Raw genomic sequence first — 56,880 nt, 5'->3', positions numbered from 1 at the left:
GGAAGTTGATCAGGTTCTGCCCGGCAAACGCACCAATCAGTGCCCGCACCTTGTTCGGGTTCTTGATGTTGAACGCGGGGTGCTGCATCAACGCCTTCACCCGCGCCAGCCCACCCGGCAGCACACTGCCGGCCTGGACGCTGAACCACTGGTCCATGACCAGCGGGTTGTCCTTGAAGTGCTCGGCGAAGCTGGCCAGTGCCTTGGCCTTCTCGGCTTCGAACGGTGAATTGACCAGCACGGCGAGCGCGGTCAGGCGCTCGGTCATGTTGTCGCATGCATCGAACTGCTCCAGGGTTGCCGCCAGAACTTCCGGCTTGCCGCTGAGCATCAGGTACGACAACGCGATGTTCTGCAACGCACGGCGAGCAAAATGTTCGGCTTCAGCCACATATGGCGTTTGTTTGGACAGGTCGCGATTGGCCTGATAACGCAACCACAGGCCGTCGAACAACGCGTCAGCCAGTTGCTTGCGGGCAAACTCGCGGGCGGTGTGAATGGCATCGACATCCGCCACTTCGCTGATTTCGGTCAGGTACGCCTCGCTTGGCAGCGAGAGCATTTCGGCGACCATCGCCTGGTCCAGCGACTCATCCGACAGCACCGTGCGCAATGCCGATACCAGACGCTGATCGAGTACCAACGCCTCGCCCTTCTGCTGTTGGGCAATCAGCTCTTGCAGCACCTGCACCGACAGTTGCTGACCAGCATCCCAGCGGTTGAAGCCGTCGCTGTCGTGCTGCATCAGGAACATCAACTGGTCGCGGTTGTACGGGAAGCTCAGTTTCACCGGTGCCGAGAAGCCACGCAGCAACGACGGCAGCGGTTGTTCGGCGATGTCGACGAAGGTGAAGGTCTGCTCGGCTTCGGTCACGGAAACGACCCGCGAGACGCCTTGCGCCGAGGCTTCACCGGACAGACGCAGGGCAATCGCCGCCCCTTTGGAATCCAGCAGCCCCAGTTCGACCGGGATCACGAACGGCAGTTTCTGCACCTTGTCCGGGGTTTCCGGGCAGCTCTGGCGGAAGGTCAGGCTGTAGGTTTTCGCCGCGGCGTCGTACGACTCGCTCACCGCCAGGCGCGGTGTGCCAGCCTGGCTGTACCAGCGCTTGAACTGGGTCAGGTCAACGCCATTGGCGTCTTCCATGGCCTTGATGAAGTCATCGCAAGTCACGGCCTGGCCGTCGTGGCGCTCGAAGTACAGGTCGCTGCCTTTGCGGAAACCTTCGGCACCGAGCAAGGTGTGGATCATGCCGACCACTTCCGAGCCCTTTTCATACACGGTCAGGGTGTAGAAGTTGGAAATCTCGATGAAGCTGTCCGGGCGCACGGCGTGGGCCATGGGACCTGCATCTTCGGCGAATTGGTGCGTGCGCAGGTACGCGACGTCCTGGATGCGCTTGACCGTCGCCGAGTTCATGTCCGAGGAGAAACCGGCATCGCGGAATACGGTGAAGCCTTCCTTGAGCGACAGCTGGAACCAGTCGCGGCAAGTCACGCGGTTGCCCGACCAGTTGTGGAAGTATTCGTGGGCGACGATCGCCTCGACCCGCTGGTGCGCGGCGTCGGTGGCGGTTTCCGCCCTGGCCAGTACGGCGCTGGAGTTGAAGATGTTGAGACCCTTGTTCTCCATGGCGCCCATGTTGAAATCGTTCACGGCAACGATCATGAAGATGTCGAGGTCGTACTCGCGACCGTAGACCTCTTCGTCCCAGCGCATGGATTTCTTCAGGCTGTTCATGGCGTGCTGGCACTTGTCGATGTTTTCCGGCTCGACGTAAATGCGCAGCGCCACGTTGCGCTCGCTCAGGGTGGTGAAGCTGTCTTCGACGCACCACAGGTCACCGGCCACCAGCGCAAACAGATAGGCCGGCTTCTTGAACGGGTCTTCCCAGGTCGCCCAGTGTCGGCCGTCTTCCCCAGGACCAGAGGCAATCGGGTTGCCGTTGGACAGCAGCACCGGATAGCTGTGCTGCTCGGCGACCACCGTGGTCGTAAACGTGCTCATCACGTCCGGGCGGTCGAGGTAATAGGTAATCTTGCGGAAGCCTTCGGCTTCGCATTGGGTGCAGAACATTGTGCCGGACTTGTACAGGCCTTCCAGCGCGGTGTTGGTTTCCGGGTGAATCCTGACGCTGGTGTCGACCGTGAAGGTGGTGCTGGTCGGGTGCAGGGTCAGGTGATTCTCGGTCAGCTGGTACTGCGCAGCGGAAAGCGCCTGATCGGCCAGCGTCACCGACAGCAGTTCCAACTGCTGGCCATCCAGCACCAGCGGCGGCAGGCCCGGGCCTCGCTCGGGGTTGCGGCGCATCACCAGTTGCGCATGGACCAGGCTGTGGTCCTCGTACAACTCGAAGGTCAGGTGTGTTTCGTCGATCAGGTACTCGGGCGCCTGATAGTCCTTCAGGTAAATCATCTTCGGTTGTTCGGTGCGCATGCTGGAGTCCTTACTGATGCACGGCGAGCTGGTAAGCCGTGTATTTACGAATGTTGATCACGCCGGTGTCGAAGATCAGGTATTGGCCCTTGACCCCCATCAGCGTGCCTTCGGCAATCGGGTTCTTGTCCAGGTTGAAGCTGACGATTTTCGCCGGATACCGCTCGACCGGGTAGCGGATTTCCAGCGGTTCGACATCGGTAAGCGCCTGGATCGCCTGCAAGCCGAAGCGTTGCTGCAACCCTTGCAAACCTTCGGCGCAGCTGTCGAACAGTTGATCGCGAACCTCGGCCAGGTTCACTGCCGCCGCATCGCCCTTGAGCAAGGCACGCCAGTTGGTCTTGTCGGCCACCTGGCTGCGAAACAGATCCTCGACGAAACCGGACTGCTGCCGGGTCGATACACGCATGATCGGCAAGGCCTGGCTCGCACCCTGGTCGAGCCAGCGGGTCGGCAATTGGGTGGCTCGGGTAATCCCGACCTTCACCCCCGACGAGTTGGCCAGGTACACCACATGATCGGTCATGCAGAACTTCTCGCCCCATTCAGGCTCGCGGCAAGTGCCGGCCTCGAAGTGGCAGCGCTCCGGGCTCATGATGCACACGTCGCACTGGGCCAGTCTGGTCATGCACGGGTAGCAGTAGCCCTGGCTGAAACTGGTCTTGGTCTTGCGACCGCAATGGATGCAGTGAATCGCACCCAGGTATTCCAGGCGAACCGTGGTGCCGATCAACGGATTGACCGGGACTTCGGTTTCGCCCAGACGGAAAGCGTATTGCACGTTCGACCCGTCAAGGCGCGCCGACATTTTGCTGATTGCACCGCGACCAATCTCGATCAATGGATGGCATCCGACTTGAACAGGATGTTGGGCACTTCAATCGACTTGGAGGCGCACTCCTGCGGCCCCATGTAGCCAGTACGCTCTTCCTCGGGCAGATTCTGGATTTCCCAGGCGATCATCGCCTGCAACGACAGTTCCCGTTGTTCGGCGGTGAGCTTGCCACCGTCGGACCATTTGCCGATTTCCACCGCCAGTTTCAGGCTCTGGTAGATATCGGGGGTGATGTTCTTGATCATTTCGTTAAAAGAGGACATTGGGTCTCCGTCTCTTTATTGCATGTTCTGAATTAGGCGGCCAGTTTACGGTGGTTATACAAACCGCCCAACAAACCGCTGAAGCATCCGATGAGTAACCCGCTGACGTGGGCTGCGTTGGCGATCTCGCCGAAGCCGATCATCGAGACCAGCCCGGACAGGCACAGCAGCAACCACACCAGCATCATCACCAGTACGCCACGGGGCAGGCGATAAGCCGGGTTCGGCGCCAGCAACTGGAAGATCCAGCAATGCCCGAGCAGGCCGTACAGCACGCCGGACAACCCGCCGAACAGGGTCGGGCCGCTGAAATAGTATTGGGCGTAGTTGGACACCAGGCTGAACAGCAGGGTCAGGCCGATCAGGTTGATACTGCCCTGGCGCGACTCGATGCGCCGCCCCAATTCCCAGTACCACATGCCGTTCATCGCCAGGTGCAGGATGCCGAAGTGGATCAGCATCGGCGTAAACAGGCGCCACCACTGCCCCGCCGCCAGGCTGTCGGCCAGCGGCGTGAAGTGGATGTATTCGCCGACTACGCGGAATTCGAGGAAGGTCAGCCAGCGCATCGTTTCAAGGTTGTCGCCCAGCAGCGTGAGCGCACCGACGATGATGCTCAGCAACAATACCAGCGCAGTGGCCCTGGCGTATTTCAACTGCTCGACGAAGCCCGGACGCTTGACGGTTTGCACCGGCGGGATGTCCAGTTGCTGATCGGGGTCGCCCGCCGGAAAACGTTCGTACAGCGCACGCACATCTTCGCTGATGTTCTGCGGCACCCACAGCACCTGCTCGCCAGCCTCTTCACTGACGCGATGGGGCACCTGCATGCGTTTGAGCAGCTTGACGAACCCGCTCAAGTCAACCGCCAAAGGCAGACGCAATACCGCTACAGCACTCATTGCAGCACCTCCGGCCGCTCGACATCGACCCAGACGAATTTATTCGGATCCAGGCGGGCTTCCTGGTCCAGGCGATAGGCAACCAGTTTGCCGTACAGCACCGCGCTGTAATCCAGGCAGGCCAGGTTCGGCCGAATCGGTGCCGGTTTGCCGCTGCGCCAGTAATGACCGACGAACAACAGCGGTTCTTCGATGCCATAACGCAGCAAACTGTTCTTTTCGGTGGAAGTCAGTGGCGTCTGGGCCACGGGCTCCGGTAGCGCATCGGGCTGGAACACGATGTCCCCGTAGGTTTTCGGATCGTCCTCCCAGAACTTGGTGCGGAAGAACGAACGCACCAGGCCATCGCCGCTGGTCATGGTCAGGCCATGGGGCAAGCGCATGTCCGTGCCGCGCAGCAACCGGTCGAACACGGTGCAGGCAAACGAACCCGATTGCGCCGACGCCTGAAGAAAAGGCTCGTCGATGCAACCGTCGGGGAACAGCGCCCGCAGCGGCTCGATCAGCCCGGCATCCCAACAGGCATGGACCACGCGAAAACGCCCGGCATCGACGAACAACGGTAACTCATAGAACCATTGCTGGAAGTCGTGCCAGTCAGCCGGATGGCGTTCGAACTGAGTCAGGGTTTCGTGCAGCAGGCGGGCATGGCGCGGCGTGTGCTCGCGAACGAACTGCTTGCCGCTGCCGGGCAGTGCCGGCGTGCTCCAGCCCAGTGCATTGAACTCGTGATTGCCCATGATGCACAGCGCCTGACCGGCCTCGACCATGTCGTGGACGATGTGCAGTGCCTCGCGAATCCGTGGGCCGCGGTCGATGATATCGCCGACGAACACCGCCATGCGCGAGGCATGGCGCCAGACACCAGCCTGTTTGTGATAACCAAGTCGGTCGAGCAAGTGCTCCAGGGTCAGAGCGCAACCGTGCACGTCACCGATCAGGTCGTAGCTACGCGCGGGATCGAGCATCAGTCGCCTCCACCCCCCAACTTGCTGCCCCAGCCGAGCTTGGTCCGGCAGACTTCATAGTAGTTGTGGTCCAGCGGGTGAATCAGCCGCAGTTTCTGGGCTTTCTTGCTCACGGTAATGGTGTCGCCGGGCGCACAGGTGAAGTGGTTCTGCCCGTCACACGAGACTTGCGGGTAAATCTGCATATCCTTGGACACGACGATTTTCAGCTCACTGTTGCCATCGACCACAATCGGCCTGCCCGACAAGGTATGGGGGTACATCGGCACAATCACAATAGCGTCGAGCTTGGGATGCATGATCGGCCCGCCGGCAGACAGCGCGTAGGCGGTGGAGCCGGTCGGCGTCGCGACGATCAGGCCGTCGGCCTTCTGGCTGCAAACGAACTGGCCATCGATGTACAGCTCGAATTCGATCATTCGCGTGGATTTGCCGGGGTGCAGCACCACATCGTTCAAGGCATCGCCCTGGCCGATGGCCTCGCCATGGCGGCGGACTTCGGCTTGCAGGAGAAAGCGGTTTTCCACCAGATAGTGGCCATCGAGCACTTCGGCGACCTTGGTTTCCAGTTCGTCGGGGCGGATATCGGTGAGGAAACCCAGGCTGCCTCGGTTGATGCCGAGCACCGGAATATTGTGCTTGGCCAGCGCCCGGGCGGCACCGAGCAGACTGCCGTCACCACCGACCACGATGACCATGTCGCAGACTTCGCCGAGCATCTTGCGCGACGAGGTTTGCAGGCCGTGCCCTGGCAGCACTTCGGCGATGGTGTCTTCGAGGATCACGTGCAGGTGACGATCGAGCAGAAACCGTTTCAGTCGGCGGACGGTATCCAGCACCTGGGAACTGCCCAGGCGACCGATGATGCCGATATTGCGAAATTGCTCCATGGGGCTCCTGCGGGGATCTGTGTGGCGGCGAAAAACACGATTATGGGCGAAACCCGCCCGTAGACAAAATCCTTTCAGCTTCAAGGGTGTGCCCGAGTTTCGGGCTATGCTCGCAAGATGATGCTATTTCCGGATTTGCTTCACCTGCCCCATCAGTTACGCCACCCCGAAGTGCGTGACCTGGCGTGGGTCATCCTCGCGCCACCCATGCTGGGCAATACCCCGTGGCCGCAGCGCCACCCGCTGGCCGGCAGCGACTGGGTGCAGGAACCACAACGGCTGGAGCATTGGCTGCACCAGTTGGACCGAGACAGTTATGGCTTGTTGCACTGGCTGGCCCAGGCCCGGACCCGGCGCCTGGGTTTGTACTACGAGCGCCTCTGGCAATTCGCCGTGCAGCATGCACCGGGCATTGAACTGATTGCCGCCAACATGCCGATTCGCCGCGAGGGCCACACCCTGGGTGAGCTGGACATGCTGCTGCGCGACCGCGATGGCGTGCATCATCTGGAGCTGGCGATCAAGCTGTACCTCGGCCCGCAAACCGGCGACGGGCATGACACCGCCCAGTGGCTGGGTCCGGGGTGCCACGACCGACTCGACCGCAAACTGGCGCACCTGAGCCTGCACCAGTTGCCGATTTCCGCGCGCCCCGAGAGCCGTGAAGTGCTGGCGGCGCTGGATATCCACGTGTTCAGCGCGCATTTGTGGCTGGGTGGCTACTTGTTGTATCCGTGGCCTGGGCAGGCCGCCTCGCCGTCGGGTGCCCATCCGCAGCATTTGCGCGGGCGCTGGCTGCATCAAAAGGATTGGCCGGCGTTGGTAGCCCAGAGCGCGCCCGGTCGCTGGCAACCCCTGCCACGCCATGCCTGGCTGGCGCCGGCGCACTATTCGGCGGAGCAGACCTGGAACCCAGGACAGATGCAGGCATGGCTCAATGACCTGGACCCGCTGGCACCAGCACAACTGCTGGTGCGCCTGACGGAAAATGCCCATGGCGACTGGGAAGAAGCCGAGCGCTTGTTTCTGGTGGCGGATCTCTGGCCGAATGTACCGGGCAATGCCTGAGTTTTGCGTTGGCTGAACCGGCCCCTTCGCGAGCAGGCTCGCTCCCACATTCAAGCCTCAGTTGAACACAAGCCTTGTATCCACCGAGGCCCCCTGTGGGAGCGAGCCTGCTCGCGAAGGGGACCAACACAGCCTGAAATGCCGGTTATGCAGCGCTTCGCCGGACAAAGCGCTGGCCAATGAAAATTAGACTTTCTTGTGCTGTTCGACCCATTGCCCATAGGCATTGATGAAGCTTTGCAGGAACGGCTTGACCGACTCGGACAGTTTGCCCGCCTCGTCGAACGCCGAACCGGCGCCCCCCAGATAAGCCTCCGGTTGCTGCATCAGCGGGACATTGAGAAACACCATGGATTGACGCAGGTGATGGTTGGCACCAAAACCGCCGATGGCTCCCGGCGAAGCACTGATAATGGCTCCCGGCTTACCGTTCCACGAACTCTTGCCATAAGGGCGAGAGCCGACGTCAATCGCGTTTTTCATCGGCGCCGGCACCGACCGGTTGTATTCCGGAGTCACGAACAACACCGCGTCGGATGAACTGACCTGTTGCCGGAACCTGCTGTAGGCGGCCGGCGGCGATGCACCATCGATGTCTTCGTTATAGAGCGGCAGATCGCCGATCTCGACGATGTCGAGCTTGAGATTGGCCGGCGCCAGTTCTGCCAGGGCCCGCGCGACCTTGCGGTTGATCGATTCCTTTCTCAAGCTGCCAACCACGACGGCGACCGTATAGACGTTGCTCATGGGAATGTCTCGACTGTCCGATATGAAGAGCTTGTAGTTATAGATGACGATTCAAGCAGCGGGTGATTGAAAACGCCTTCCCTGACTATTTTTTTCCTGCAGGAAAACTTCCCCCACCCAACCACGGTCTACAGAACCGCAAATTGAGTGATTTATCTCCAGAGGTTCTAAGCAGATGGCAGCAGTACTCGTCGGTCAGTTCCATGCAAGAGATGCGCAAGGCCGTATTTATTCGGTTCACGAGTTCCAGGAGTCCACCCCGGCGGCAGACGGTTCAGGGCCTGTCACCACCTACAGACTGGCCATTGGCGACCGTGTCAACAAGGTCGACGACAATGAATTTCTGTTGGTGCCAACCGGCGTTACCCTGACCCGCGAACCGCAAACCGCCGCCGTTTCATAACCCGTCGTTATGAGCAGAAGTCATATGCGCGGACTTGGGGTAGGATTCAGCCACTGACTCCTCCACCTGCTGAACATGGACTTCACGCATGCGCTTACGCCATATCGAAGTGATCCAGGCGCTGTTGCAGACCGGTCACCTGGGCACCGCCGCCGAATGGCTGCAGTTGCCGGTGACCGAAGTCGAGCATTTGCTGCGCGACGCCGAGGATCAGTTGGGTTTCATGCTGTTCGCCAGCGTACGCGGACGCTTGCAGGCCACCCGCGAAGCGCGGGAACTGCAAGTGGAAATTGCCCGGGTCTACGATGCACTCGAACCGGTACAGCGCCTGGCCAACAGCCTCAGGCAATACCTGGCGCCGCCGCTGCGCATCATCTGCACCCCGCCCCTGGCCAATCAATTGTTGCCACACAGCATCGCGGCCCTGCGCCGCCGCCTGCCCGACGTGCCTTGCACACTGCTGAGCCAGCCGACCCGCGACATCGTCAGAAGCCTGTTGCTGCGTGACAGCGATCTGGGGCTGAGCCTGCACGACCCCGATCACACCGACCTCGATTGCCAGGTGATTGCCCAGGGCAAACTTCATTTGCTCGCGCCCCATGGCTGGCTGCAACCGAAACAGAAATACATTTCACTGCAGGATCTGGCCGGTCAATCGATGATCGGCCTGGAGGGCCACGACCCGCTGAGCCCGGCGCTGGAAACCAAACTGCACGGCTTGCGCCCTGCCCCGGTGATTCAGACCCGGGTCCAGACGCATCAGATGATGCGCAGCATGGTCGAGGCCGGAGAAGGCCTGGCCATCGTCGACCCCTTCACCGCCCTCGGCGCCAAGGCCTCGGGACTGGACGCCTGCCCGCTGGCACCCGCCGTCCCGATCAACCTCTACGCCTTGTCCCTTAAAAACGCCGAACCGTCTCCGGCGGTCCAGGCCCTGCTGGCGATCGTCAGGGAACAAGCCGCGGCGATGCAGACGAACTGAGCGGGCTCTCCAGCGGATTTTCGAAGATTCGATACCAGAACAGCGCCACTTCGGCGGTATTCGGGTCGATGCCGCGATAGCGCAGGTGGTCGATCCCGCCAATCACGTAACCACAGCGCTCATAAAGCCGGCAGGCCCCCAGGTTGTTGTTCTGGGTTTCAAGCATGATGCCCGGGAGTTTTTTCTTGCGGCTCCAGAATTGCGCCACATCCAGCAGGGCCCTGGCCACGCCATGCCGTCGCGCCGGTGCATGCACCGCCAGTTCGTCGATATGGGCAAAACCATTCCAATTGGTACTGACCACCAGGTGCCCCACCGGCTGGTCGTCCAGATAGGCCATGAAAACCGCGCTGTCGGCGGCATTGCGAAAGCTGCTGAACTCTTCGGGGTCGATACCGTAGCACTTGCGATAGGGCGTGATCGGGGTCACCGGCCACTGTGCTACCGGCTTGCCGATCTCGGCCGCACCGTAGGCCGCGACTTCAAAACTGAAATCACTGTCGCAGATGTAGGCGGCAAAACCTTCATCGGCAACCCGTACCGATAACCCTGGATAATTCGGATTTATAACCGGCTGCATACTGGGAATAGTCCTCACTCCTTGATGCAATCGACGGTGTAGCACCGCCCATTGCCCTGATCTTCGTGTTGCAATCCGTGCACATCAGCAACGAAACCCGGGAAACTGCTATCGAACGTACGGGCAAATGCCAGGTAATCGATGATCGAGCGGGTCGACTCGGTAAAACGCTCGCCCGGCATGATCAACGGAATGCCCGGTGGATACGGCACCAGCATCACCGCGGCGATCCGCCCGTCCAGCGCATCGATCGATACCGCCTCGACTTCGCCCCGCACCAATTGATCATAGGCGTCCGCCGGCTTCATTGCGACTTCAGGCAGTACGGTGTACATGCGCTTGAGATGCCTGGCCGTGGCATTGCTGCGATAGCAGGCATGCAACTGATCGCACAGATCGCGCAGGCCCATGCCCTGATAGCGCGCGACATTTTCCTGCGCCACACAGGGCAGGCAACTGGCCAGACTGACGTTGGCGTCATAACTGCGCTTGAACTCCAGCAATTCGGTGAGCAGCGTGCTCCATTTGCCCTTGGTGATGCCCATGGAGAACAACACCAGGAACGAATACAGCCCCGTCTTCTCGACCACCAGGCCGCGCTCCCAAAGGAACTTGCTGACCACGGCCGCCGGAATCCCGCGCTCGCTGAGGGCCCCACCGGCAGTCAGCCCCGGCATCACCAGTGTGACCTTGATCGGGTCGAGCAACACATAGTCGTCGGTCACGCCGCCAAAGCCATGCCAGTCGGCATCGGGTTGCAGCAACCAGTCCTCGGTGACGACCCGCTCGATACCTTCCGCAGAAGGCGGTTGCCAGATCGAAAACCACCAGTCATCTGCAGCGATGTGCTGGCGCAAGTTGGCCAGCGCCCGACGAAAACTCAGGGCTTCGTCGAACATTTCCTGCAACAGTGAACGCCCGGCCGGCCCTTCCATCATCGCCGATGCCACATCCAGCGAGGCGATGATGCCGTACTGCGGCGAGGTCGAGATGTGCATCATGAATGCTTCGTTGAAGCGATCCCGGTCCAGTTGCCTGGCGCCGCCATCGCGCACATGAATCATCGACGCCTGACTGAAAGCCGCCAGCAACTTGTGGGTGGAGTGAGTGGTAAACACCAGCGGGCTGCCTTCATCACGGGACGTGCCCATGCCGTAGCGCCCGGCAAAAAACTCATGAAACGCCGCATAGGCATACCAGGCCTCGTCGAAGTGCAGTACCTCAACGCTATTGCCCAGTTGCTGCCTGATCAGCTCGGCGTTGTAGCAGAGGCCGTCATACGTCGAATTGGTCACTACAGCGAGCTTGACCTTCGGCGAACGCCCCTTGGTCAGCGGACTGGCGTCGATCTTGGCCTGGATCGATTCGCGGCTGAACTCGCTCAGGGGGATGGGGCCGATGATCCCCAGCTCATTGCGTTCCGGACACAAGTACAGCGGAATAGCACCGGTCATGATGATCGAGTGCAACACCGATTTGTGGCAATTACGATCCACCAGCACCAGGTCGTCGCGAGCGACCACCGAGTGCCAGACAATCTTGTTGGCCGTGGACGTGCCATTGATCACGAAAAAAGTGTGGTCCGCACCGAAATTACGTGCCGCACGGGCCTCGGCCTCGGCAAGGGGGCCGGTGTGATCGAGCAGGGAGCCAAGCTCCGGCACTGACACCGAAAGATCCGAGCGCAGGGTGTTTTCCCCGAAAAACTGGTGAAACGCCTGTCCCACCGGACTTTTGTGATACGCCACGCCACCGCCGTGACCCGGGGTGTGCCAGGAGTAATTGGAATCCGCCGTGTGTTGCACCAGGGCCTTGAAGAACGGAGGCAACAGGCCATCAAGGTATTTGCGCGCGGCACGGGCCACCTGTCGGGCGAGAAAAGGCACCGTGTCTTCAAACAGATAAAGAATGCCGCGTAACTGATTGAGCTCGGCCATGGCATCGGCGGGCGCGTTTTCCAGGGTCACTTTTTCGCCCAGGGCAAAGATCGGCAGATCCGGTGCGCGCACTCGCGCCAGACCGATGAGTTCGGCCATGTTTTGCAACAAATGGGAATGGGTGCTGGCGTCTTCGGACGCAATCAACATGCAAGACAGGCCGTGGTACGTCGACGCCACCAATCGCCCTTCGGTGTAGTCCACCGCCGAAACGACGCTGAACCCTTCCTGTTCCAGCTCCCGGGCAATCCCCCGCACGCGGTCACCGGCAACGCTGTCGGCCTTGATGTCGCGATGGACAATCAGGACCGGGAACTTCAAATCTTTATACATGAGGCTCAGCCCCCTGAGGCGGCAGCGCAGAGCCTGCCAATCACCTCAGGGTAGAGTGTTGCCGCGGATGTAGCGAGTGGGACGCACCAACCAGTGGCAACGAGGGCCCCCACCACCACATAAAGCATTCATTGAAAATCAGGCACTACGCCTGCGCCTCAGCCTCGGCCAGTTGCACCCACAACGCCGGAGCGCCGGCGGATTTACCGATGACTTCCAGGCGCGCTGCGTGACTGGCGAGGTCGTCTTCGCTGGCGCGGATGATGCGCGTTGGCTGGCGGTCCGCCGGCAGGCGACGGATCTCGATGGCCGAATTGTCCGCCCCTTCGCCGGAGCCATCGGAGGCATTGCCGGCCAGGGAGAGACTGGTCTGCCCCCCGGTCATGGTCAGGTAGACGTCGGCGAGAATCTCGGAGTCGAGCAAGGCGCCGTGCAGTTCACGGCCGGAGTTGTCGACGCCATAGCGCTTGCACAGGGCGTCGAGGCTGTTGCGCTGCCCCGGGTGACGCTCCCGGGCCATCATCAGGGTATCGAGGATCGTGCAGTGCTGCGTGATGTCCGCGCGATCCTGCTGCCCCATCAGGGCGAATTCGTTGTTGATGAAGCCAACGTCGAACGCCGCGTTATGGATGATCAGCTGCGCGCCCTTGATGAACTCGAAGAACTCATCGGCCACCTCGGCGAAACGCGGCTTGCCCACGAGGAATTCGTTGGTGATGCCGTGGACGCCGATGGCACCCTCGTCACTTTCGCGATCGGGTTGCAGGTATACGTGAAAGTGCCGGCCCGTCAGGCGTCGGCCGATCAACTCGACACAGCCGATTTCGATAATCCGGTGGCCGTCGGTCACCGGCATACCGGTGGTTTCGGTGTCGAGTACAACGGATCTGGTGGCCATCAGTGCTCAGCTCTCAATCGGTCAATCGTGCAAAAGCGGCGATGTTAACACGCTCGCCGGGGTGTTTCAGATACACCGTGTCGCCCCTTTCGCGAGCAAGCCCGCTCCCACATTTGATCGGCGTCAGTTCACAACATTGTGGACGACACGAATCCTGTGTGGGAGCGGGCTTGCTCGCGAAAGCCACGGCGCGGTACATCGGTAGTACCGGAATCAGCTCTGTTTGGACCCGCGCACTTCATCGACACCACGGTTGGCCAACTGGTCGGCCCGTTCATTGCCGTGATGGCCAATGTGCCCGCGTACCCATTTCCAGGTCACTTTGTGGCGGTTGACCTGCTCGTCGAGCAACTTCCACAGGTCAGCGTTTTTCACCGGTTCCTTCGACGCGGTTTTCCAGCCGCGCTTCTTCCAGTTGTCCATCCACTCGTTGATGCCTTTCATCACGTACTGGGAGTCGGTCACCAGCAGCACCTCGCAGGGACGCTTGAGCTGTTCCAGGCCACGGATCGCACCCATGAGTTCCATGCGGTTGTTGGTGGTATTGGCTTCGCCGCCCCAGAGTTCCTTTTCGACGCCCTTGCACACCAGCAGTGCGCCCCAGCCGCCAGGGCCAGGATTGCCCTTGCAGGCCCCGTCGGTGAACAGTTCTACGCTATCGCTCATGCCAATCCATCCAGAAAATGCGCTGGCCCGCCGATCGCTGATCGACGACGCCGGAAGCCGGGACAGGCCCGGCCGCAAATGAAAAGTGTGTATTACGGTTCGATGTTGCGACGGTTGACCTTGGCCATCGGCAAGGGAATCAACTTGCCCATCGGCTCGCGCCGCTCCTGACGGACCGGTCGCAGGCCCACCACGATCTTGCGCGCCACCAATAAATAGAAACCGCCGCCTGACAGTTGCCAGTCACCGGCCTTGCGCTCCCAACCGGCCAGGCGAGTCTGCCATGCCGGTGACGCAAGCGGCGGACGATAGCACCCGAAGCGGCGTTTCTCCAGCGCGAAGCCCAGCAGGTTCAGCCAGTCCGCGACCCGAGAAGGCGAAATGCAGCGCGCCTTGCGCAGCGCATCCTGGGCAAACACATGCCGCAGGCCCCAACTGCTCCAGGGATTGATGCCGATGATCAGCAAATGCCCGCCGGGGCGCACGCTGCTGGCCGCCTCGCGAAGCAAACCGTGGGGCGACAGGCAGAAATCCAGGCCATGCTGCAATACCACCACATCGGCGGCATGTTCGCTCAGCGGCCAGGCCTGTTCTTCACAAACGATCTCGACCCCCGGCAATGGCGCGCCCAGGCGCACATTGCGCTGCACCTGTGGCGCTGACGGTGGAGTCTGGGCCGAGGGGCCGTAATGCACCAGATAGCCACCAAAGAACCGTCCGAGTTCGTCTTCGAGCATGCGCCGCTCTTCGTCCAGCAGAAATTGCCCGATCGGGCCAGCCAGCCACTCGCGGGCCGCGCTGATCAATGCCAGCCAGTCAGGATCAGCCTGTGCGAACGCTTTATCAGTCATTGCATTCTCCAACGCGCCAGGAAGTTCTAAGATGCGCCATTGTTTTCCGCTTGGCGAATCCGACGATGATACAGATCACTGCCCTGCCCGCCTTCACCGACAACTACATCTGGTTGTTACAAGACCACGGCAGCAAATGCTGCGCGGTGGTGGATCCGGGCGATGCCGCCCCGGTACAGGCCTGGCTCGCGGCCAATCCGGGCTGGGTCCTGAGTGATATTTTGATCACTCATCACCATCATGACCACGTCGGCGGCGTCGAGTTGCTGAAGAAAGCGACAAACGCGAAAGTCTATGGTCCGGCCAGCGAAAGGATCCCGGCGCGGGACGTCGCGCTCAAGGACAACGACAGGGTCAGCGTGCTCGGCTGGGATTTCGATGTGTTGGCAGTCCCAGGCCACACCCTGGGGCATATCGCCTACTACCATCACGGCCTGCTGTTCTGCGGCGATACCTTGTTTGCCGCCGGCTGCGGGCGCCTGTTCGAAGGCACGCCACAGCAAATGTACAACTCGCTGACACGCCTGGCGGCGTTGCCGGAAGACACGCTGGTCTACTGCACCCACGAATACACCTTGAGCAATCTGAAGTTCGCGGCAGCCGTCGAACCCAACAATCCGGACACTGCCGAGCGCCTGGACAAAGTCACCCGGCAACGGGATTCCGGGATCATGACGCTGCCGTCGACACTGGCGCTGGAAAAGCTCACAAACCCGTTTTTGCGCTCCGCTGAAACATCCGTTAAAGAAAAAGCGGACGAACGGACCGGCACCGATAACTCGGCGCCCGATATGGTTTTTGCTGCGCTTCGCGCTTGGAAAGACACGTTCTAAAGGGGTCTCCCAAGGCTGCAACAATTCTGAAAGGTTGACCGCACAGGGTGTGCTTTCTAGAATCGCCCGACATTTTTGCCCGGAACTTACTTCCAGCCAATGTCGTCACCTATTCGCAAAGCCATCAGCTCAGACGCATTGACCCGCTTGGCTCAAGCCATCGCGGTGGCTGTGTCCGCCACCCTGGCGGGCTGTTCCAGCCATGCGCCGCAGACCGATGCGGCGCACACGGCGAACATTGCCGCGCGCGCCAAGCAGAAGCCGATCTGGCTCAGCGAAAAACCCAGCCCGCAAATTCCGCAGGATGTCTGGGAGCGCATGCGCCAGGGCTTCCAGTTGCAGGACGGGCTGGGCGTCAACCCGCGCATCGAGCAACAGCGCCTGTGGTTCGCCAGCAATCCATCCTTCCTGGAGAACGCCGGCGAACGTGGCAGCCTCTACATTCACTACATCGTCGAGCGCCTTGAAGAGCGCAACATGCCGCTGGAACTGGCGCTGCTGCCAGTGATTGAAAGTGCCTACAACCCGATGGCCTATTCCCGGGCCGACGCGGTGGGTCTTTGGCAATTCATCCCCTCCACCGGGCGTTACTTCAACCTGCGTCAAACCCGCTTCTACGATGGCCGTCGCGACATCACCGCGTCGACCACCGCCGCAATGGATTACCTGACCCGCCTGCACGACATGTTCAACGGCGACTGGCTGCTGGCCCTGGCGGCCTACAACGCCGGCGAAGGCACCGTCAGCCGGGCCATCGAGCGCAACGAGCGCCTCGGCCTGCCGACCGACTACTGGAACCTGCCGCTGCCCGCCGAAACCCAGGCTTATGTGCCGAAGTTGCTGGCACTGTCGCAAGTGGTGATGGCGCCGGAAGCCTACGGCGTGAACCTCAACCCGATCGCCAACGAACCCTATTTCCAGGTCGTCGAAATCAACCAGCGCATGGACCTGTCCAAGGTCGCCGAAGTGGCCAACATCGACGAAGACGAACTGTTCCAGTTGAACCCGGCCTTCAAGCAGCGCACGACCATCGACGGCCCGCAACACCTGCTGGTGCCAACCTCCAAGGCGCAGTTGCTGACCAGCAGCCTGCAGACCATGCGCCCTGAAGAGCTGATCAGCAAAAAATCCCTCAAGCCGGTCTTCGAAGGTGCCAGTGACACCCAGGTCGCCAGCGTCAAGCGTTCCTACCGGGTCAAACGGGGTGACAACCTCGGCTCAATCGCCAAGGCCAACAACGTTGACGTGAAGGACCTGCAACGCTGGAACAAACTGTCCGGCAAGAACATCAAGCCCGGCCAGACCCTGGTCCTGCAGGACAACGGCAAACGCGGTTCCGGACGCGTCGACACCGTGATTGCAGCGAACACCAAAAAGCAGCAGACCACGTACAAGGTCCAGCAAGGCGACTCGTTGTACATCGTGGCCAAACGCTTCAACGTAGAGATGCAGCACCTCAAGCGCTGGAACCCGCGTGTCGGCCAGGCGCTGAAGCCTGGCCAGATGTTGACGGTGGCCAATCCGCATTAAAAACAGCCCCTGAATTCAGGGGCTGTTTTATACTTGCGCGAGCGCAAAACCCTGTAGGAGCGAGCCTGCTCGCGATGAGGGCTAATCAGTTTGCATTGATGGCGACTGACACTCCGTCATCGTCGGATCGCCGCCCGGAGCAAGCCGCAAGCGGGCACCCGCTCCCACAGGGATTGTGGCCCGGCCGATACTGCGCATTCACCCCCGTCTTTTTCCTGTCCATACAAGCTGTTACTGTACGATCCACAAAGCCCAAGCCGCCTGGATCGGACCCCCTATTTGAAGCGTTCCCTGCCCCTGTTCCTGATCAGCCTGGCCTTGAGTTCCACCGCGAGCGCGACGATCAGCGAAAGCCATGGTTATGCGCAGTTCGGCACGCTCAAGTACCCAGCCCGATTTACCCACTTCGACTGGGTCAACCCGCAAGCGCCCAAGGGTGGAACGTTGCGGGTCATGGCGTTTGGCACCTTCGATACGCTCAATCCCTACACTTTCAAGGGCACCAGCCCGGTCACCACACCCAGTTTCCTGCAGTACGGTATCAATGAGCTCAACGAGCCGCTGATGGTCGGCACCGGGCAGTACGCGCCCTCGGGTGACGAGCCCGCATCCAGCTATGGCCTGATCGCCCGGTCGGTGGAATACAACGAGGATCGCAGTTGGGTGGTGTTCAACCTGCGCCCCGAAGCGCGCTTCCATGACGGCACGCCGATCACCGCCTACGACGTCGCGTTCTCCTACCGCACGTTGCTCAAGGAAGGCCATCCGCTGTACCGCACCAGCCTTCAGGAAGTGTCACGGGTGGACATCCTCAACCCGCTGCGAATCCGCTTCGTGCTCAAGCGCGCCGGCAATCCGCTGCTGATCCTGCGCCTGGGCGAAATGCCGGTGCTGGCACAGCACTACTGGAAAGGTCGCGACTTCAAGGCCACCACCTTCGAACCACCCCTGGGCAGCGGACCGTATCGCATCACGTCGGTCACGCCGGGGCGACAGATCGTCTTCGAGCGGGTCAAGGATTACTGGGGCAAGGACCTGCCGGTCAATCGCGGCAAGTACAATTTCGATCGCATGGAAGTCGAGTTCTACCGTGACAGTGACGTGGCGTTCGAGGCGTTCAAGGCCGGTGAGTTCGACCTCTATATCGAGCATCAGGCGAAGAACTGGGACAGCGGCTACAACTTCCCGGCCATACGCCGCGGTGAGGTGATCAAGGCGCAGATTGCCCATCGAATCCCGACCCAGACCCAGGGCCTGTTCATGAACAGCCGTCGCCCGACATTCTCGGACGCCAGGGTCCGTGAAGCACTGGGACTGATGTTCAACTTCGAGTGGACCAACCGCACGCTGTTCGGCGGGGCCTACCAACGCGCCAAGAGCTACTACCCCAACAGCGAGTTCTCGGCCGAGGGACTACCGGTCGGGCACGAATGGCTGCTGCTCAAGCCCTATCGCGACCAACTGCCGCCGAGGCTCTTTACCGAACCGTTCAGCCTGCCGCAGACCGACGGCCGCGGTATCCCCCGGGAGACCTTGCGCAAAGCGCTCGGCCTGCTCGCCGAAGCCGGCTGGAAGCTCAACGGCCAGCGTCTGCAAAACGCCGCCGGGCAACCGTTACGGCTGGAGTTGCTGCTGGTCAACCCGAACCTTGAACGCATCCTCCAGCCTTACGTCGAGACCCTGACCGGCATCGGCATCGATGCGCAACTGCGCACTGTCGATCGCGCACAATACAAACAACGCCTCGACCAGTTCGATTTCGACATGATTCTGATGACCCTCAACCAGACGCTCAGCCCGGGCCTGGAACAGTGGCAGTACTTTCATTCCAGCCAGGCCGGAGTCAAGGGCAGCAAGAACTACGCCGGCATCGCCAACCCGGTGGTCGACCATCTGCTCGAACAGTTACTGGCCGCCCAGAACCGCGATGAGCAAATCGCCGCCGGCAAGGCCCTCGACCGCGTGCTGCTGTGGCAGCACTACATCGTCCCCAACTGGTACCTCAATTATCACCGCCTGGCGTACCGCAACCGGCTCGCCTTCGTCACCACGCCGCCCTACACCCTGGGACTGAATGCGTGGTGGCTGAAATCTTCGGAGAAAGATCGATGAAACCCATCCGCAGCCTGCTCCTGCAGGCCAGCGGCCTGTTGTTCGCCGGGCTGGCCTGCGCCGCTCCGCAACACGCCGTGACCCTGTACAACGAGCCACCGAAGTACCCGGCCGACTTCAAACACTTCGATTACGTCAATCCCGACGCGCCCAAGGGCGGAACCTTCCGCCAGGCCGGCTTCGGCGGTTTCGACAGCCTCAACCCGTTCATCAGCAAGGGCGTGCCGGCGGACGATATCGGCATGATCTACGACACCCTGGCCAAACAGGGCCTGGACGAACCGTTCACCGAGTACGGCCTGATCGCCCGCCTGATCGAGAAAGCCCCGGACAACGGCTGGGTGCGTTTCTACCTGCGCCCCGAGGCGCGCTTCCACGACGGCCATCCGATCCGTGCCGAAGATGTGGTGTTCAGCTTCCAGATGCTGACCAAAGACGGCGCCCCGATGTACCGCGGCTACTACAGCGACGTGGCGGAAGTGGTCGCCGAAGACCCGCTCACCGTGCTGTTCAAGTTCAAGCACACCAACAACCGCGAACTGCCGCTGATCCTCGGCCAGTTGCCGGTGCTGCCCAAGCACTGGTGGGCCGACCGTGACTTCAACAAGGGCAACCTGGAAATCCCGCTGGGCAGCGGTCCATACAAGGTCAGCGAAGTGAAGGCCGGACGCTCGGTGCGTTATGAGCGGGTCAAGGATTACTGGGGCAAGGACCTGCCAGTCAATCGGGGTTTCTACAACTTCGACGTGATGACCACCGATTACTACCGCGACAACACCGTTGCCCTGGAGGCGCTCAAGGCCGGGCAGTTCGACTACTGGCTGGAGATGACCGCGAAGAACTGGGCCAACGCCTACAACATTGCGGCGGTCACCGAAGGCCGGCTGGTCAAGGAACAGATTCCCAACGGCAACCCGACCGGCATGCAAGGCTTCGTGTTCAATCTGCGCCGCCCGGTGTTCCAGGATGTTCGCGTACGCCAGGCCTTGTCGTTGTTGCTGGACTTCGAATGGACCAACAAGCAGCTGTTCAACAGCGCCTATGCACGCACACGCAGTTACTTCGAGAACTCGGAAATGGCCGCCACCGGCCTGCCGGATGCCGATCAGGTGGCGATCCTCGAGCCGTTGCGCAGCAAGCTGCCACCGCAGGTGTTCAGTGAAGCCTTCCAGAACCCGACCACCGACGGCAGCGGCATGATTCGCGCCCAACAACGGGAAGCCTATCAACTGTTGCAGGAGGCCGGCTGGCGTATCGTCGATGACAAAATGGTCGATGCCAGCGGCAAACCGGTGGTCATCGAGTTCCTGCTGGCCCAGACCGAGTTCGAACGGGTGCTGTTGCCGTTCAAGCGCAACTTGAGTGACCTGGGCATCGACCTGGTGATCCGCCGGGTCGATGTCTCGCAATACATCAACCGCGTGCGCTCCCGGGACTTCGACATGATCGTCGGCAGCTTCCCGCAATCCAATTCGCCGGGTAACGAACAACGGGAATTCTGGATGTCGGCCGCTGCCGACAAGCCCGGCAGCCGCAACTCCATGGGCCTGAAGGATCCGGTGGTCGATCAACTGGTCGAACAACTGATCAACGCCGATTCGCGTAAAAGCCTGGTGGCCCATGCCCGGGCGCTGGACCGCGTTCTGCAATGGGGCTATTACGTAATACCCAACTGGCACATCAAGACCTGGCGCGTGGCGTACTGGAACCACATCGGCCATCCAAAGGTCTCGCCCAAGTACGACATCGGCACGGCCACCTGGTGGGTCAAGCCTGACATCAAGCCGGCGATAGAAGTCGAAACCACACTGCAGGCCGAACCTGCGGGCACGGAGTAATCAGATGCTGGCGTACATATTTCGTCGACTGTTGCTGATCATTCCGACCCTGTTCGGCATTTTGCTGATCAACTTCGTGATCATCCAGGCCGCCCCGGGCGGGCCGGTGGAACAGATGATCGCCAAGCTCGAAGGCTTCGAAGGCGCCACCAGCCGCATCGCCGGCGGCGGTGCCGAAGTCTCGGTGGCAGGCTCGGCCTACCGCGGCGCCCAGGGACTGGACCCGGCGCTGATCAAGGAAATCGAGCACATGTACGGTTTCGACAAGTCGGCGCCGGAACGCTTGTGGATCATGGTCAAGAACTATGCGGCGCTGGATTTCGGCGACAGCTTCTTCCGTGACGCCAAGGTCATCGACCTGATCAAGGAAAAGATGCCGGTCTCGATCTCCCTCGGACTGTGGAGCACGCTGATCATGTACCTGGTGTCGATCCCGCTGGGGATCGCCAAGGCCACGCGGCACGGCAGTCACTTCGACGTCTGGACCAGCTCGGCGATCATCGTCGGCTACGCGATCCCGGCGTTCCTGTTCGCCATCCTGCTGATCGTGGTGTTTGCCGGCGGCAGTTACCTGGACTGGTTCCCGTTGCGCGGCCTGACCTCGAACAACTTCGATGAACTGAGCATGGGCGGCAAGATCCTCGACTACTTCTGGCACCTGGCGCTGCCGGTGACCGCGCTGGTGATCGGCAACTTCGCGACCATGACCCTGCTGACCAAAAACAGCTTCCTCGATGAAATCAACAAGCAATACGTGATCACCGCCAAGGCCAAGGGCCTGACCAACCACCGCGTGTTGTACGGCCACGTGTTCCGCAACGCCATGCTGCTGGTGATCGCCGGTTTCCCCTCAGCCTTCATCGGGATCTTCTTCACCGGCTCGTTGCTGGTGGAGGTGATTTTCTCCCTCGACGGCCTTGGCCTGATGAGTTTCGAGGCGGCGATCAACCGCGATTACCCGGTGGTGTTTGGCACTCTGTTCATCTTCACCCTGGTCGGGCTGGTGGTGAAACTGATCGGCGACCTCACCTACACCTTTGTCGATCCGCGCATCGACTTCGAAAGCCGGGAGCATTGAGATGAACCTGTCCCCTCTCAATCGCCGTCGCTTCGAACTGTTCAAGGCCAACCGGCGTGGCTGGTGGTCGCTGTGGCTGTTCCTGATCCTGTTCGGCGCAAGCCTTGGCGCCGAACTGATCGCCAACGACAAGCCGCTGGCGGTGCATTACGACAACAACTGGTACTTCCCGGCGCTCAAGCGCTACCCGGAAACCACCTTCGGCGGCGAATTTCCGCTGGAGGCGAACTACAAGAGCCCCTACATCCGCGAACTGCTCAAGGCCAAGGACGCCTGGGTACTGTGGGCGCCGATCCCCTACAGCTACCAGAGCATCAACTACGACCTGAAGGTCCCGGCGCCGGCCCCGCCCTCGGCGGACAACCTGCTGGGCACCGACGATCAGGGCCGTGACGTGCTGGCCAGGGTGATCTACGGCTTCCGCATTTCGGTGCTGTTCGCCCTGACCCTGACCGTACTCAGCTCGATCATCGGCGTGATCGCCGGGGCCTTGCAGGGTTTCTACGGCGGCTGGGTGGATCTGGCCGGGCAACGTTTCCTGGAGATCTGGTCCGGGCTGCCGGTGCTGTACCTGCTGATCATCCTCGCCAGTTTCGTGCAACCCAACTTCTGGTGGCTGCTGGGGATCATGCTGCTGTTCTCGTGGATGAGCCTGGTGGACGTGGTGCGCGCCGAGTTCCTGCGCGGGCGCAACCTGGAATACGTGCGTGCCGCCCGCGCCCTGGGCATGCAGAACGGTGCGATCATGTTCCGCCATATCCTGCCCAACGCGATGGTCTCGACCATGACCTTCATGCCGTTCATCCTCACGGGCGCCATCGGCACCCTGACCGCCCTGGACTTCCTCGGTTTCGGCCTGCCCGCGGGCAGCCCGTCCCTGGGTGAACTGGTGGCCCAGGGCAAATCCAACCTGCAGGCGCCGTGGTTGGGCATCAGCGCCTTTGCCGTGCTGGCGGTGATGTTGAGCCTGCTGGTGTTCATCGGCGAGTCCGCTCGCGATGCCTTCGACCCGAGGAAGTGAAATGAATCAGGAAAATCTGATCGAAGTGCGCGACCTGTCCGTCGAGTTTGTCGTCGGCAATCGCTGTCAGCGGGCGGTCGAAGGCGTCAGCTTCGATATCAAGCGCGGTGAAACCCTGGCCCTGGTCGGCGAGAGCGGCTCCGGCAAATCGGTGACAGCGCACTCGATCCTGCGCCTTTTGCCCTACCCGCTCGCCCGGCACCCGTCCGGCGCCATCGAATATTCCGGGCAAAACCTGCTCAACCTGAAAGAAAAAACCATTCGCCACATTCGCGGCAACCGCATTGCAATGATCTTCCAGGAGCCGATGACCTCGCTCAATCCCCTGCACTCGATCGAAAAACAGATCAACGAAGTGCTGGGCATTCACATGGGACTGAGTGGCAAGGTCGCGACCAAACGCACGCTGGAACTGCTGGAGATGGTCGGCATCCCCGAGCCGCACAAGCGCCTCAAGGCCCTGCCCCACGAACTGTCTGGCGGCCAGCGCCAGCGGGTGATGATCGCCATGGCCCTGGCCAACGAGCCGGAACTGCTGATCGCCGACGAGCCGACCACCGCGCTGGACGTGACCGTTCAGCTGAAAATCCTCGAATTGCTCAAGCAATTGCAGGCGCGCCTGGGCATGGCGTTGCTGCTGATCAGCCACGATTTGAACCTTGTGCGAAGAATTGCGCATCGCGTATGTGTCATGCAGCGAGGTTGCATCGTCGAACAGGCATCGTGCGAAGAACTGTTCCGCGCGCCGCAGCATCCGTACACTCGGGAACTGCTGGCGGCGGAGCCAGACGGCAAGCCTGCCGGCAACGTGATCGGCCCGCCACTGCTGGCGGTCGAGGACCTGAAAGTCTGGTTTCCGATCAAGAAAGGCCTGCTCAAGCGCACGGTGGATTACGTCAAGGCGGTCGATGGCATCAACTTCAGCCTGCCCCGGGGCCAGACCCTGGGAATCGTGGGTGAAAGCGGCTCCGGCAAGTCGACGCTGGGCCTGGCGATTTTGCGGTTGATTGCCAGCAAAGGCGCAATTCGCTTTGAAGGCCAGCAGCTGGACTGCCTGACGCAGCAACAAGTCAGGCCACTGCGGCGGGAGTTGCAAGCGGTGTTTCAGGACCCTTTCGGCAGCCTGAGCCCGAGGATGTGCGTGAGCCAGATCGTTGGCGAAGGCCTGCGGATCCACAAGATGGGCACCGAGGCGGAACAGGAACAAGCGATTATTGCAGCACTCAAGGAGGTAGGTCTGGATCCGGAAACCCGGCACCGCTATCCCCACGAATTTTCCGGCGGGCAGCGGCAAAGAATCGCCATTGCCCGGGCATTGGTGTTAAAACCGGCGTTGATTTTGCTGGACGAGCCGACTTCGGCCCTCGACCGCACGGTGCAACGCCAGGTAGTGGAGCTTTTGCGTTCACTGCAAAGCAAGTACAACCTGACGTATCTGTTTATCAGCCATGACCTGGCTGTGGTGAAAGCGCTGAGCCACCAGTTGATGGTGGTCAAGCATGGCCAAGTGGTCGAACAGGGAGACGCGCAAAGCATTTTTGCCGCCCCCAAACATCCGTATACACAGCAGTTGCTGGAAGCCGCTTTTCTGGCTCCAGCCACTGCGCAATAACCTGAAAGAGGAGCAACACATGGGTTTTCTCGCCGGTAAGCGCGTACTGATCGTCGGTGTCGCCAGCAAGCTGTCCATCGCATCCGGCATCGCTGCCGCCATGCATCGCGAGGGCGCTGAGCTTGCCTTCACTTATCAGAACGACAAACTCAAGGGTCGTGTCGAAGAGTTCGCACAAGGCTGGGGTTCGAGTCCTGAACTGTGCTTCCCGTGCGACGTGGCCAGCGATGAAGAAATCGCCAAGGTCTTCGAAGCGCTGAGCAAGAAGTGGGACGGCCTGGACTGCATCGTGCACTCCGTGGGCTTCGCCCCGGGCGACCAACTGGACGGCGACTTCACCGAAGCCACTACCCGTGAAGGTTTCCGCATCTCCCACGACATCAGCGCCTACAGCTTCGTGGCCCTGGCCAAGGCCGGCCGCGAAATGATGAAAGGCCGCAACGGCAGCCTGCTGACCCTGTCGTACCTGGGCGCCGAGCGCACCATGCCGAACTACAACGTAATGGGCATGGCCAAGGCATCCCTGGAAGCCGGCGTGCGTTACCTGGCCGGCTCCCTGGGCCCGGACGGTACTCGCGTCAACTGCGTATCGGCAGGTCCCATCCGCACCCTCGCCGCTTCCGGCATCAAGAACTTCCGCAAGATGCTGGCCGCGAACGAAGCGCAAACTCCGCTGCGCCGCAACGTCACCATCGAAGAAGTCGGCAATGCCGGCGCCTTCCTGTGCTCGGACCTGGCGTCCGGCATCAGCGGTGAAATCATGTATGTGGACGGCGGCTTCAACACCACGGCCATGGGCAGCATCGAAGAGTAATCTTCGGGCAGCCAGATAAAGAACCCGCCTGATCAGGCGGGTTTTTTATGCCTGCCCCCCTGTAGGAGCGGGTGCCCGCTTGCGGCAAGCTCGCGATGGCGGCGTGTCAGGCGATGTGGAGGTTGGATGTGCCGGCCTCATCGCGAGCTTACTCGCTCCTACAGGTTTATATGGCGTTCCCGGGATTTGTGTCTGCTATTGCCCGCTCGGCCTCACCCAGCAGCTCCTCGATCGAGTCATGAACCGTGGGCACATATTCGACCTGGGTGACACTGAACCGAATGTCATAACTGCGACGCGCCGTGGCGTTGCGCTCCTCGAGGATCTCATTGAGCCGAGCCTTGATGGCCGCAATCTCCACGGAGCTGGATCCGGTCAGCAACGCCACGAACCGGTCGCCTTCAAGCCGCCCGACCACATCGTTCTCGCGAAAGCCGATGCGCAGGACATCGGCGAAGGTCTTGAGCGCATCGTCGGCTTTGGCCCGGCCATACAGGTAGCTGATGCGCTTGAATTCATCGAGGGTGAAGTACAACAACGTCGCCGACGTTTCCAGCGCTCGGCAAGCGTCCAGTCCAAGCCGGGCCAGCGCGGTGAAGCCATGGCGATTGGACAGCAGCGTCAGCTCATCCATGCTTGCCATTTGCACGCCGGCCAGCTCTCGCTCGGCCTGGCGCGCCATTTCACGCAGCCGCTGCCGTTCTTGCTGTGGCGTGAGCAACGGGCTTGCGGATCGGCCCGATTTGCCTGAGATCAACATGGTTAACTCCCTTGGCAGGTATGCACCTTAGAGTCGTCCACACCCGCATTGTCTCCACGCAAGCGTGCCGTTGGTCAGCTGCCGGTCACCGGGCACGGCCCTCCTGCATCGGCCCAGCGCTTGAACTGGGCGACGAAGATGTCGTGGGGCACCGGCACGGGTGCGCGACTACCGCCGGGATTCCAGCCCCACAGCACCAATCTGTCGTCGCTGACATGCTTGATCAGCGCGGCGAAATCCCGGTCACCGTTGCTGGAGCGATCCTTGATCATCGCGCAGAGCCGGTCGGCTGGCAGGCCAATCCAGGCCATCCGCTGCGCTGCCGGCGGCAGACCCCAGTGCGGTGCGCCGGGTGGCGCATGGGGACCGTAACTGGCCGGCGGATTGCTTTGCCCATGACAGGTTGCACAGGGCAACCCGGCCGAGCCCTTGCCGTCCATGCCGCGCACGACATTCATGGCGTGGGGCACTCCGGCATCGAATTGCAGCGGCGAATCACCGGGAATGTGGCAGTTCTGGCAACGGGGGCTCTGGAAAACTTTCTGCACGGTGTCGAACGCCTCCAAGGCCTCCCGCTCATCGGCGAGTACGTGGGATGCGTAGGCGATCAGGCAGACCAGAATCACCGTCCCGAGCAACCAGTGATGTCGTTTCATCTCACACCCCCGACAGCTGCAAGGGCAGCTCCCGCAGGCGCTGCCCGGTCAGGGCGAACACGGCGTTGGCCACCGCGGGAGCCGTGGGCGGCACACCGGCTTCGCCGATACCACCGGGTTTGTCGCTGCTGGGCAGGATATGCACTTCAACCACCGGCATTTCATTGAGCCGCAGCACCTGATAGTCGTGGTAGTTGGACTGCACCACTTGCCCGTTCTTGAGTGTCAGTTTGCTGTGCAAGGCAAAGCTGAGGCCAAAGGTGATGCCCGACTCCATCTGCGCGGCGATGCTCTGCGGGTTGACCGCAATGCCGCAGTCCACCGCACAGACCACCCGGTGCACGCGGATGGCGAGGTTGTCCTGGGACACCTCGGCCACTTGCGCCACATAGCTGCCGAACGATTCATGCACCGCCACACCCAGCGCATGGCCATCGGGCAGCGGCGCGGCCCAGTCGGCTTTCTCCACCGCGAGGTTGAGCACACCGAGGTGGCGCGGATGGTCCTTGAGCAAGGTGCGCCGATAGTCCACCGGATCCTTGCCGGTCGCCGCGGCCAGTTCATCGATCAGCGACTCCATGACAAACGCGGTATGGGTGTGCCCCACCGAACGCAACCACAACACGCTGATGCCGGTTTTCGGGGAGTGCAGTTCGATCTGGTGATGGGCCAGCCCGCCAATGTAGGGGCTGTCGGCCATGCCTTCGACCGACGTCTTGTCGATCCCGTCCTTGACCATGCTCGCTTCAAGGGAGGTTCCGGCCATGATCGACTGCCCGACCATCACATGTTTCCATGCCAGCGGCTGGCCGTCGGCGTCCAGCCCGATCCGTGCATGGTGCAGGAACGCCGAGCGGTAATAGCCACCGCGGATGTCATCCTCCCGCGCCCACACGGTTTTCACCGGGGCGCCGGCAGCCTTGGCGACATACACCGCTTCGCTGACGAAATCCGAAGTCGGATTGGCCCGCCGCCCGAAGCCACCGCCGAGAAACTCGGTATGGATCTCGACCTGTTCGGGTTTGAGCCCGGTGATTTTCCCGGCGACCATCTGGTCCAGGGTCTGGAATTGGGTGCCGGTCCAGATTTCGCATTTGTCCTGGGTGATGCGCACCGTACAGTTGAGCGGCTCCATCGGCGCGTGGGCCAGGTACGGCACGCTGTATTCGGCGTCGATGATCCTGGCCGCTTTCGCCAGCGCAGCCTGGGTATCGCCCGCCTGACCGGCGTTCAGGCCAGGGGTCGCGGCGAGTTTGCGGAAACTCTCCAGTAGCGCGTGGCTGTCGAGCCCGGCGTTCGGTCCCGGATCCCATTCGATTTTCAGCGCATCGCGCCCCAGCTTCGCCGCCCAGTAATGATCGGCGATCACCGCGATCCCCGTCGGCACCTGCACCACTTTGTGCACACCCGGAATCGCCAGCGCCTCGGCCCCTTCAAAGGATTTGACGGTGCCTCCGAAGGTGGGCGAACGGGCGACCATCGCGGTCATCAGCCCGTCGAACTGCACATCCATGCCGAATTTAGCCCGGCCGGTGATTTTCTCCGGGGTGTCCAGGCGCTTGGTGGGTCTGCCGATCAGCTTCCAATCCTTTGCCTCCTTGAGTGTGATCGAGGCCGGGTCCGGCCGTGGCAGTTGCCCGGCGTCATCGGCCAACTCGCCATAGGTGGCACGGTGTTCACCCGCAATGACCACGCCTGACTCGGTATGAATCTCGGACGGCGCGACGTTGAACCGCTTGGCCGCCGCGTCGATCAGCATCAAGCGCGCCGTCGCGCCGGCCTGGCGATAGCGATCGAACTCCATCCAGGTCGAGGTCGAGCCGCCGGTGATTTGCATGCCGCCAAAGCCAGGCAGGCCGTAGTCGACGGCCGATGCCGGGGCATGTTCGACGCGGATCCTTGACCAATCGGCGTCCAACTCTTCGGCAATCAGCATGGTCAGACCGGTCCAGATGCCCTGGCCCATTTCCGAGTGCCCCAGCAGCACGGTGACGCTGTTGTCATTGCCAATGCGCAGGAAAGCGTTGGGCGCAAACACGCTGCCCTGATTCTCCGCGCCCATGGCGAACCGATGGGCACCCGGCATGGCAAACGCCACCACCAGCCCACCGCCCAGCACAGCACTGCCCTTGAGGAAACCACGGCGCGAAAACGCGTTGATGCTGTTCATGGCCACCTCAACCCAGCTCGGCGGCGCGCTTGACCGCCGCGCGGATCCGCGGGTAAGTGCCGCAACGGCAGATGTTCCCGGACAGCGCCTGATCGATATCGTTGTCGGTCGGTTGCGGAATCTTTGCCAGCAACGCCGCCGCCGACATGATTTGCCCGGACTGGCAGTAACCGCACTGGACCACGTCAAGTTCCGCCCAGGCCTGTTGCACCGGATGCGAACCGTCCGCGGACAGCCCTTCGATGGTGAGAATCTTTTGCCCATGGGCCACGGCCGTGGCCGGTGTGATGCACGAGCGCAGCGGTGCGCCATCGACGTGTACGGTGCAGGCCCCGCATTGGGCTATGCCACAACCGAATTTGGTGCCGGTGAGGTGAGCGACATCGCGCAAGACCCAGAGCAGCGGCATGTCTGCGGGGACATCCAGCTCCTGATCCTGGCCATTGATGTTCAGGGTCAGCATGGCGCTTGTTCCTCAGATTCACGGTGATCTGAAGGGGCGTCGCTGCAGCCTCGTACAACCTGCGCGCGCCTCGGGTTATCCCTTCAGCTAAGCGCAAATTTCCCGGCAGGCCTTGGCGCATCGACCACCGGTCATGCAAAGGCCGCCTCGATGGGCGGCCATGGAACCCCTTGTTAGAGCCTTGGCCTCAATAAAATGCCTGCATAGCGCCAGACAAAAACCGCAAAAGCGCTGCACCACAGCAGCGCCGACAGCGCCAATCCGAGACTGGAAAAAGGCACCAGCCATACTCGGCACGCACCTGCCAGCAACAACAGGACAAACCCCGCAACGATCGCCCTGGACGGCTGCAACAACCGCCCGGTATGCCCCAGGCTGACCCGCGCAATCATCGCCAGAACCAACCCGCCAATACCGCCCACGGCCAGCGAATGGGTAGCCAGGCTTTGTTGCGATATCCAGCCCAGGTGCCACAGCGCCATGGCCAGCGTCGCCACCGCAAGCCACGCGTAAGCCAGGTACAGCGACCACAGCAGCGGCACGTTCCACAGGCCGAGGTCATGCCAGCGCCACAGGCGCAGCAGGTGCAAACCGCTCATCAACGCAAATAACAACGCCAGCCAAGCATGTGCGGTGTCGTTCAATCCGGCGGCAAAGGACACCGCCGCCAGCATGGCGCTGATCAGCAACACCTTGCCCGGCAGTGCAGGGGCCGCAGGCTTTGCCGGACGGTTCAGGCCGCGCTGGATAAAGAACGGAATCACCCGCCCGCCGATCACGCTCATCAGCGCGCCCACCAGCCACAAGGCGGCCAGCACACCATGACGTTGCAGATTGGCGTCATCGGCGACAAACCCCAGCAAGGTCAACGCCTGACACCCGGCCAGCAGCGACACCATCAGCAGAATCGGATAATTCTCGCGCTTGCCTGCAGCCACCAGATCGCGCCCCAGCGCCCATGCCAGCAATGGCAGAAACGGAACCTGCAAGGCCAACAACAAGGGTCCCGGCAGTGGCAGGAACCAGGCCAGTCGCGCCAGCAACCACACCAGCACCAGGCCGATCAGCGGCCAGCCCTTGAGCCCCGGTCGACCGGTCCAGTTAGGCACGGCTGTCAGGAGGAACCCGGCAATGATGGCGGAGGCGAATCCGAAGGGCATTTCATGTCGATGCCAGGCAAGCATGCCGCCCAGCGGTTGCGCGCCGGGCAGGCGGCCGTACAGCCACAGGGCCCAGAGCGCCACGGCGATGGCGGCGAAACCGGCACCGGCGAGAAAGAATGGGCGAAAGCCCAGACTGAAGAGCGGCGCAGCCGCCAGCCGGCGCATCAAGCCACTCCCCGGCTCGGCCGATACTGGGAAAGCAGGCACATGACAGCATTGAACATTTTGCGTACTCCTGTAGGCGTTCAGTTGTACGTTGTCTTCTTCATGTTCCGTGCCAGAATATTTCCCTTTGCAAATCAATACCTTCATTGCATTGGAGTCAATTTGACTCAAGGGAAATTTAGTCTTTATGACTCTCAAAAGAGTCATAAAGACAACATCATTCGTTAATCCCGCTCAGAGGACACTGAAAGGACTGGCCTACGACCTCGGCACCGGCTTTTTGGCGATCTACGGTACTGCCGAACGAACACAGGCTGGCTACGCTGTAATCCAGCATGCATAACCTGCCGAGGAGTGCCCGCCATGCAACGCGTACAAAAACTCACGCCCTGCCTGTGGTTCGACAATCAGGCCGAAGAGGCGGCGAAATTCTATTGCTCGATCTTCGATCATTCGAAAATCACCACCATCACCCATTACGGCCGCGCCGGTTTCGAGTTCCATGGCCGGCCGGAAGGCTCGGTCATGACGGTCAGCTTCGAGCTCGACGGGCAGAGCTTCACCGGCCTCAATGGCGGGCCGTTGTTCAAGTTCAGTGAGGCGGTTTCGTTTCAGGTCAATTGCCTGAGCCAGGAAGAAGTCGACCATTACTGGGGCAACCTGTCGGCCGGTGGCGCACCCGAGGCCCAGCAATGCGGCTGGCTCAGGGACAAGTTCGGGTTGTCGTGGCAGATCGTCCCTGTCGCCATGATGGACATGATCAAGGACCCCGACACGAAAAAATCCCAACGGGCCATGCAAGCGATGATGCAGATGAAAAAACTCGATATCGCGACATTGCAGCGCGCCTTTGACGGCGAGAGCTAATACACTCGGGCGCTGACCTGCCAAGGAGTGAGCATGAAGCACGCCGTTGCCAAAAACGCCGACCAGTCCCCGCGCTTCTGGCGCGATGACGCCCTGCCCTTCATCGAGGCCCGCGCCATCGCCGACGGGCGCGAAGTCTGCTACACCCGGCACGCCCACGAGCATTTTTCCATCGGTGCGATCACCGCCGGGCGCAGCACCTATCTCCATGAGCAGTCGGCATTCGAGGTCAACGTCGGCACGGTCGTGCTGATGAACCCCGGCGACGTCCACGCCTGCAACCCGATCGAAGACCAGCCCTGGTCGTACCTGATGCTGTACGTCGATACGCCGTGGCTGAGCGATTTGCAGCATCAGCTCGGCTTCAGCGATGACGCGGCGTTTCGCCGTTTCTCGGTGACCCATACGTGTGACGCCAGCCTGTTCGCCGGCCTCGCTGGCTTGTATGAGGTGCTGGTCGATCCGCAGCAGGATGTCCTGGGTAAACACAGCGCGGCCGTAGAGTTTTTCACTGATCTGCAGCAGCGCTTGAACCCGATCGACCCACCGCTGCGCGAACCCAATTTCAAGCTGGAGCGTGCCGCCGACTACATCCGCGACCACTGCACCCAAACCCTCAGGCTCGAAGACATCTGCGAGGCGGCGCAATTGTCAGCGTCCTACCTGATCCGCGCCTTCAAACAGCATTACGGCATGACACCCCACGCGTTCCTGGTGAACCGGCGCATCCAGTTCGCCCAGGATCAACTGCGCAGCGGCAAGCTGATCGCGGACGTGGCACTGGAAGCGGGGTTCGCCGATCAGGCGCACTTTCAGCGGGCATTCAAACAGCATCTGGCGGCGACGCCGGGGCAGTATCGGGGGTGAACCTGTGGTGCTGGCTGAGAGTGTAGCCAGGTTGAATCTGTAGTTATGGCAACACCAGGTACACCGCACTCCCTGCCAGCAACAACGCCATCAACCGATTAAACAACCGCATCCCCGCCGGGTTACTCAAGAAACCACGCAAAAACGACCCGGCATACGCCCAACACCCGACCGACACATAGCAGATCACCAGGTAAATCGCGGCGAACTGCCAGACCAGGCGCGCTTCGCCATCGGCGACAAACGCCCCCATGCCGGCAACACAGGCCAGCCAGGCCTTCGGGTTGAGCCACTGCATGATGGCGCCATACAGCATCGACGGGGCTTGCGCCGCATCTCTGGCTTGCACCTGCCCATTGTCAGCCGCCAGCTTGAACGCCATGTACAACAGAAAGGCGACACCCGCCCATTGCACCACCTGCGTCATTGCCGGCCAGCGCTGCAACAACTCATGCAGGCCCAATCCCATCAGCACCAGCAGCAAGACAAACCCCAGCGTAGCCCCGGCCACATGACGCTGGCTGGCCCTGAAGCCAAAGCGCGCACCGGAGCTCAACGCCACGATATTCACCGGTCCCGGCGTGATGGAAGCGACCAGCGCAAACGCCGCCATGGATATCATCAGACTCATTGCACACCTTCTTCCAGCGAATTGAACAAGGCCCTCAAGGTAATGAGCCGCGCGGCTCGCGTATTGAAGAAAACTGCCCTGCCCCGCACTGCATTGCTAAGAGAAATAACCCACGACGCTTTTCACTTTGGTCAATGCAATACGCAACGAGTCCATGTCCACCGAGCCCAACGCCAAACGTATCGCGTGGGGCACATGGGCGGAAATCGCAAAGGGCTCGGCCGGCGACACCGAAACCTGCTCGCGCATCAACGCCATGGCGATCCGGTCGGCCCGGGCGTCTTCGGCCAACGGCACCCAGATGAAGTAGGAGTTGGGGTGACTGATGGTCCTGAGCCCCGCCAACACCTCGCGGGCCAGGGCTTGCCTGGCCTGGGCGTCCGCGCGTTTTTGCGACTCCAGTTGGCTGACGGTCCCGTCGTCGAGCCAGGCGGTGGCGATGGCGGTCATCACACCGGGGGTGTTCCAGGTGGTCGCCATGACGGTGCGCTCGAAAGCGGCAATCCACAGCGCGGGCGCGGCGATGAAGCCGACACGCAGCCCGGTGGCGACATTCTTCGACAGGCCGGACACGTACACCGTTCGCTCAGGCGCCATCTCGGCCAGCGGCGGCGGTACGTTTTCGGCCAGAAACGCGTAGGCGGCGTCCTCGATGATCGTCAGGTCATGGCGGCGCGCAATCGCCACCAGTTGCTCGCGCTGATCGACGTCCATCACCCAGCCCAGCGGGTTGTGCAAGGTCGGCATCGCGTACAGGGCCCGCACCGATCGACTGCGGCAGAGCTTTTCCAGGGCAGGCAGGTCAGGCCCGGTGTCCGTGACCGGAATGGGCAAGACTTCCAGGTGCAGGGTTTCGGCCAGCGTCTTGAAACCAGGATAGGTCAGCGCATCGGCGGTGATCACGTCGCCGGGCTTGAGCAGTGTCATCATCGCCACCGCCAGGCCATGTTGGGCGCCGCTGACGATCAATACCTGTTCGGCCGGCACGTTCAATCCGCGCTCGACCAGATGCCGCGCGACCGCGGCCCGCTCATGCTGGCGCCCCGCGTGGGGCTGATAACGCAGGAGGGCCTCCAGGTCACCGGACAACGCCAGTTGGCGCAAGGCCGTGCGCAACAGGTCGGCCTGACCGGGCAATGACGGGTAGTTGAAATTCAGATCAAGCATCCCCGCCGCCACCACGTGCTGCGAGATGCCCTGCCCCGGCGGCAGCGAGGTTTCCCTGACAAAGGTCCCGCGTCCGGTTTCGCCGCTGACCAGGCCCATGCCCTCCAGCTCGGCATATACCCGGCTGGCGGTCACCAGTGCCAGGCCATGCTCGGTGGCCAGTTGCCGATGAGTCGGCAGGCGCGTGCCGGGGGGCAAACGCCCGGCACGGATGTCCGCGGCAAAGGCATCCACGAGCGTTTTGTAACGGGATCGAGGCATGTCGAGATGTATCCATGACAATTTTTTGATTGTATCGATAGTCGCTCATACGATGAGTGTCGTGCAATCAGACAATGAGTGTGAGCCAAATGGAACGGACCTCGAACCTGCAACACCGGACGCTGGAAAACAGCACCAGCGGCTGGATCAACGGCCTGATCGGCGTCGTGATTTTCAGCGGCTCGCTGCCGGCGACACGGGTGGCGGTGCTGGAGTTTGACCCGGTGTTCCTGACAGTTGCGCGCGCGACCATCGCTGCGCTCCTGGCGATGTGCCTGCTGTGGCTGTTCAAGGAAAAACGTCCGGCGCGCCAGCAAGTGATACCGCTGGCCATCGTCGCCCTGGGCGTGGTCATAGGCTTTCCCCTGTTGACCGCGCTGGCACTGCAATACGTGACGTCCGCGCACTCCATTGTCTTCGTCGGCCTGTTGCCCCTGGCGACGGCGGTGTTTGGCGTCTTGCGTGGCGGCGAGCGACCAAGGGCGGCGTTCTGGATTTTCTCGGTGCTGGGCAGTCTGCTGGTGGTCGGGTTTGCCCTGTCCCAGGGGCTGACCGCCTCCCCCCAAGGCGACATCCTGATGCTGCTGGCCATCCTCGCCTGTGGCCTGGGTTATGCCGAAGGCGCAAAGCTGTCGCGAACCCTCGGTGGCTGGCAGGTGATTTCCTGGGCGCTGGTCTTGTCGCTACCGGTCGTGGCGCTGCTCAGCTGGATGCGCATGCCCGCTTCGTTCAGCGGCATCAGCACACCAGCCTGGTTCAGCCTGGCTTACGTCTCGCTGTTCAGCATGCTGATCGGTTTCGTGTTCTGGTATCGCGGACTGGCCCAAGGGGGCATCGCCGCGGTTGGGCAACTGCAGCTGCTTCAGCCGTTCTTCGGGCTGACCCTGGCGGCCACCCTGCTGCATGAACACGTCAGTGTCGGCATGCTGGGTGTCACCGTTGCCGTGATCCTTTGCGTCACCGGGGCGAAAAAGTTCGCCAGATAATCCCTGCCACGGTGAAGCTGACGGAAGTAATGTCGACCTGCCAGCTACACTCAGTCGATACATTTGCGCACGGAGACTTCCGCCATGGCGAGCAAAACCGCAATCGTATTCGCTGGCGGTGGCAGCCTGGGGGCGGTGCAGGTGGGTATGTTGCGGGCCCTGGTCGAAGCCAATGTTCGATTCGACATGGTGATCGGTGCTTCGGTAGGCGCGATCAACGGGGCCTACTTTGCCGCAAGACCCGATTCCGACGGCGTCGAAGCGCTCGCCGGATTCTGGCGCGGGCTGAGTAAAACCGACATCTTCCCCCTCTCCTGGATCGATACCTGCAGGGGATTGCTCAAACGGCGCGGCTATCTGTTGCAGCCGTCGGCCTTGAATCGGCTGCTGGGCCAGGCACTGCCCATTCACCGAATCGAGGATGCAGTGCTGCCCCTGTACATCGTCACCACCAACCTGCTCAGCGGTGCCGAGACGGTGCTGTCCAGTGGCGAGCTCGAGCAGGCGTTGCTGGCCAGCGCTGCCATTCCGCTGGTGTTCCCCTGCGTACAAATCGCCGATCAGTTCCTGGTCGATGGCGGCGTGGCAAGCAATACACCCATTTCGACCGCCGTAGCCCTGGGAGCCACCAACGTCGTGGTCATCCCCACCGGAGTGAGTTGCGACCTGACGCAACCGCCCCGAGGACTGGTCGCCCTGGCCCTGCACACCGTCAATCTGATGAGCATGCGCCAACTGGTGAGCGACATCGAACACTTCCGCACGCTCACCAGCCTGCACATCGTCCCACCCTTGTGCCCGGTGGATGTCTCGGTTTTCAACTTTGACCAGACCGAGTCTTTGCTGCAGCGTGCCTATGAGCAGACCCTCCGGTGGCTGGAACGCGGGGGGCTCGAACGCACCAAGGTACCTGGTGCCCTGACCATCCATTCCCATGCTCATGAGCATTGAGTGATGTGAATGACCAAAAAAGCCCCGAATCAGCTCACCCTGTCCGTCGTGAATGCCGCCACGCTTCGGGCTGTTAAAAATGTGGCGGCAACCCTTGGCAATGAAGCGCCTCTATATCAAATCGATGAAAACCGCTTTCGATAATCACTGGGCCCCACCCCGAGACGCCGCATGAATGCCCGTCTGAATCCGTCCGCATTGGCATAACCGACTGTATCGGCCAAGCGCTTGAGTGATACGTCCGAGTCTTCGATCAACCGCCTGGCCGCATCGATGCGCGCCAGTTCGACAAATTCGGCCGGGGTCGAACCGGCTTCGGCCTTGAAGGTCCGGGCGAAGTTGCGCTCGCTCATACCGGCGCGGGCGGCCAGGACGGGTACGCTCAAGTCGGCCTTCAGGTGTTCCACGACATAATCCTGCACGTCTCTGATCACGCTGCGTTCGGCGGTTTGTGCCGCCAGTTGCGCGCTGAACTGCGATTGTCCGCCGGGCCGCTTGAAGAACATCACCATTTCACGGGCAACGCTGAGCGCCAGTTCTCTGCCATGGTCTTCTTCGACCAGCGCCAAAGCCAGGTCCATGCCCGCTGTGACCCCCGCCGAGGTGTAGATGTTGCCATCCTTGATATAGATGCTGTCTGGATCGACGTGGGTTTGCGGGTGTTCCTTCGCGAGTTTTGCGCTGGAGTTCCAATGAGTGGTGACATGGCGTCCGTCGAGCAGGCCGGCAGCGGCCAGCAGAAAAGCACCGCTACAGACTGAGCCTATGCGGCGTACGGATTTCGCCTGCCGACAGAGCCAGTCTTGCAGTGCAGGGTCATGTGCAATTTCGTCGATGTGTGGGCTACCGGCCACGAGCAAGGTATCGATCTTGCCTTTATACGTTTCAAAGGTGTCGTCGATGGCAAGCTTCAAACCGCTTGAGCCTTTGATCATCCCCTTGCCGGTACCTATGACTTCGACCCGATAGGCGCGTGGATTGCCCAGTTGCCTGGCTGCTTCGGCGAAGACGTCGGCAGGTCCGACGACGTCCAGCAGTTGCACGCGGGGGAATGCCAGGAGGGTTATGCGCATGATGTCTGTCCTCGTCGAATCATTGGCTGAATACGTCGTTTAATGACTATTTCAGCCAACATCTGTTTGGCTGAAAATAGCTCCAACAGCAAATTCAGTCAAACGGGAGACCGCCATGAACACTGCATACACCCCCACCGTCGCTGCTACTCAATCAGTACAAACCAGCACGACGTCCATCAAAAACCTGCCTGTCAATCTGTTCGGCTCGGTCATGGGCCTGGCCGGCCTGGGACTGGCCTGGCGCTTGAGCGGTCAGTATTACGGCGTCGGCGGCATGTTGGGTGAAGCGATTGGCGCGCTGGCCGGCCTGGTATTCGTGTTGCTGACCTTGGGTTACCTGAGCAAATGGGTAAAGCATCCAGATGCGGTCAGGGCCGAGTTCAACCATCCGATCGCCAGCAACTTTTTCGGCACCGTCACCATTGCCGTGTTACTGCTTTCGGCAGTCGCGGCGCCCCACAGTGAATGGCTCGGACAGGCTCTCTGGATACTGGGAAGTGCACTGACAGTGCTGCTCGCGGGTCTCGTGGTTTCCCGTCTGTTGTCGGGCAACCAGGATTCCTTGAATGCCGTACCTGCCTGGTTGATTCCAGGTGTTGCCACCCTTGATATCGCGGTAACCGGTGCGCACATGCCTATGGCCTGGGCTGCTGAGTTCAACCTGTTTGCTCTCGCGGTGGGTGCGGTACTGGCACTGGTTTTCTTCACCCGGATCTTTTCGCGACTGGTGCATGAGACAACGCTGGCCAAAGGCATGGTGCCCTCGCTGATGGTCCTGATTGCACCCTTTGAAGTAGGTTTCCTGGCGTACACCAATGTGTTCGGCGAGATCGACCGGTTTGCCAGCGTATTGTTCTACTTCGGCCTGTTCCTGTTCGTGGTGTTGAGCTTCAAGGTGTTCCGTCGCGATGTGCCCTTTGCCCCTTCGTGGTGGGCAATCAGCTTTCCCATCGCAGCCCTGAGCAATGCCGCGCTGAAATATGCACATGCCCAGGACAACACCGTGCTGATGGTAATCGCTGCTGTAATTCTGCTGTTCCTCACCGTGGCACTGACCGTGTTGCTGGTGAAAACCCTGATCAGCCTGTTCAGCGGCAAACTGTTGGCCAACTGACCTTTTACCTCCCTTTGGCGAGCCTTGACCGGCTCGCTTTTTTTTTGCCCATGCAGGTTTCATCGAATGACTTACAACACATCGTGGTTACTGCTGATCGTTGCCGGATTCCTGGAGATTTTCTTTGCTGTCGGGTTGAAATCTGCAAACGGCCTCGAGCGACCCTGGCTGCTGGTCGGCACGGTCGTCGTGTTGGCCGGCAGTTTGAGTTTGCTGACGGTGGCGTTGCGAGTGCTGCCTGTAGGAACCGCCTATGCGGTCTGGACCGGCATCGGCGCTGCCGGCACAGCCATCGTCGGAATGTATTGGATGGGTGATACGGTATCGTTCTGGAAACTTGTCTGGATCGGCATGATCCTGCTGAGCGTCGCCGGACTACGCTGGGCAACCTGAACAACCGCAATATGCGCTTTTTCGGTATGAGCGAAACCTGACGCATCTCCACAGGGCCACTATGCTTTGGATCTGGACACCGACATCAGTTCGACCATGATCTCGCTCGGCCACATGCTGCTGAAGCGGATCAAGTGCACAACCGGCTATCCAATCTTCGATCAGCTCGACAACACCCGGACTCAAGCTGGAAACAGGGTTTGAAGATTCTGCTTTTCTGTTGACGGGGCACGACTCAATCGTGGAGTGAACACACTATGACCTTGGTCCGGAAACTGCTCATTGATGTCGCACTGACCAGCCTTCTACTCGGCGGATGCACCTCCCAGGTCACCGAGCGCGAGCAGTACTCCGGTTTCCTGTCCAACTACAACAATCTGGAAGAAGTGACCACCACCACGGGAGAGAAGGCAATGCGCTGGGTGAGCCCTTCGTGGAACCCGAATGCGTATGACACCATAGCGTTCAGAACCCTGGAGTTTTATCCCGCGCCGAAACCCAATGAGCGGGTCAATCAGCAGACACTGGCCGACCTGCAGGACCTCATGTCCAGGAAGGCCAAACTCATGCTGGGTCAGAAATACCAGAGGGTGTCTAACGCCGCTGCAGCGCCAGCCGGATCACGCCCCCTGATCCTGCGTGCGGCGATCACTGGCGTCAGCGCTTCGAACGAAGGCATGAAGTGGTATGAAATAATGCCGATCGCGGCCGTTGTCGGAGCGACACAGGCCGCCACCGGACACCGGGACCAGGACACCAATCTGTTCATCGAAGCCGAATTCATTGACGCCAGAACCCATCAGACAATGGCCAAAGTGGTGCGCAAGGTATTCGGCAGCCAACTGGAAAACGAGAGTCAGCAAATCAGCACCAAGGACTTTAAAGCCGCTATCGAAAAACTGAATACCGATCTCTGGACGTTCGTTCATGGTTGACCGTTAGATGGCTTTCCGTTTTCGTCCCGTCTCTGGCGTCCAGCGAGCAGCCGAGTCTGCCGATAATGTCGACACGGTGAAGATAACGCTGGGGTGACTGCCGGCGGTGGATTCAACCGGTCGTGGCAGGCGGAAAACGGCCAGAAGCCTCGTTTGGCAGTTGAATCAAGGATGCTTGCCCATCAAGTGCCCACGCGCTTCGGGGCATCGTTCGGTTGCAGTCATCACTTTTTCTTCAGAAAAATAAGTCCCGCACCAGGCGGGATTCCTGGCTAAGCTGTACGCTCTACGCATGGAGGCATTTATGAAGTACACAACAGTTTTACTGGCTGTCGCCTTGCTCGGTGGCTGCTCTTCGTACAATGAGCGCGGCACCGGCGAAGGCGGGAGAGAAATAACCAGCAAGGGCTACACCGTCCGCTGTGACGCGACACCCGCCAATCAGCCAGGCTGCTACACGCCGCCGCCATCGTGGGACTGGTGGCCCGCAGACAGCATCAAATTCAAGTTGGGCGTGAACTGACACGCCTCTTCGCAACTCAGGATGACGCTGAATTGACGGCTATCGGTTGATAGCCGCCCTTCGCAACAGGCAACAATCGGCCAAAAGCAGGCATCTCCTTGCAACTCCCCCATGCTCACATTTCAATCTACGCGATCGACTGGATCGGCCCGCATGCCAACGGCTCCGAATTCAATTGGGGCTTTTATGTAGAACAAGGAAATGTCCTCGGTCGCAAGGCGCTCAAACAAGCGTGCGAACTCTTCTTCAGTCATTGCCAGATGGATCTCGGTCGGCTGGTCAGCCAGCTCGAAGAAATGCGAGGAATGCAGTTTTCCCGAATGTCCGAAGCCTTCGATACCGGTTGCCAGAGTGGCTCCACGCAGCCCCATTTCCTTGGCCAGATCGACAAGCCAGTCACCGAGCATTTTTCCATGATGACGGCGGTTCTGTTGGGTAAAGAAAATCACCAGAAACCCTTTCATCACGGATCACCTCTTTAGCGTGTGCCAAATTGAAACAACCAGCGTAACCAGGCCCCAAGTGATGCGCCGATAGCGATAACGAGCAATGATTTCAGCATAGCCGTGGTTCACTCATCTGCCGGCACGCTACTCGCACGCCGGCCTCCCCCAATCGCCACTGGCTGATACTTCAACCCTGAGCCCGGGTTTAACTGGCACGCTCCAACGCAGAAAACAGGCTGACGAATTCCATTGAAAGCTTATGGCGCGGCGCCAGATGGATCATGGGCACTGAAGCCTCATGGGACTCACGCATTTTGACCGTGCTGCTCAAGTAATCCGGTAACACGGGCAAGCCTTCCGCCACCAGTTCATCGATCAGCAATTGGTGCACGCTGGCACGCGCCACAAACTGGTTGACCACCACGCCTTCCACAATCAACGACTCGTTATGGTCGGCCTGCAACTCGGCGACTTGCGCGATGACGTTATAGAGCGCATGACGAGAAAAGCTGTCGCAATCGAAAGGAATCAACACGCGATCGGCGGCGATCAGTGCGCTGATCGTATAGAAATTCAGGGACGGCGGTGTATCGATGTAAATGCGTTCGTAATCCTCGGAAAGCTCCACCAACAGGCGGCGCAACTTGTTGATCTTGAACTTGGACTCAAGCTTTGACTGCAGATCGGCAAGCTCACTGCTAGCCGTCACCAGGTGCAGATTGTCGTAGCGAGTATCAGTGATGGTCACCCGATTCTTTTTGCCGGCCGGGCCACCAGACAAGGTTTGCTTGAAGAAATCGGCGATCCCCACGGGGATATCATCGCCTGTCAGCCCAGTCAGGTATTGGGTCGAGTTGGCCTGAGGATCGAGATCCACCAAAAGCGTCCTGTAGCCTTCGGCAGCACTGACAGCCGCGAGATTGCAGGCGATGCTTGATTTGCCAACGCCCCCTTTTTGATTGAATACAGCTCGACGCATGAGAGAAGCAACCTGAAAAAAATCTGCCTCGATCATAGAACTGAAACATTTCAGTAATATTGCTGCGCGACAATTTTGTTTCAATTTTAAGACAGCGGCTTCCATGCCCTGACTGCGCCACCCGACATGCAGTCAACCAGAGGTGTGTCTGCATTTGCGGCAATACAAGGAGGTTAACGATGCAATGCTCGCCGGATGAAATACGCCACCAGATCCTGGACGCCGAACCCGTGTTGAAACGACTCGATATCGAGATGCAGGAGCTCGAGTTCGATCCGCTGGTGCCGTCAAGCGTCACCGCTGCCTACGCCAAGGTAGATCGGGTAATCGAGCATCTGTTGGCCCGGTTCAAGGCAAACCCCATTCTTGGGCCGCTGACGACAGAGCTGAAGTCCCAGTACTTCGATGGCATTCGAGCGAAGGTAGTGCTTGCCAGGAATGGCAAATAGTTTGGTTCTTCGTCGACAGCGGCCGCCCACAGGTTCCGTGGTTGTACGCAACATCTGCGAACCATCCAAATCACTGTGGGAGCGGGTGCCCGCTTGCGGCCTGCTCGCGAAGAGGCCGGCACATTCAAGATCAATGTTGCCTGACACGCCGCCATCGCGAGCATGCTCGCTTCTACAGGCTCTGCGGATGTACGCAAAATCCACGAACGGCCCAAATCACTGTGGGAGCGGGCTTGCCCGCGAAGAGGCCGGTACATTCAACATCGATGTCGCCTGATACACCGCCATCGCGAGCATGCTCGCTCCTACAGGTTCAGTGGCTGTACGCAACATCTGTGAACGGCCCAAATCACTGTAGGAGCGAGCATGCTCGCGATGAGGCCAGCACATTCAAAATCGATGTCGCCTGACACTCCGCCGTCAAAACTCCATCCGCACTTCTCTGGACGGCGAATAGCCAAAATACGCCGTGTAGCACTTGCTGAAATGACTTGGCGAGACGAACCCGCAGGCCACTGCGACCTGAACGATGGACAGCCGGGAGTGCTGCAACAACCGCCGGGCTTCCGTGACCCGAAGTTCAAGGTAATAGCGCAATGGCGTCGTCCCCAACTGCGACCTGAACAGCCGCTCGATCTGACGCCGGGACAGGTTGACCCAACCCGACATCTGCTCCAGATCCAGCGGTTCCTCCAGATTGGCCTCCATCAGCTTGACGATCTCGCGTAACGGCGCGGCCATCTTGATGTGCAGCGTCGGGTTCAGCCGCCGATACTTTGAGGCTTCGAACGCGAGGATATCGCTGATGCCCTCCACAAGGCCTGCGCCGTGGGATTGTCCGATCCAGTCCAGCACCATGTAGAACGCCCCGCTGGGACTTGCCGCGGTATAACGATCGCGATCGACCATGAAGCTTTCGCTGGTGACCTGGCTGTGTTGCGCAGCCTCTGCCAGCGCTGGCCGATGTTCCGGGTGAATGGCACAGCGGTAGGCATCCAGCAGACCCGCCTCGCCCAGGAACCAGGCGCCGTTCCACAGGCCGGCGAGCGCCACGCCCTTCTCGGCTACCTTCTTGAGCAAGGCGCGCAGTTGGGCATTGGCGCGCAGCGGCGTGCGCAGGCCACCACAGACGATCAACAACTTCAAATCACCCAGCGGATAGGTCGAGAGGTCGTGGTCGGGGCGGATGATGATGCCCAGGTCGCTCATCACTTCCTGGCCATCGAGGGTAAAGGTGCAGGTGCTGTAAAGCTCCGGCCGCAGCAGATTGGCGGTAACCAGTGCGTCCAGTGCGTTGGTGAAAGATGGCAGGGAAAAGTGATCGAGCAGGATAAAACCCACCGCCGAACGGAGCAGTTTCTCCGGTTTCTCGTCCTTGAGATAACGGAGATTCTTGCCTTTGATTGTCCCGCAAAAACTGCGCTGCTCTACCACTGAAAATCCACTCCGATCAAACAAGCACAAGGATCACCCCAACCATTGAGGCTGAGGTGATCCTTGTATCACAACATTGCCGTTTCTATCAGGACGCGTCGATCCAGATGGTCTTCAACTCAGTGTATTGGTCATGGGCCCAGATGGACTTGTCCCGACCACCGAAGCCGGACTCCTTGTAGCCGCCGAACGGCGTAGAGGCATCACCTTCGCCAAAGCAGTTCACGGTCACGATACCCGCACGAATACCCCGAGAGAGCTTCAAGGCATTGCGCAGGTTGCCGGTGTACGCCGATGCCGCCAGGCCATAGGCCGTGTCGTTGGCCAGCTCGATCGCTTCGTCCACGGTCTTGAAGGTGGTCACGCTCAGCACGGGACCGAAGATCTCTTCCTGGAACAAGCGGCTGTCGCGCCGTACTCCATCGAGAATGGTCGGTTCTACAAAGATGTCACCGGTCGTGTTGCCACCCGCGAGCACATCCAGTTTCTGATCCTTGGCGTGTTCGATGTAAGAACGCACTTTTTCAAAGTGAGCCTTGCTGATCATCGAGCCCAGGCGATTTTCCGGATCGAGGGGATCACCCATCTGCCAGTCGGCCAAGTGCGCCTGAACCCGCTTCAACAACGCTTCCTTGATGTCGCTGTGAACGATCAGGCGCGAGGACGCCGAGCAGTTTTCGCCCATGTTCCAGAAAGCGCCGTTGACCACGTGCCGGGCAACCTGGTCGATGTCCTCGACGTCATCCATCACCACCGCCGGGTTCTTGCCACCGCACTCCAGCACGATGCGCTTGAGGTTCGACTCACTGGAGTATTTGAGGAACAGACGCCCGGTGTCGGTCGAGCCGGTGAAGCTGACCATCGAGACATCGGCGTGCCGGCCCAACGGCTCGCCAGCGTCCTTGCCGCCGCCAGGCACCACGTTGAACACGCCCGCGGGGATTCCCGCCTGATAAGCCAGCTCGGCCACGCGCAGCGTGCTCAAGGTGGTTTCCTTGGCCGGCTTGACCACGATCGAACAACCGGCGGCCAGGGACGGGCCGATTTTCCAGGCGAGCATCAGCAGCGGGAAGTTCCACGGCAAGACCAGACCGACAACGCCGATGGGCTCACGCACCACCATGGTGACCGCGCCGGAACCTGTCGGCGCGGTCGAGTCGTAGACCTTGTCGATCAGCTCGGCATGCCAGCGCAGCGTATGAATGGTCTCCGGTACGTCGATGTTCTGGCATTCGCGAATGGGTTTGCCGCTGTCCAGGCTTTCGAGGACCGCCAACTCGTGGGCGTTGTCTTCCAGCAATTGAGCGAAACGCAGCAGCACGGACTTGCGTGCAGAAGGCGAAAGCGAATGCCAGCGCGCGTCGTCAAACGCTGCCTTGGCTGCCGCGACAGCCTCGTCGACATCCCGGGAATCACAGGCGGCTATTTCGGCCAGGACGTCACCGGTGGCCGGGTTGGTGGTGGTGAAGGTTTTGCCCGATTGCGCGTCGCGAAACTGGCCGTTGATGAAGGCTTGGTGGCGAAACTCCATCTTGCCTGCCAGGTCGCGATACGCCTCTTTAGTCAATAGATCTGCCATTTCATGCCTCCCCGACGATTTCGGCGACGTTCTGTTCAAGGGTCTGGATCACCTCTTTCAGCGCCTGCTTCTCGGACGCTTCCAGAGGTTGCAATGGCGCACGCACACCACCGGTGCGCAGTCCGTTCAACTCGCTGCCGTACTTGATGGACTGGACGAACTTGCCGCCTTCGAGGAAATCCATCAGTGGCAGCATGGCCGACATGATGCGACGACCCTTGGCGAAGTCTTTTTCAATTACGCAGGCTTCGTAGAGCGCCACGTGTTCGCGCGGGATGAAGTTGGAACCGGCGCAGACCCAGCTACGGGCCCCCCAGGCGAAGAATTCCAGCGCCTGATCGTCCCAACCGCAGGAGATCTGGAGCTCGGGATGGGAATGAGCCAGGCGATGCAGACGGTTCATCTCGCCCGAGCTTTCCTTGATCGCGACGATGTTCTTGCACTGGGCCACCGCGGCGAAAAACTCGTCGCCCATGGAGACACCCATGCGCGCCGGGTAGTTGTAAAGCATGATCGGCAAGCCGGCGGCCTTGTCCACGGCCAGTACGTGAGTGGCGATTTCCTTCTGGGTCGGCAAGGCGTAAGGCGGTGACCCTACCAGCAGAGCATCGGCTTCGATCTCCTTGGCCTTTTCGGCAAAGTGCACGGAATCCTCGGTACGAATACCGCCAGTACCGACGACCAACGGCAGGCGACCCTTGATCACGTCTTTCGCACGCTTGGCCAGCTCGACGCGCTCGGCCGTGGTGTGCGCGTAGTACTCACCGGTAGAACCCCCAATGATGATGCCGTGGACCCTGGATTCGATCAGATACTCCAGAACCTCGGCGAAGGCCGGGTGATCGATCTGGCCATCGCAAGTCAGTGGCGTAATGGCAGGGGTAAAAATGCCGTCGAAGTTCATGATGTTTCCTCCAGTGGTTTGCATGTTGATTGCCCGCGACTGTCATTCGTCGGGTTTGAAAAACAGTTAATTGAGCGATGCGGCCTGTTGCAGATTCAGCGAACGGGTTTCAGGCGCCAGCACCCAGGACAGCAGCAGCCCGACCAGCGTGACGCCCGCCGCGACATACATCGTCTCGGCGATCCCCAACTTGCTGAGGGAAATCGGCACCAGATAAGTCCCTGCGGCAGCGCCGACTCGCGAGAGCGAGGTGCCTACACCCACGGCAAAGGCGCGGATTTCCGTCGGGAACAGTTCGTTGGGGTACACCAGCGTCAGCACCTGGGCACCGCCAATGAACAGCGCGTAGGCAATGAAAAAGAACAGCACCAGGCTGCTCGGCCCGGCGTGACCGATGGCCAGGCCCAGCAACGCGAGGCCGGAACACAGGAAGCTGTAGATCAGCAGGTTGCGACGACCGACCACATTGATGATTCGCGTTGAAATCACGCAGCCGATCACGAAGAACAAGGTGATGGCGATCGAGCCAAGCGACGCCCAGTCCCCTTGCAGATTCAGGGCGGCCAATACTTTTGGCGCGAAGGCGTAGACGGCGAACAGGGGAACGACCGAGCAGGTCCAGAAAATCACCACGAACAGCATTCGTTTACCGTAGCCGGAATGAACCAGATTGGAGATGCTGATCCTCTTGCCACAGGACTGTTCCGGCAGGTTCTCCAGGGAAAACTCCGCGCCGTAGACCTTCTTGATGATCGCTTCGGCTTCGACGGGTCGGCCTTTGTTCAGCAACCAGCGTGGCGATTCCGGGGTACCGATGCGTACGAGAAACAACAGGGCGCCAATGATCGAAGCGCTGGCCAATACCAGGCGCCAGGCGTCCGATCCCCAGAACTTGAACATGATCTCGCCGACGATATAGGCCATTGCGGCACCGGCGAACCACATGATGGTCAGCATCGCCAACCTGGGGCCGCGGTATTTGCGGGGAAGAAACTCGACCAGCAGTGAAGTGGCAACCGGGTACTCGATGCCCACCGCCACGCCCAGCACGAGGCGCAGGAAGAAAAGCGCGATGGCCGAGTCCACCCAGTACTGGGCCAGGGACGCCACGATGAAGAGGGTCGGGCCTGCAAACAACAGGCGTTTGCGACCGAGGATGTCGGTGAGCCAGCCACCGAGGAAGCCACCGAAAAAGATACCGATGAGTGCCGAAGCGGCAATCATGCCCTCCCAGAAATCATCGAGGGCCAGGGATCTGGACATGTGTATCAGCGCGACGCCGATGATACTGAGGACGTAACCATCCACAAAAGAACCACCTGCCGCACGAATCGTCAGCAGACGATGAAAGCTGTTAAGTGGGACATCCTCAATTGAAACACCAACGTTCTTCATTTCTTATCCTTATATTCGACATCGGAAAGCGGTTTGCACTTACACATCGTTCGGGTCAGGGTGTTCGAATGTGGCGACTCAGCTTTCTCTGCCGGCGCGGAATTGCCCCCACTTGAGGTTCATGTTTACGCCCAGTGAAAGGAACGGCTCGGGCGGATTACTGTTCGGCCCCGGCGCTTGCAACAGAAACTCGATCAGCCCGCCGCGATCGCCTGCGAGCCAGTCGGCAAGCAGTTTCCCGGTCACGGTGCCGCGCGTAACGCCCAGTCCGTTGCAACCCAAAGCGCCGTAGACATTGGGCGCCAACTCGCCGAAAAAACCGTTGTGGTTGCGCGACATGGCCAGCGCGCCACCCCAGGTGTATTCGAAGTTCACATCGGGGAGCATCGGGAAGCGCTGATCGAACGAGGCTTTGTGGCGACGGACAAAACGCTCGTTGTATTTGCTGTTGCTGCGCCCATCCGGGTTGAAGCTGAAACTGTTTCTGATCAGCAGTCGGTTATCCGGAGTGCGTCTTACGGTTGTGCCGAATGGGTCTGCCGGAATGGCGCCCCAGTAAGGTTTGCCTCCCAGGCGTGCCTGTTCTTCTTCGGTCAATGGGCGAGTGATGCTGCCGTAGGTGTAGATGGGCAACATACGGCCTTGCAGGAAGCCGAAGCGCATACCGAAAGAGTTATTGGCCAAAATCAACTTGTTGGCGCTGATGCTGCCGTTTGCGTGTTTCAACACTGTCTTCGGGCCGTATTCCACTTCCAGGATCGGTGTGCGCTCATACAGCGTGACGTTTGCCGGCAAGCTGTCAGCCAAGCCCTTCACCAACGCCGATGGCTGAATCAGGATCGCGCCGGGGGTGTACAACGCCTTGCGATAGAAGTGCGTGCCCAGATGCTCGGGCAGCTCGCCGGCATCGATCATCTGATAAGGTTGTTCGAGTTTATCCAGCCCCCGCCGGTACGCCTCGAGCACCGCAATGCCGCGATCTTCCACGGCCGCCTGGTATTTGCCGCAGGCTTTCATCTGGCAATCGATGTCGAACTGGTTGACCAGGTCGCGCAAGATCGACTGCCCGGCCAGATTGAGCTTCAGGCTGGTACGGGCGAGATTGATGTCGCCGATGTAATCGTCGGCACCGATGTCATGGGGCAGATCGATTGCAAAACCGGCGTTGCGTCCCGATGGGCCCAAGCCAACTTCCTGCGCTTCGACCAGCACCACTTCGTCATTGGGGAAGTTCAGCGCCAGTTGACGCGCAGCGGCAAGCCCGGTGAAACCCGCCCCGATAATGACCCAGCGAGCGGAGATATGCCCCTGATGCGCAGGCCGGGGTTGGCGCGGGCGGCTCAAATGAAACCAGCCACAACTTTTATCATCGGCGGGTAACGAGGTAACTTTCATAGTCTTAAACCGCTTATTGTTTAATTGCTTTTATTGAAATCAACTGACGACAGTCCACGAGACACCCTGCCTGGCAACTTCGTGCCAACCACTCATTACCTCTACACAGACAGTTGCGTCAGAACTTATCGATGCCTGTCAAAAGTTGGCTGCAATTGCATATCGCCCGGCACTGCCACAATCATCGGAATAATAATTATCGCGAAAGGTCATGGGCGGCAGGCCAAACAGATCCTTGAAGCGCTTATAGAAATGCGGGTAACTGACAAATCCGGTGGCCAGTGCAACATCGGTCAACGAACGATCACTTTGGACAATAAGTTGCCGTGCCCGGGTCAGACGCAACTCCAGGTAGTAGCGATTGGGCGCGGCATTCAAATAGCGCGCGAATCTTCTTTCGAGTTGCCGTCGTGAAACACCGACCTGACTGGCGATTTCCTCGATTTCCATCGGCGCCTCGATATGGTTTTCCATGAGGCTCAGCGCGATATTGAGCGGACGAGGAATCGACTTGGGTACGACGGTTATCCCGGTTTCGCTGTTTTGAACGGTCTTGGGTTGGTGAACGCGCCTGATTTCACTGGTCAGCCCCGCGTCGCCCCGAGAACCGAGCTCCTGCATGATCGCCAGGGTCATGTCCAGCGCCGAAGAAGCACTGGAGCAGGTGCCACGGCGATGTTCGAAGACGAAATCCGCAGTGGCGATTTTCACCTGGGGAAAATACTCGTTCATCAGCGCGCAGCTATCGGTGTGGCAGGCACTGCCTTGATGATCGAGCAGACCGGCGTCCGCCAGGTAGAACGCGGCATTCCATACACCGGCGACGATGCCCTTGCCAGTGGCAGACTTCTTCAACACCCGGCGCAGCAAAGGATTGGCGGACAGCCTGACTCGCTGCCCTCCCACAACAATGACTGCGTCGCTGTTGAATGTCTCCGGCACCAGCCTTTCCGAAGAAAGCGCTACGCCGATATCACTTTCAACCAGACCGCCTTGCAACGAATAAGTGGAAACCTTGTAAATCGTATGGCTGCTGATCAAGTTGCCGGTTGCCAGGGCATCCATTGCAGTTGAAAGCGTGGTCAGTGAAAAGTGATCAAGCAGAATGAATGCAACCCGCACTACTTTTTCATGACCCAATGAATCTGTAGTTTGCCGAAATCCGATGTTCTGGAACTTCAACGTGCTTTGGAATGTATCCATCATTTTCCACCTGATCACATTTACCTGAAACGTTGGCAACTAACGCTTAGTTTTTGGCGGCAGCCCGCGCATCAGCCAGCCATTTGTCATATTCGCTCTGGTGAGCCTTGATCCACTCGGCGGCATGTCGCTTGATGTCCGCCTGGGACTTTTCACCCTTTTGCATACGCAGGTTCTGCGCACTTTCGTCGTCGGTGCTGATCTGGTACTCGGACAGGAACTTGACTGCCACCGGGTTCTTCTCTGCGAACTCCTTGTTCACGACGGCGTTGACGGTATCCACCGGAAAGCCGAGGTTTTTCCCTTGATAGAAAGTGTCCTTGCTTTCCTTGCCATCAGGCAGCGAGGTAAAGGGAACCGGCAGCCAGACCACGTCACGCCCTTCCACCAGCACGCTGGCGATCCACTGCGGGACCCAGGTGAAATACAGCACCGGCTTGCCTTGCTGGTAGCGGGCGATGGTGTCGGCCATCAGCGCAAAGTACGAACCGCGGTTGTCCACCACCGTCGGGCCCAGGTCATAGGCTTTCATGTGATGCTCGACCATCACTTCACAACCCCAGCCCGGGTTGCAGCCGGTCATATCGGCCTTGCCGTCGCCATTGCTGTCGAACAGCTTGGCAATCTCCGGTTTCTTCAGGTCCGAAAGATCCTTGATCTGATAAGCGTCAGCGGTCTTCTTGTCGATCATGTAACCCTGCAAAACGCCTTTCATGACCTGCCCGACCTTGGTCATCGCATCGTCGCCACCGGCTTTGTCGTAGAAAGCCTCATGCAGGTGTTCCCACTCATGCACGGTGAAATCCGCATCGCCGTAGGACAGTGCCAGGAACATGGCGGGATAGTCGGTTTCCTTTGGCTGCTTGACGTCGTAACCCAGGTCCTTGAGGCCGGCCATTGCGATCTCGCCACGGAAACGCTCTTCGGCGATCGTCGGGAAAATAGGCGTGATGGAAACGCCCGCCCCTGGTTTGTTTGCATCCGCGGCATAGACTGTCGAACTGACAATTGCGCCAAACACTGAAGCAACCAGACACGCAACTACCGTTTTCTTGAGATCTGCAAGTTTCATTTTTCACCACGCTTTTGGTTTTTTTAAGTGGGCAGGTTCAGGTGAGCAGCAAACTTAATTAATCGCTGGACGTGTAACGTTCTTCTTTTTCTTCAGCTTCATGACAAGGCCCACAGGCCCGGTCTCATACCAGCGCTGACCGGACGCCAGGTCGCTGCTGCGTTGGCCCATGGCCTGGGTCAAGCGGTCGAGGAACACCGCCAGCAGTACCAGGCCGGCACCGCCGACACTGGCCAGCCCCATGTCGAGGCGACCGATGCCGCTCAACACCATCAGGCCCAGACCGCCTACGGAGATCATCGATGCGACCACCACCATCGACAGGGACAGCATCAGGGTCTGGTTCAGGCCAGCCATCATGGTTGGCGCCGCCAGGGGCAACTGGACCTTCATCAGCATTTGGGTGGAGGTGCAGCCAAAGGCGCGGGCAGCTTCGACCTTGTCCGCCGGCACCTGGCGGATCCCCAGGTTGGTCAGGCGCACCAGCGGTGCCACGGAGAAGATGATGGTGACGATCACACCCGGCACGTTGCCGATGCCGAACAACATCACCACCGGCACCAGGTACACGAAGGCAGGCAAGGTTTGCATCGCATCCAGGACCGGGCGGACGATCATTTCGGTTCGATCGCTGCGGGCACACAGGATGCCGAGTGGAATACCGATGACGGCACAGAACAACAGCGATGTAAGAACAAGCGCCAGAGTGACCATGGCATCGTTCCAGACGCCGATCAGGCCTAGTCCGGTCAACGTTGCCACGCTGAAGATGGCGATGCGTTTACCGCCGATCTGCCAGCTGATCAAGCCGGCAATGATGATGAATACCAAAGGTGGCACGGAGAGCAATCCCCACTGAACACCATCAAGTACCTGGTCCACTGGCCAGCGAATGGAACGGAACACTTCGCGAAAGTTGTGAACCAGATATTTAAGCGCTGTTTCAACCCACGACCCCAGCGGGATATTCAAACTTTGAAAGGGGTCCAGAAAGTTAAAGTCCGACATGATGCTTCCTCGCCTCAGAACTAATCAGCATTCTGATCAATGGAATTAATGGTTATTCAGGCAGCTCAGAAGATGGCCTTGGGAAATGGAGCCCTTGTACAGGCCAATCTCGTCCACGACCGGAATGGGCGTTGCCGAGGCAGCGACGATATGCAGTATTTCTCTTAAAGAAGCTTCCGCTTTAACCGGAGTCTGGCGACCAGGCTCATAGGTGATGCCCGAGTCCTGCTGGGCGATGTCGCCGGCCTTGAGAATCCGGCTGGTATCGAAGCCGTTGAAGAAGTCGCGGACATAGTTGTTGACCGGATTGCACAGTAGCTCGCGCGGCGTACCGATTTGCACCACCCGCCCACCTTCCATGATCGCGATGCGGTGCCCAATGCGCACGGCCTCTTCGATGTCGTGGGAAATGAAGATGATGGTGCGGTTCTGCTCGGCCTGAAGCTTGATCAGCTCGCCCTGCATTTCACTGCGGATCATCGGGTCCAGGGCGGAGAAGGCCTCGTCCATCAGCAGAATCGCCGGATCATTGGCCAAGGCACGCGCCAGGCCTACACGCTGCTGCATGCCGCCGGACAATTGATGGGGATAGCTGTACTCCTGGCCCGAAAGCCCGACTTGCTGCAGGGCGCCCATGGCCCGGCAATAGCGTTCCTTTTCACCGACACCGCTGATTTCCAGACCGAAGCTGACGTTGTCGATGACGCTCATGTGAGGCATCAGTGCGAAGGATTGAAAGACCATGCCCATGTCTTTGCGACGAACTTGCAGCAAATCCTTATCACCCAGCCCGGTGATTTCCTTGCCATTGAGAAAGATTGAGCCGCAAGTGGGTTCGATCAAACGGTTGAACAGTCGAACCATGGTGGATTTGCCGGAACCGGACAAACCCATGATGACGAAGATTTCGCCACGGCGGACAGCGAAGTTGGCGTCGAATACGCCGATGGCCTGGCCGGTTTTCTGGAAAACTTCAGCTTTGGTCGCTCCTTCCCCGAGCATCTTCATCGCCAGTTCCGGTTGGCTGCCAAACACTTTAAAGACGTTCTTGACGGAAATAATCTCGTCGACGCTATTCATATTCATACCTTGCCTCCTTCGTGTTTGGCAGTAATCGCTTTAAGCGAATTGCAAACCAGCGGATTTATTCTTGAACGGCAGCGGTAGTAATTACGTAGTTTCACGACGATCTTCCTTTTATTATTTTTGAAACCCAGGAAAGAGGTGATGTTTCAAATTTATTAGCATCCCCTTTCCAAATCCAACTACATTTACAGGGATATGTTGATAACGTCGGGTTATAGATCGGCAACACCTGTTCACAACGCATGGCGCACCGCTCGCGAGCGACCGCCCATGGTCCGGCAGCGACGTGAACGTAGCCGCAGCATCACGGTTCCGTTACCCTCCCCGCGCTTCGCTGGGGAGCTGTGCCGTTAGGAGAACGTAGTAATGTCCAAGCATGTCGATCCGGACACGATCCTGCTGAAGATGCCGTCGTTGAGGGCTGTGAAGGCGTTTGTGGCGGCTGCCAAATACGAAAGCTTCACCCGCGCGGCCGAGGCGCTGTGCGTTTCCCAGGCCGCGATCAGTCGGCAGATCCGCGAGCTGGAGGGCTACCTGGGCGCCCAATTGTTTACCCGGGTTGGTCGCGCCGTCGAACTCACGCCGGCCGGCGCGCTGTTTTTCGATGCCGCCCAGTTGTCCTTCGTGAACATTGCCCAGGCGGCTGAACGTATCCGCAGCAGCCAGTCGCAAAAGAAGGTATTGACCGTCTGCTGCTCCCCCGCCTTTTCCGCACTCTGGCTGTCGAGCCACCTGCCTGAATTCGTCGCGCAAAGCCAGGACATCGAACTCAACCTGATCACCACCCAGAACTTCCTGACCATGGAGCCCGGGGTTCAGCCCGATATCTTTATCACCAAGATTTCGCGCATACGCGACGGCTACAGAAGCTATCCGCTGTGCCAGGACATCATTTACCCGGTCTGTTCGCCGGAGTACCTCAAGCAGCATCCGGAAATCTCGACCATCGAGGGCGTGCGGGATTCGGCGCTGCTGAACCTGAGCCCCTATGGCCGTTCCCAGGTCGCCGAGCATGTGGATTGGGGCGTCTGGCTGGCGTTCCAGGCCATCGACATCGACGACCGTCCCGCCAGCAGCCCGCAGATTTTCAATGCCAACGACTACAACTTGCTGATCAGTATGGTGCTGACCCACCAGGGTATTGCGCTGGGCTGGAATCACCTGGTGACGCGGCTGGTAGAGCAAGGTTTGCTCGTGCGCCCGATTGAACAGGAGGTGCAGCTGCGTAACAGCTGGCATTACCTGAGCTGTCGGGAGAATGCCGACAATGAAGACGAACTGCGCCGGTTCCGGGAGTGGATGCTCTCCAAGTTCCCGCGCCGCTGATACCTGTACCTGTACCTGTACCTGTACCTGTACCTGTACCTGTACCTGTACCTGTACCTGTACCTGTACCTGTAGGAGCGAGTGCCCGCTTGCGGCATGCTCGCGATGGACGCAAGGACGCCACGGGGCATCAGCCCCCCCTCGTTATCGTTGACGACCATCGCGAGCATGCCGCAAGCGGGCACTCGCTCCTACAGGGGGATCGTCGTTTTCCACTCGATTTGGTTATCAATTGCTCGCCTAAAAAGTTGCTAGAGCCATCCCTTCCTGTAGCCCATTGTTGACCGGGCCAAATCACAGGAAGGAATGATTGAATGTCACTTTTCCAATTTTGCCGCGACTTTGATTTTCTCGACGCTCCGCTCAAGACCCAGCAAATCCTGAAAAACAGCCTGCTCGATATCATCGGGGTCATGGCCGGTGCGGTGTCCAACGACACCAGCCAGTTGATGCGGCGCTTCGCCAAGCTCCACTACCCGGCCGGGGCCTACACCAGCCGGCTGGTGTTCGATGGCCAGCGGGTCAACGTGCTGGGCGCGGCGTGGGCCGGGGGATTTTCCGCCGACAGCCTCGACGCCCACGAAGGCCACTTCCTGTCCAAGGGGCATGCCGGCGCCACGGTTGTCCCCGCCCTGCTGGCACTCGCCGATGCCCTCTACGCTCAAGGCAAGGACGTCAGTGGCCACGAATTTCTGAGCGCGTTGTGCATTGGTTATGAAACCGCGTTGCGCGCCGGAACCGCGCTGATGGCCACCTCCCCGACCTATCACGCCTCCGGTGGATTTTCCGCCATGGGTGTCGTCTGCGCCGGTGCCCGGTTGCTCGATTTCGATGAACAAACATTCCGTCATGCCCTGGGCATAGCCGAATACTTCAGTGCCCGCTGCCCGATGATGCGCGTGGTCCAGGCCCCGACAATGCTGCGCGATGCCCACGGTGCCGGCGCCTTCGTCGGGCTCAATGCACTGCTGATGGCGAAGGAAGGCATGACCGGTGCGCCTGCCGAAACCGTGGAAGACCCCTCCGTGGCCGAGCACTGGAGCGACATCGGCAAGCGCTGGGAGATCGACAGCCAGTACTTCAAACCCTGGCCCGTCTGCCGGTGGGCGCAGCCGGCACTGACGGCCATGCTGGCGCTGCAGCACGAGCATCCTGAACTCGACGCGCAGTCGATAGAAACCATCCGTGTGGAAACCTTCTACGAGTCGATGTGCCTGCAAGGCCATACCCCGTCGAACGCGGATGAAGCCCAATATGCACTCGCGTTCCCCCTCGCGGCAATGATCGTCAGGGGCAAGGTGGGCCCGGACGAAGTCACAGGCGCAGCCATAACCGCGCCCGACATCCTGTCGATGAGTTCGCGGATCGACATCGTCGAAGCCGCCGACATCTCGGCGAGATTCCCGGACGAAATCCTCTCGCGCCTGACCATCACCCTCAAAAACGGCACTGTGATCACAAGCCCGATCACTGCTGCCAAGGGTGACCCGCACACAGCGCTGAGCGCCGAGGAACTGGATCAAAAATATGATCTTTTCTCTGTCGGCCTCGGTCAGAAAAGAAGTCAGGCGGTGAAACAGGCGATCACTGAGCTTGATCAGTCAGCCTCAGCTATTGCGGCAATGGCTCCGCTGTTTGATTCAGTGGGTTAGTTTTTGGACCTGATCGATAACCCCAAATCATTAATTGCATCCATGAAATGTCGTTTGTGAGGCCCGGCGCAGCCGATATAGGCTGCGCCCATCGTGACCGGTATCCGATTTAGCCAGGCAGCAACTTAGTTAGTTGAAAACAATATAAGTCACATTCAAAGGTGACCGCTCAAGGTATATATCCTGGGAGGATAAGATGGATAACA

At 60.0% G+C, this 56,880-nt stretch carries 53 protein-coding genes and 1 pseudogene (2 of these 54 running past the window's edge); 23 read left to right on the top strand and 31 right to left on the bottom strand.

The window, feature by feature from the left end; all coding sequences use genetic code 11:
• From pepN to CAG47_RS12495, 6 genes and pseudogenes are all read right to left on the bottom strand, one after another.
• Window positions 1–2,437 carry the 5' portion of an aminopeptidase N gene (gene pepN / locus CAG47_RS12520; protein WP_085725165.1) on the bottom strand. It extends 221 nt beyond the left edge of the window, so the window shows 2,437 of its 2,658 coding nt (coding positions 1–2,437); the start codon lies at window positions 2,435–2,437; its stop codon lies off the left edge, out of view.
• A 10-nt stretch (window positions 2,438–2,447) separates the two neighbouring features.
• A pseudogene (locus tag CAG47_RS12515) lies at window positions 2,448–3,104 on the bottom strand (DUF2797 domain-containing protein); the annotation flags it as partial.
• A gap of 170 nt (window positions 3,105–3,274) precedes the next feature.
• Window positions 3,275–3,535, bottom strand: a complete 261-nt coding sequence (locus tag CAG47_RS12510) for a YeaC family protein (RefSeq protein ID WP_019579318.1) — start codon at window positions 3,533–3,535, stop codon at window positions 3,275–3,277.
• A 32-nt stretch (window positions 3,536–3,567) separates the two neighbouring features.
• A complete protein-coding gene (locus CAG47_RS12505) occupies window positions 3,568–4,437 on the bottom strand; it encodes a rhomboid family intramembrane serine protease (protein ID WP_085725163.1) in 870 nt (289 codons plus the stop codon).
• Window positions 4,434–5,405 carry a metallophosphoesterase gene (locus tag CAG47_RS12500; protein ID WP_085725162.1) on the bottom strand — a complete coding sequence of 324 codons (972 nt, stop codon included), beginning with the start codon at window positions 5,403–5,405 and terminating at the stop codon, window positions 4,434–4,436. The genes CAG47_RS12505 and CAG47_RS12500 overlap by 4 nt, the downstream gene beginning before the upstream one ends.
• On the bottom strand, window positions 5,405–6,295 hold the full coding sequence (locus CAG47_RS12495) for an NAD(+) kinase (RefSeq protein ID WP_008016128.1): 891 nt from the start codon (window positions 6,293–6,295) through the stop codon (window positions 5,405–5,407). The genes CAG47_RS12500 and CAG47_RS12495 overlap by 1 nt, the downstream gene beginning before the upstream one ends.
• A gap of 117 nt (window positions 6,296–6,412) precedes the next feature.
• Between CAG47_RS12495 and CAG47_RS12490 the strand changes: the two genes are divergently transcribed.
• Window positions 6,413–7,363, top strand: a complete 951-nt coding sequence (locus CAG47_RS12490) for a DUF1853 family protein (RefSeq protein ID WP_085725161.1) — start codon at window positions 6,413–6,415, stop codon at window positions 7,361–7,363.
• A 186-nt stretch (window positions 7,364–7,549) separates the two neighbouring features.
• Here CAG47_RS12490 and CAG47_RS12485 read toward each other — a convergent pair whose 3' ends face one another.
• Complete coding sequence (locus CAG47_RS12485; protein ID WP_085725160.1) at window positions 7,550–8,110, bottom strand: NADPH-dependent FMN reductase; 561 nt, start codon at window positions 8,108–8,110, stop codon at window positions 7,550–7,552.
• A 175-nt stretch (window positions 8,111–8,285) separates the two neighbouring features.
• On the opposite strand from CAG47_RS12485, the gene CAG47_RS12480 reads away from it, so the two are divergent.
• Together CAG47_RS12480 and CAG47_RS12475 are read left to right on the top strand one after the other, a co-directional pair.
• Window positions 8,286–8,513, top strand: a complete 228-nt coding sequence (locus CAG47_RS12480; RefSeq protein WP_085725159.1) for a hypothetical protein — start codon at window positions 8,286–8,288, stop codon at window positions 8,511–8,513.
• A gap of 88 nt (window positions 8,514–8,601) precedes the next feature.
• Entirely contained in the window at window positions 8,602–9,495 is an 894-nt protein-coding gene (locus CAG47_RS12475) for a LysR substrate-binding domain-containing protein (RefSeq protein ID WP_085725158.1), read from the top strand.
• Here CAG47_RS12475 and CAG47_RS12470 read toward each other — a convergent pair.
• The 5 genes from CAG47_RS12470 to CAG47_RS12450 all read right to left on the bottom strand — a co-directional run bounded on the left by CAG47_RS12470 (window position 9,461) and on the right by CAG47_RS12450 (window position 14,760).
• The gene (locus CAG47_RS12470; protein ID WP_085725157.1) at window positions 9,461–10,075 is read right to left on the bottom strand and encodes a GNAT family N-acetyltransferase; all 615 of its coding nucleotides are present in this window, start codon (window positions 10,073–10,075) and stop codon (window positions 9,461–9,463) included. The two genes, CAG47_RS12475 and CAG47_RS12470, sit on opposite strands and share 35 nt — an antisense overlap.
• Window positions 10,076–10,089: 14 nt before the next feature.
• Entirely contained in the window at window positions 10,090–12,345 is a 2,256-nt protein-coding gene (locus tag CAG47_RS12465) for an Orn/Lys/Arg decarboxylase N-terminal domain-containing protein (RefSeq protein WP_085725156.1), read from the bottom strand.
• A 145-nt stretch (window positions 12,346–12,490) separates the two neighbouring features.
• Window positions 12,491–13,243: a DNA polymerase III subunit epsilon gene (gene dnaQ, locus CAG47_RS12460; RefSeq protein WP_085725155.1), complete on the bottom strand. Its 753-nt coding sequence runs from the start codon at window positions 13,241–13,243 to the stop codon at window positions 12,491–12,493.
• Window positions 13,244–13,456: 213 nt separating this feature from the next.
• Window positions 13,457–13,909: a ribonuclease HI gene (gene rnhA, locus CAG47_RS12455; protein WP_085725154.1), complete on the bottom strand. Its 453-nt coding sequence runs from the start codon at window positions 13,907–13,909 to the stop codon at window positions 13,457–13,459.
• 92 nt (window positions 13,910–14,001) lie between these two features.
• The gene (locus CAG47_RS12450; protein ID WP_085725153.1) at window positions 14,002–14,760 is read right to left on the bottom strand and encodes a class I SAM-dependent methyltransferase; all 759 of its coding nucleotides are present in this window, start codon (window positions 14,758–14,760) and stop codon (window positions 14,002–14,004) included.
• A gap of 65 nt (window positions 14,761–14,825) precedes the next feature.
• Between CAG47_RS12450 and gloB the strand changes: the two genes are divergently transcribed.
• The 8 genes from gloB to fabI all read left to right on the top strand — a co-directional run bounded on the left by gloB (window position 14,826) and on the right by fabI (window position 25,598).
• Entirely contained in the window at window positions 14,826–15,593 is a 768-nt protein-coding gene (gene gloB, locus CAG47_RS12445) for a hydroxyacylglutathione hydrolase (RefSeq protein ID WP_085725152.1), read from the top strand.
• A 99-nt stretch (window positions 15,594–15,692) separates the two neighbouring features.
• Window positions 15,693–17,123, top strand: coding sequence for a LysM peptidoglycan-binding domain-containing protein (locus CAG47_RS12440; RefSeq protein WP_085725151.1), 1,431 nt, complete (start codon window positions 15,693–15,695; stop codon window positions 17,121–17,123).
• Between the two features lie 291 nt (window positions 17,124–17,414).
• The gene (locus tag CAG47_RS12435; RefSeq protein WP_371917205.1) at window positions 17,415–19,235 is read left to right on the top strand and encodes an extracellular solute-binding protein; all 1,821 of its coding nucleotides are present in this window, start codon (window positions 17,415–17,417) and stop codon (window positions 19,233–19,235) included.
• Entirely contained in the window at window positions 19,232–21,073 is a 1,842-nt protein-coding gene (locus tag CAG47_RS12430) for an extracellular solute-binding protein (RefSeq protein ID WP_085725149.1), read from the top strand. Before CAG47_RS12435 ends, CAG47_RS12430 begins: the two co-directional genes overlap by 4 nt.
• Window positions 21,074–21,077: 4 nt before the next feature.
• Window positions 21,078–22,151: a microcin C ABC transporter permease YejB gene (locus CAG47_RS12425; protein ID WP_085725148.1), complete on the top strand. Its 1,074-nt coding sequence runs from the start codon at window positions 21,078–21,080 to the stop codon at window positions 22,149–22,151.
• A 1-nt stretch (window position 22,152) separates the two neighbouring features.
• The gene (locus CAG47_RS12420) at window positions 22,153–23,172 is read left to right on the top strand and encodes an ABC transporter permease (RefSeq protein ID WP_085725147.1); all 1,020 of its coding nucleotides are present in this window, start codon (window positions 22,153–22,155) and stop codon (window positions 23,170–23,172) included.
• 1 nt (window position 23,173) lies between these two features.
• Window positions 23,174–24,784: an ABC transporter ATP-binding protein gene (locus CAG47_RS12415; protein WP_085725146.1), complete on the top strand. Its 1,611-nt coding sequence runs from the start codon at window positions 23,174–23,176 to the stop codon at window positions 24,782–24,784.
• 19 nt (window positions 24,785–24,803) lie between these two features.
• Entirely contained in the window at window positions 24,804–25,598 is a 795-nt protein-coding gene (gene fabI / locus CAG47_RS12410) for an enoyl-ACP reductase FabI (RefSeq protein ID WP_085725145.1), read from the top strand.
• A 166-nt stretch (window positions 25,599–25,764) separates the two neighbouring features.
• Here the strand turns inward: fabI and CAG47_RS12405 are convergent, their stop codons facing one another.
• The 5 genes from CAG47_RS12405 to CAG47_RS12385 all read right to left on the bottom strand — a co-directional run bounded on the left by CAG47_RS12405 (window position 25,765) and on the right by CAG47_RS12385 (window position 30,975).
• The gene (locus CAG47_RS12405; protein WP_085725144.1) at window positions 25,765–26,358 is read right to left on the bottom strand and encodes a GGDEF domain-containing protein; all 594 of its coding nucleotides are present in this window, start codon (window positions 26,356–26,358) and stop codon (window positions 25,765–25,767) included.
• 74 nt (window positions 26,359–26,432) lie between these two features.
• The gene (locus CAG47_RS12400) at window positions 26,433–27,014 is read right to left on the bottom strand and encodes a hypothetical protein (protein ID WP_085725143.1); all 582 of its coding nucleotides are present in this window, start codon (window positions 27,012–27,014) and stop codon (window positions 26,433–26,435) included.
• Between the two features lies 1 nt (window position 27,015).
• Window positions 27,016–29,184, bottom strand: a complete 2,169-nt coding sequence (locus tag CAG47_RS12395) for a xanthine dehydrogenase family protein molybdopterin-binding subunit (protein ID WP_085725142.1) — start codon at window positions 29,182–29,184, stop codon at window positions 27,016–27,018.
• 7 nt (window positions 29,185–29,191) lie between these two features.
• Window positions 29,192–29,647: a (2Fe-2S)-binding protein gene (locus CAG47_RS12390; RefSeq protein ID WP_085725141.1), complete on the bottom strand. Its 456-nt coding sequence runs from the start codon at window positions 29,645–29,647 to the stop codon at window positions 29,192–29,194.
• A 173-nt stretch (window positions 29,648–29,820) separates the two neighbouring features.
• A complete protein-coding gene (locus CAG47_RS12385; RefSeq protein WP_085725140.1) occupies window positions 29,821–30,975 on the bottom strand; it encodes an NnrS family protein in 1,155 nt (384 codons plus the stop codon).
• A gap of 363 nt (window positions 30,976–31,338) precedes the next feature.
• Here CAG47_RS12385 and CAG47_RS12380 point away from each other — a divergent pair, with 363 nt between their 5' ends.
• Complete coding sequence (locus tag CAG47_RS12380; RefSeq protein WP_085725139.1) at window positions 31,339–31,842, top strand: VOC family protein; 504 nt, start codon at window positions 31,339–31,341, stop codon at window positions 31,840–31,842.
• Window positions 31,843–31,875: 33 nt separating this feature from the next.
• On the top strand, window positions 31,876–32,709 hold the full coding sequence (locus CAG47_RS12375; protein ID WP_085725138.1) for an AraC family transcriptional regulator: 834 nt from the start codon (window positions 31,876–31,878) through the stop codon (window positions 32,707–32,709).
• A gap of 43 nt (window positions 32,710–32,752) precedes the next feature.
• Here CAG47_RS12375 and CAG47_RS12370 read toward each other — a convergent pair whose 3' ends face one another.
• Window positions 32,753–33,340 carry a LysE family translocator gene (locus CAG47_RS12370; protein WP_085725137.1) on the bottom strand — a complete coding sequence of 196 codons (588 nt, stop codon included), beginning with the start codon at window positions 33,338–33,340 and terminating at the stop codon, window positions 32,753–32,755.
• A gap of 96 nt (window positions 33,341–33,436) precedes the next feature.
• Entirely contained in the window at window positions 33,437–34,768 is a 1,332-nt protein-coding gene (locus CAG47_RS12365; RefSeq protein WP_085725136.1) for a PLP-dependent aminotransferase family protein, read from the bottom strand.
• Window positions 34,769–34,857: 89 nt separating this feature from the next.
• Between CAG47_RS12365 and CAG47_RS12360 the strand changes: the two genes are divergently transcribed.
• Window positions 34,858–35,754, top strand: coding sequence for a DMT family transporter (locus tag CAG47_RS12360; RefSeq protein ID WP_085725135.1), 897 nt, complete (start codon window positions 34,858–34,860; stop codon window positions 35,752–35,754).
• Between the two features lie 84 nt (window positions 35,755–35,838).
• Entirely contained in the window at window positions 35,839–36,705 is an 867-nt protein-coding gene (locus tag CAG47_RS12355) for a patatin-like phospholipase family protein (RefSeq protein ID WP_085725134.1), read from the top strand.
• Window positions 36,706–36,821: 116 nt separating this feature from the next.
• On the opposite strand, the gene CAG47_RS12350 is transcribed toward CAG47_RS12355, so the two are convergent.
• Window positions 36,822–37,778 (bottom strand): GlxA family transcriptional regulator, encoded by a 957-nt coding sequence (locus tag CAG47_RS12350; protein ID WP_085725133.1) that lies wholly within the window; start codon window positions 37,776–37,778, stop codon window positions 36,822–36,824.
• A gap of 115 nt (window positions 37,779–37,893) precedes the next feature.
• On the opposite strand from CAG47_RS12350, the gene CAG47_RS12345 reads away from it, so the two are divergent.
• The 4 genes from CAG47_RS12345 (at window position 37,894) to CAG47_RS12330 (ending at window position 40,746) form a co-directional block, all read left to right on the top strand.
• Complete coding sequence (locus CAG47_RS12345; protein WP_085725132.1) at window positions 37,894–38,895, top strand: SLAC1 anion channel family protein; 1,002 nt, start codon at window positions 37,894–37,896, stop codon at window positions 38,893–38,895.
• A 66-nt stretch (window positions 38,896–38,961) separates the two neighbouring features.
• Entirely contained in the window at window positions 38,962–39,288 is a 327-nt protein-coding gene (locus tag CAG47_RS12340; protein ID WP_085725131.1) for a multidrug efflux SMR transporter, read from the top strand.
• A gap of 257 nt (window positions 39,289–39,545) precedes the next feature.
• Window positions 39,546–40,223 (top strand): DUF3313 domain-containing protein, encoded by a 678-nt coding sequence (locus CAG47_RS12335; protein ID WP_085725130.1) that lies wholly within the window; start codon window positions 39,546–39,548, stop codon window positions 40,221–40,223.
• Window positions 40,224–40,527: 304 nt separating this feature from the next.
• On the top strand, window positions 40,528–40,746 hold the full coding sequence (locus CAG47_RS12330; protein WP_085725129.1) for a hypothetical protein: 219 nt from the start codon (window positions 40,528–40,530) through the stop codon (window positions 40,744–40,746).
• A 122-nt stretch (window positions 40,747–40,868) separates the two neighbouring features.
• Here CAG47_RS12330 and CAG47_RS12325 read toward each other — a convergent pair whose 3' ends face one another.
• Window positions 40,869–41,210, bottom strand: coding sequence for a DUF190 domain-containing protein (locus CAG47_RS12325; protein ID WP_085725128.1), 342 nt, complete (start codon window positions 41,208–41,210; stop codon window positions 40,869–40,871).
• A 187-nt stretch (window positions 41,211–41,397) separates the two neighbouring features.
• A complete protein-coding gene (locus CAG47_RS12320) occupies window positions 41,398–42,171 on the bottom strand; it encodes a ParA family protein (protein WP_085725322.1) in 774 nt (257 codons plus the stop codon).
• 179 nt (window positions 42,172–42,350) lie between these two features.
• Between CAG47_RS12320 and CAG47_RS12315 the strand changes: the two genes are divergently transcribed.
• Window positions 42,351–42,620 carry a hypothetical protein gene (locus tag CAG47_RS12315; protein WP_085725127.1) on the top strand — a complete coding sequence of 90 codons (270 nt, stop codon included), beginning with the start codon at window positions 42,351–42,353 and terminating at the stop codon, window positions 42,618–42,620.
• A 420-nt stretch (window positions 42,621–43,040) separates the two neighbouring features.
• Here the strand turns inward: CAG47_RS12315 and CAG47_RS12310 are convergent, their stop codons facing one another.
• The 9 genes from CAG47_RS12310 to CAG47_RS12270 form a co-directional block, all read right to left on the bottom strand.
• A complete protein-coding gene (locus CAG47_RS12310) occupies window positions 43,041–44,054 on the bottom strand; it encodes a GlxA family transcriptional regulator (RefSeq protein ID WP_085725126.1) in 1,014 nt (337 codons plus the stop codon).
• Window positions 44,055–44,142: 88 nt separating this feature from the next.
• Window positions 44,143–45,633: an aldehyde dehydrogenase gene (locus tag CAG47_RS12305; RefSeq protein ID WP_085725125.1), complete on the bottom strand. Its 1,491-nt coding sequence runs from the start codon at window positions 45,631–45,633 to the stop codon at window positions 44,143–44,145.
• Between the two features lies 1 nt (window position 45,634).
• Complete coding sequence (locus CAG47_RS12300; RefSeq protein WP_085725124.1) at window positions 45,635–46,537, bottom strand: dihydrodipicolinate synthase family protein; 903 nt, start codon at window positions 46,535–46,537, stop codon at window positions 45,635–45,637.
• Between the two features lie 66 nt (window positions 46,538–46,603).
• Window positions 46,604–47,932, bottom strand: a complete 1,329-nt coding sequence (locus CAG47_RS12295; RefSeq protein ID WP_085725123.1) for an MFS transporter — start codon at window positions 47,930–47,932, stop codon at window positions 46,604–46,606.
• A gap of 78 nt (window positions 47,933–48,010) precedes the next feature.
• Entirely contained in the window at window positions 48,011–49,327 is a 1,317-nt protein-coding gene (locus CAG47_RS12290; protein ID WP_085725122.1) for an FAD-binding oxidoreductase, read from the bottom strand.
• Window positions 49,328–49,465: 138 nt separating this feature from the next.
• Complete coding sequence (locus tag CAG47_RS12285; protein ID WP_256577409.1) at window positions 49,466–50,569, bottom strand: GlxA family transcriptional regulator; 1,104 nt, start codon at window positions 50,567–50,569, stop codon at window positions 49,466–49,468.
• 7 nt (window positions 50,570–50,576) lie between these two features.
• Window positions 50,577–51,602, bottom strand: coding sequence for a glycine betaine/L-proline ABC transporter substrate-binding protein ProX (proX, locus tag CAG47_RS12280; protein ID WP_085725120.1), 1,026 nt, complete (start codon window positions 51,600–51,602; stop codon window positions 50,577–50,579).
• Between the two features lie 54 nt (window positions 51,603–51,656).
• Entirely contained in the window at window positions 51,657–52,610 is a 954-nt protein-coding gene (gene proW / locus CAG47_RS12275) for a glycine betaine/L-proline ABC transporter permease ProW (protein WP_085725119.1), read from the bottom strand.
• Between the two features lie 45 nt (window positions 52,611–52,655).
• Complete coding sequence (locus tag CAG47_RS12270; protein ID WP_085725321.1) at window positions 52,656–53,690, bottom strand: glycine betaine/L-proline ABC transporter ATP-binding protein; 1,035 nt, start codon at window positions 53,688–53,690, stop codon at window positions 52,656–52,658.
• Window positions 53,691–54,062: 372 nt separating this feature from the next.
• On the opposite strand from CAG47_RS12270, the gene CAG47_RS12265 reads away from it, so the two are divergent.
• From CAG47_RS12265 to CAG47_RS12255, 3 genes are all read left to right on the top strand, one after another.
• A complete protein-coding gene (locus CAG47_RS12265) occupies window positions 54,063–55,022 on the top strand; it encodes a LysR family transcriptional regulator (protein WP_085725118.1) in 960 nt (319 codons plus the stop codon).
• Between the two features lie 314 nt (window positions 55,023–55,336).
• Window positions 55,337–56,674: an MmgE/PrpD family protein gene (locus tag CAG47_RS12260; RefSeq protein WP_085725117.1), complete on the top strand. Its 1,338-nt coding sequence runs from the start codon at window positions 55,337–55,339 to the stop codon at window positions 56,672–56,674.
• 196 nt (window positions 56,675–56,870) lie between these two features.
• A protein-coding gene (locus CAG47_RS12255; RefSeq protein WP_085725116.1) for an aromatic ring-hydroxylating dioxygenase subunit alpha crosses the window boundary here: on the top strand, window positions 56,871–56,880 show its start. 1,226 nt of this gene lie beyond the right edge of the window; 10 of the gene's 1,236 nt are visible here — the first part of the coding sequence; its start codon is at window positions 56,871–56,873; the stop codon falls past the right edge of the window.

The sequence above is a fragment of the Pseudomonas sp. R37(2017) genome (assembly GCF_002113375.1).
Classification (GTDB): Bacteria; Pseudomonadota; Gammaproteobacteria; order Pseudomonadales; family Pseudomonadaceae; genus Aquipseudomonas.
Note: the sequence above shows the minus strand (reverse complement) of the source record. Positions and strands in the feature narration are given on the sequence as shown.

What these genes read in the sequence shown, in the direction of transcription:
- CAG47_RS12510 (WP_019579318.1), bottom strand. Translation starts at nt 3,535, where the DNA reads ATGTCCTCTTTTAACGAAATGATCAAGAACATCACCCCCGATATCTAC.
- CAG47_RS12505 (WP_085725163.1), bottom strand. Translation starts at nt 4,437, where the DNA reads ATGAGTGCTGTAGCGGTATTGCGTCTGCCTTTGGCGGTTGACTTGAGC.
- CAG47_RS12500 (WP_085725162.1), bottom strand. Translation starts at nt 5,405, where the DNA reads ATGCTCGATCCCGCGCGTAGCTACGACCTGATCGGTGACGTGCACGGT.
- CAG47_RS12495 (WP_008016128.1), bottom strand. Translation starts at nt 6,295, where the DNA reads ATGGAGCAATTTCGCAATATCGGCATCATCGGTCGCCTGGGCAGTTCC.
- CAG47_RS12490 (WP_085725161.1), top strand. Translation starts at nt 6,413, where the DNA reads ATGATGCTATTTCCGGATTTGCTTCACCTGCCCCATCAGTTACGCCAC.
- CAG47_RS12485 (WP_085725160.1), bottom strand. Translation starts at nt 8,110, where the DNA reads ATGAGCAACGTCTATACGGTCGCCGTCGTGGTTGGCAGCTTGAGAAAG.
- CAG47_RS12480 (WP_085725159.1), top strand. Translation starts at nt 8,286, where the DNA reads ATGGCAGCAGTACTCGTCGGTCAGTTCCATGCAAGAGATGCGCAAGGC.
- CAG47_RS12475 (WP_085725158.1), top strand. Translation starts at nt 8,602, where the DNA reads ATGCGCTTACGCCATATCGAAGTGATCCAGGCGCTGTTGCAGACCGGT.
- CAG47_RS12470 (WP_085725157.1), bottom strand. Translation starts at nt 10,075, where the DNA reads ATGCAGCCGGTTATAAATCCGAATTATCCAGGGTTATCGGTACGGGTT.
- CAG47_RS12465 (WP_085725156.1), bottom strand. Translation starts at nt 12,345, where the DNA reads ATGTATAAAGATTTGAAGTTCCCGGTCCTGATTGTCCATCGCGACATC.
- dnaQ (WP_085725155.1), bottom strand. Translation starts at nt 13,243, where the DNA reads ATGGCCACCAGATCCGTTGTACTCGACACCGAAACCACCGGTATGCCG.
- rnhA (WP_085725154.1), bottom strand. Translation starts at nt 13,909, where the DNA reads ATGAGCGATAGCGTAGAACTGTTCACCGACGGGGCCTGCAAGGGCAAT.
- CAG47_RS12450 (WP_085725153.1), bottom strand. Translation starts at nt 14,760, where the DNA reads ATGACTGATAAAGCGTTCGCACAGGCTGATCCTGACTGGCTGGCATTG.
- gloB (WP_085725152.1), top strand. Translation starts at nt 14,826, where the DNA reads ATGATACAGATCACTGCCCTGCCCGCCTTCACCGACAACTACATCTGG.
- CAG47_RS12440 (WP_085725151.1), top strand. Translation starts at nt 15,693, where the DNA reads ATGTCGTCACCTATTCGCAAAGCCATCAGCTCAGACGCATTGACCCGC.
- CAG47_RS12430 (WP_085725149.1), top strand. Translation starts at nt 19,232, where the DNA reads ATGAAACCCATCCGCAGCCTGCTCCTGCAGGCCAGCGGCCTGTTGTTC.
- CAG47_RS12425 (WP_085725148.1), top strand. Translation starts at nt 21,078, where the DNA reads ATGCTGGCGTACATATTTCGTCGACTGTTGCTGATCATTCCGACCCTG.
- CAG47_RS12420 (WP_085725147.1), top strand. Translation starts at nt 22,153, where the DNA reads ATGAACCTGTCCCCTCTCAATCGCCGTCGCTTCGAACTGTTCAAGGCC.
- CAG47_RS12415 (WP_085725146.1), top strand. Translation starts at nt 23,174, where the DNA reads ATGAATCAGGAAAATCTGATCGAAGTGCGCGACCTGTCCGTCGAGTTT.
- fabI (WP_085725145.1), top strand. Translation starts at nt 24,804, where the DNA reads ATGGGTTTTCTCGCCGGTAAGCGCGTACTGATCGTCGGTGTCGCCAGC.
- CAG47_RS12405 (WP_085725144.1), bottom strand. Translation starts at nt 26,358, where the DNA reads ATGTTGATCTCAGGCAAATCGGGCCGATCCGCAAGCCCGTTGCTCACG.
- CAG47_RS12400 (WP_085725143.1), bottom strand. Translation starts at nt 27,014, where the DNA reads ATGAAACGACATCACTGGTTGCTCGGGACGGTGATTCTGGTCTGCCTG.
- CAG47_RS12395 (WP_085725142.1), bottom strand. Translation starts at nt 29,184, where the DNA reads ATGAACAGCATCAACGCGTTTTCGCGCCGTGGTTTCCTCAAGGGCAGT.
- CAG47_RS12390 (WP_085725141.1), bottom strand. Translation starts at nt 29,647, where the DNA reads ATGCTGACCCTGAACATCAATGGCCAGGATCAGGAGCTGGATGTCCCC.
- CAG47_RS12385 (WP_085725140.1), bottom strand. Translation starts at nt 30,975, where the DNA reads ATGCGCCGGCTGGCGGCTGCGCCGCTCTTCAGTCTGGGCTTTCGCCCA.
- CAG47_RS12380 (WP_085725139.1), top strand. Translation starts at nt 31,339, where the DNA reads ATGCAACGCGTACAAAAACTCACGCCCTGCCTGTGGTTCGACAATCAG.
- CAG47_RS12375 (WP_085725138.1), top strand. Translation starts at nt 31,876, where the DNA reads ATGAAGCACGCCGTTGCCAAAAACGCCGACCAGTCCCCGCGCTTCTGG.
- CAG47_RS12370 (WP_085725137.1), bottom strand. Translation starts at nt 33,340, where the DNA reads ATGAGTCTGATGATATCCATGGCGGCGTTTGCGCTGGTCGCTTCCATC.
- CAG47_RS12365 (WP_085725136.1), bottom strand. Translation starts at nt 34,768, where the DNA reads ATGCCTCGATCCCGTTACAAAACGCTCGTGGATGCCTTTGCCGCGGAC.
- CAG47_RS12360 (WP_085725135.1), top strand. Translation starts at nt 34,858, where the DNA reads ATGGAACGGACCTCGAACCTGCAACACCGGACGCTGGAAAACAGCACC.
- CAG47_RS12355 (WP_085725134.1), top strand. Translation starts at nt 35,839, where the DNA reads ATGGCGAGCAAAACCGCAATCGTATTCGCTGGCGGTGGCAGCCTGGGG.
- CAG47_RS12350 (WP_085725133.1), bottom strand. Translation starts at nt 37,778, where the DNA reads ATGCGCATAACCCTCCTGGCATTCCCCCGCGTGCAACTGCTGGACGTC.
- CAG47_RS12345 (WP_085725132.1), top strand. Translation starts at nt 37,894, where the DNA reads ATGAACACTGCATACACCCCCACCGTCGCTGCTACTCAATCAGTACAA.
- CAG47_RS12340 (WP_085725131.1), top strand. Translation starts at nt 38,962, where the DNA reads ATGACTTACAACACATCGTGGTTACTGCTGATCGTTGCCGGATTCCTG.
- CAG47_RS12335 (WP_085725130.1), top strand. Translation starts at nt 39,546, where the DNA reads ATGACCTTGGTCCGGAAACTGCTCATTGATGTCGCACTGACCAGCCTT.
- CAG47_RS12330 (WP_085725129.1), top strand. Translation starts at nt 40,528, where the DNA reads ATGAAGTACACAACAGTTTTACTGGCTGTCGCCTTGCTCGGTGGCTGC.
- CAG47_RS12325 (WP_085725128.1), bottom strand. Translation starts at nt 41,210, where the DNA reads ATGAAAGGGTTTCTGGTGATTTTCTTTACCCAACAGAACCGCCGTCAT.
- CAG47_RS12320 (WP_085725322.1), bottom strand. Translation starts at nt 42,171, where the DNA reads ATGCGTCGAGCTGTATTCAATCAAAAAGGGGGCGTTGGCAAATCAAGC.
- CAG47_RS12315 (WP_085725127.1), top strand. Translation starts at nt 42,351, where the DNA reads ATGCAATGCTCGCCGGATGAAATACGCCACCAGATCCTGGACGCCGAA.
- CAG47_RS12305 (WP_085725125.1), bottom strand. Translation starts at nt 45,633, where the DNA reads ATGGCAGATCTATTGACTAAAGAGGCGTATCGCGACCTGGCAGGCAAG.
- CAG47_RS12300 (WP_085725124.1), bottom strand. Translation starts at nt 46,537, where the DNA reads ATGAACTTCGACGGCATTTTTACCCCTGCCATTACGCCACTGACTTGC.
- CAG47_RS12295 (WP_085725123.1), bottom strand. Translation starts at nt 47,932, where the DNA reads ATGAAGAACGTTGGTGTTTCAATTGAGGATGTCCCACTTAACAGCTTT.
- CAG47_RS12290 (WP_085725122.1), bottom strand. Translation starts at nt 49,327, where the DNA reads ATGAAAGTTACCTCGTTACCCGCCGATGATAAAAGTTGTGGCTGGTTT.
- proX (WP_085725120.1), bottom strand. Translation starts at nt 51,602, where the DNA reads ATGAAACTTGCAGATCTCAAGAAAACGGTAGTTGCGTGTCTGGTTGCT.
- proW (WP_085725119.1), bottom strand. Translation starts at nt 52,610, where the DNA reads ATGTCGGACTTTAACTTTCTGGACCCCTTTCAAAGTTTGAATATCCCG.
- CAG47_RS12270 (WP_085725321.1), bottom strand. Translation starts at nt 53,690, where the DNA reads ATGAATAGCGTCGACGAGATTATTTCCGTCAAGAACGTCTTTAAAGTG.
- CAG47_RS12265 (WP_085725118.1), top strand. Translation starts at nt 54,063, where the DNA reads ATGTCCAAGCATGTCGATCCGGACACGATCCTGCTGAAGATGCCGTCG.
- CAG47_RS12260 (WP_085725117.1), top strand. Translation starts at nt 55,337, where the DNA reads ATGTCACTTTTCCAATTTTGCCGCGACTTTGATTTTCTCGACGCTCCG.